General features: G+C 71.9%; 54 protein-coding genes, 5 tRNA genes and 1 other RNA gene (2 of these 60 running past the window's edge). 28 read left to right on the top strand and 32 right to left on the bottom strand.

All coding sequences use genetic code 11. The annotated features are described in order from the left end of the window. The 4 genes from ACFY8W_RS19845 to ACFY8W_RS19860 all read left to right on the top strand — a co-directional run. Positions 1-572 carry the 3' portion of a bifunctional DNA primase/polymerase gene (locus ACFY8W_RS19845; RefSeq protein WP_391106565.1) on the top strand. Its footprint begins 382 nt before the window's first position, so 572 of the gene's 954 nt are visible here — the last part of the coding sequence; its start codon lies off the left edge, out of view; it ends in the stop codon at positions 570-572. Positions 573-757: 185 nt separating this feature from the next. Next, positions 758-1,927 carry a DUF3631 domain-containing protein gene (locus tag ACFY8W_RS19850; protein WP_391106910.1) on the top strand — a complete coding sequence of 390 codons (1,170 nt, stop codon included), beginning with the start codon at positions 758-760 and terminating at the stop codon, positions 1,925-1,927. Positions 1,928-2,126: 199 nt separating this feature from the next. Beyond that, positions 2,127-2,345, top strand: coding sequence for an excisionase family DNA-binding protein (locus ACFY8W_RS19855; protein ID WP_391106568.1), 219 nt, complete (start codon positions 2,127-2,129; stop codon positions 2,343-2,345). 84 nt (positions 2,346-2,429) lie between these two features. Further along, positions 2,430-3,707 (top strand): tyrosine-type recombinase/integrase, encoded by a 1,278-nt coding sequence (locus ACFY8W_RS19860; protein WP_391106571.1) that lies wholly within the window; start codon positions 2,430-2,432, stop codon positions 3,705-3,707. 65 nt (positions 3,708-3,772) lie between these two features. Here ACFY8W_RS19860 and ACFY8W_RS19865 read toward each other — a convergent pair. The 4 genes from ACFY8W_RS19865 to ACFY8W_RS19880 all read right to left on the bottom strand — a co-directional run bounded on the left by ACFY8W_RS19865 (position 3,773) and on the right by ACFY8W_RS19880 (position 5,608). Beyond that, positions 3,773-3,857: transfer RNA gene (locus tag ACFY8W_RS19865), tRNA-Ser, on the bottom strand. Between the two features lie 91 nt (positions 3,858-3,948). Further along, positions 3,949-4,377 (bottom strand): tRNA adenosine(34) deaminase TadA, encoded by a 429-nt coding sequence (gene tadA / locus ACFY8W_RS19870; protein WP_391106913.1) that lies wholly within the window; start codon positions 4,375-4,377, stop codon positions 3,949-3,951. A 68-nt stretch (positions 4,378-4,445) separates the two neighbouring features. Continuing rightward, the gene (locus tag ACFY8W_RS19875) at positions 4,446-4,973 is read right to left on the bottom strand and encodes a hypothetical protein (protein WP_391106573.1); all 528 of its coding nucleotides are present in this window, start codon (positions 4,971-4,973) and stop codon (positions 4,446-4,448) included. Between the two features lie 431 nt (positions 4,974-5,404). Further along, positions 5,405-5,608, bottom strand: a complete 204-nt coding sequence (locus ACFY8W_RS19880) for a hypothetical protein (protein WP_391106576.1) — start codon at positions 5,606-5,608, stop codon at positions 5,405-5,407. Positions 5,609-5,695: 87 nt separating this feature from the next. Between ACFY8W_RS19880 and upp the strand changes: the two genes are divergently transcribed. Beyond that, positions 5,696-6,331, top strand: a complete 636-nt coding sequence (upp, locus tag ACFY8W_RS19885) for a uracil phosphoribosyltransferase (RefSeq protein ID WP_365344194.1) — start codon at positions 5,696-5,698, stop codon at positions 6,329-6,331. A gap of 31 nt (positions 6,332-6,362) precedes the next feature. Here the strand turns inward: upp and ACFY8W_RS19890 are convergent, their stop codons facing one another. Together ACFY8W_RS19890 and ACFY8W_RS19895 are read right to left on the bottom strand one after the other, a co-directional pair. Then, positions 6,363-6,995 (bottom strand): LytR C-terminal domain-containing protein, encoded by a 633-nt coding sequence (locus ACFY8W_RS19890; protein ID WP_391106579.1) that lies wholly within the window; start codon positions 6,993-6,995, stop codon positions 6,363-6,365. A 334-nt stretch (positions 6,996-7,329) separates the two neighbouring features. Continuing rightward, positions 7,330-7,626 carry a type II toxin-antitoxin system VapB family antitoxin gene (locus ACFY8W_RS19895; RefSeq protein WP_003999914.1) on the bottom strand — a complete coding sequence of 99 codons (297 nt, stop codon included), beginning with the start codon at positions 7,624-7,626 and terminating at the stop codon, positions 7,330-7,332. Positions 7,627-7,721: 95 nt separating this feature from the next. On the opposite strand from ACFY8W_RS19895, the gene ACFY8W_RS19900 reads away from it, so the two are divergent. Further along, positions 7,722-9,374, top strand: coding sequence for a helicase HerA-like domain-containing protein (locus ACFY8W_RS19900; RefSeq protein ID WP_391106581.1), 1,653 nt, complete (start codon positions 7,722-7,724; stop codon positions 9,372-9,374). A 139-nt stretch (positions 9,375-9,513) separates the two neighbouring features. Here the strand turns inward: ACFY8W_RS19900 and ACFY8W_RS19905 are convergent, their stop codons facing one another. The 5 genes from ACFY8W_RS19905 to ACFY8W_RS19925 form a co-directional block, all read right to left on the bottom strand. Next, positions 9,514-11,067 (bottom strand): M28 family peptidase, encoded by a 1,554-nt coding sequence (locus ACFY8W_RS19905; RefSeq protein ID WP_391106583.1) that lies wholly within the window; start codon positions 11,065-11,067, stop codon positions 9,514-9,516. A gap of 115 nt (positions 11,068-11,182) precedes the next feature. Further along, positions 11,183-11,839, bottom strand: coding sequence for an HhH-GPD-type base excision DNA repair protein (locus ACFY8W_RS19910; protein ID WP_391106916.1), 657 nt, complete (start codon positions 11,837-11,839; stop codon positions 11,183-11,185). A gap of 103 nt (positions 11,840-11,942) precedes the next feature. Then, positions 11,943-12,890, bottom strand: a complete 948-nt coding sequence (gene pip / locus ACFY8W_RS19915; protein ID WP_391106585.1) for a prolyl aminopeptidase — start codon at positions 12,888-12,890, stop codon at positions 11,943-11,945. A gap of 10 nt (positions 12,891-12,900) precedes the next feature. Beyond that, positions 12,901-13,521, bottom strand: coding sequence for an alpha/beta hydrolase (locus ACFY8W_RS19920; RefSeq protein ID WP_391106588.1), 621 nt, complete (start codon positions 13,519-13,521; stop codon positions 12,901-12,903). A 71-nt stretch (positions 13,522-13,592) separates the two neighbouring features. Continuing rightward, a complete protein-coding gene (locus ACFY8W_RS19925; RefSeq protein WP_391106591.1) occupies positions 13,593-14,303 on the bottom strand; it encodes a TetR family transcriptional regulator in 711 nt (236 codons plus the stop codon). A 146-nt stretch (positions 14,304-14,449) separates the two neighbouring features. Here ACFY8W_RS19925 and wrbA point away from each other — a divergent pair, with 146 nt between their 5' ends. The 3 genes from wrbA (at position 14,450) to ACFY8W_RS19940 (ending at position 17,324) form a co-directional block, all read left to right on the top strand. After that, positions 14,450-15,061 carry an NAD(P)H:quinone oxidoreductase gene (gene wrbA / locus ACFY8W_RS19930; RefSeq protein ID WP_391106594.1) on the top strand — a complete coding sequence of 204 codons (612 nt, stop codon included), beginning with the start codon at positions 14,450-14,452 and terminating at the stop codon, positions 15,059-15,061. Between the two features lie 137 nt (positions 15,062-15,198). Then, positions 15,199-16,569: a rhodanese-like domain-containing protein gene (locus ACFY8W_RS19935; protein WP_391106596.1), complete on the top strand. Its 1,371-nt coding sequence runs from the start codon at positions 15,199-15,201 to the stop codon at positions 16,567-16,569. Next, entirely contained in the window at positions 16,566-17,324 is a 759-nt protein-coding gene (locus tag ACFY8W_RS19940) for a TSUP family transporter (protein WP_391106599.1), read from the top strand. The genes ACFY8W_RS19935 and ACFY8W_RS19940 overlap by 4 nt, the downstream gene beginning before the upstream one ends. Before the next feature lie 22 nt (positions 17,325-17,346). Here ACFY8W_RS19940 and ACFY8W_RS19945 read toward each other — a convergent pair whose 3' ends face one another. Continuing rightward, positions 17,347-17,634, bottom strand: coding sequence for a metal-sensing transcriptional repressor (locus tag ACFY8W_RS19945; RefSeq protein ID WP_391106602.1), 288 nt, complete (start codon positions 17,632-17,634; stop codon positions 17,347-17,349). Positions 17,635-17,714: 80 nt separating this feature from the next. Here ACFY8W_RS19945 and ACFY8W_RS19950 point away from each other — a divergent pair, with 80 nt between their 5' ends. Then, on the top strand, positions 17,715-18,308 hold the full coding sequence (locus ACFY8W_RS19950; RefSeq protein ID WP_391106605.1) for a rhodanese-like domain-containing protein: 594 nt from the start codon (positions 17,715-17,717) through the stop codon (positions 18,306-18,308). Between the two features lie 61 nt (positions 18,309-18,369). On the opposite strand, the gene ACFY8W_RS19955 is transcribed toward ACFY8W_RS19950, so the two are convergent. The 8 genes from ACFY8W_RS19955 to ACFY8W_RS19990 all read right to left on the bottom strand — a co-directional run bounded on the left by ACFY8W_RS19955 (position 18,370) and on the right by ACFY8W_RS19990 (position 25,977). Continuing rightward, positions 18,370-19,590, bottom strand: coding sequence for a sigma-70 family RNA polymerase sigma factor (locus ACFY8W_RS19955; protein WP_391106608.1), 1,221 nt, complete (start codon positions 19,588-19,590; stop codon positions 18,370-18,372). Then, on the bottom strand, positions 19,587-20,033 hold the full coding sequence (locus ACFY8W_RS19960) for a YciI family protein (protein ID WP_391106610.1): 447 nt from the start codon (positions 20,031-20,033) through the stop codon (positions 19,587-19,589). Before ACFY8W_RS19960 ends, ACFY8W_RS19955 begins: the two co-directional genes overlap by 4 nt. Positions 20,034-20,137: 104 nt before the next feature. Beyond that, on the bottom strand, positions 20,138-21,130 hold the full coding sequence (locus tag ACFY8W_RS19965) for an ATP-grasp domain-containing protein (RefSeq protein ID WP_391106613.1): 993 nt from the start codon (positions 21,128-21,130) through the stop codon (positions 20,138-20,140). Beyond that, the gene (locus tag ACFY8W_RS19970) at positions 21,127-22,326 is read right to left on the bottom strand and encodes a DNA glycosylase AlkZ-like family protein (protein ID WP_391106616.1); all 1,200 of its coding nucleotides are present in this window, start codon (positions 22,324-22,326) and stop codon (positions 21,127-21,129) included. Before ACFY8W_RS19970 ends, ACFY8W_RS19965 begins: the two co-directional genes overlap by 4 nt. 79 nt (positions 22,327-22,405) lie before the next feature. After that, positions 22,406-23,467: an aldo/keto reductase gene (locus tag ACFY8W_RS19975; protein WP_391106619.1), complete on the bottom strand. Its 1,062-nt coding sequence runs from the start codon at positions 23,465-23,467 to the stop codon at positions 22,406-22,408. A 10-nt stretch (positions 23,468-23,477) separates the two neighbouring features. After that, on the bottom strand, positions 23,478-24,476 hold the full coding sequence (locus ACFY8W_RS19980) for an alpha/beta fold hydrolase (RefSeq protein WP_391106622.1): 999 nt from the start codon (positions 24,474-24,476) through the stop codon (positions 23,478-23,480). After that, entirely contained in the window at positions 24,473-25,453 is a 981-nt protein-coding gene (locus ACFY8W_RS19985; RefSeq protein WP_391106625.1) for a DUF5937 family protein, read from the bottom strand. The genes ACFY8W_RS19980 and ACFY8W_RS19985 overlap by 4 nt, the downstream gene beginning before the upstream one ends. 77 nt (positions 25,454-25,530) lie before the next feature. Beyond that, the gene (locus ACFY8W_RS19990; RefSeq protein WP_391106627.1) at positions 25,531-25,977 is read right to left on the bottom strand and encodes a hypothetical protein; all 447 of its coding nucleotides are present in this window, start codon (positions 25,975-25,977) and stop codon (positions 25,531-25,533) included. On the opposite strand from ACFY8W_RS19990, the gene ACFY8W_RS19995 reads away from it, so the two are divergent. The 3 genes from ACFY8W_RS19995 (at position 25,970) to ACFY8W_RS20005 (ending at position 29,744) form a co-directional block, all read left to right on the top strand. After that, complete coding sequence (locus ACFY8W_RS19995) at positions 25,970-27,283, top strand: MFS transporter (protein ID WP_391106630.1); 1,314 nt, start codon at positions 25,970-25,972, stop codon at positions 27,281-27,283. The genes ACFY8W_RS19990 and ACFY8W_RS19995 overlap by 8 nt on opposite strands. 222 nt (positions 27,284-27,505) lie before the next feature. Further along, on the top strand, positions 27,506-27,823 hold the full coding sequence (locus ACFY8W_RS20000; RefSeq protein ID WP_391106633.1) for a hypothetical protein: 318 nt from the start codon (positions 27,506-27,508) through the stop codon (positions 27,821-27,823). A 157-nt stretch (positions 27,824-27,980) separates the two neighbouring features. Further along, positions 27,981-29,744: a hypothetical protein gene (locus ACFY8W_RS20005; protein WP_391106636.1), complete on the top strand. Its 1,764-nt coding sequence runs from the start codon at positions 27,981-27,983 to the stop codon at positions 29,742-29,744. Between the two features lie 569 nt (positions 29,745-30,313). On the opposite strand, the gene ACFY8W_RS20010 is transcribed toward ACFY8W_RS20005, so the two are convergent. From ACFY8W_RS20010 to ACFY8W_RS20020, 3 genes are all read right to left on the bottom strand, one after another. Beyond that, entirely contained in the window at positions 30,314-30,736 is a 423-nt protein-coding gene (locus tag ACFY8W_RS20010; RefSeq protein WP_391106638.1) for a PIN domain-containing protein, read from the bottom strand. Further along, on the bottom strand, positions 30,733-30,948 hold the full coding sequence (locus ACFY8W_RS20015; protein ID WP_114058220.1) for a type II toxin-antitoxin system VapB family antitoxin: 216 nt from the start codon (positions 30,946-30,948) through the stop codon (positions 30,733-30,735). Before ACFY8W_RS20015 ends, ACFY8W_RS20010 begins: the two co-directional genes overlap by 4 nt. A gap of 65 nt (positions 30,949-31,013) precedes the next feature. Beyond that, the gene (locus ACFY8W_RS20020) at positions 31,014-31,187 is read right to left on the bottom strand and encodes a hypothetical protein (protein ID WP_391106642.1); all 174 of its coding nucleotides are present in this window, start codon (positions 31,185-31,187) and stop codon (positions 31,014-31,016) included. Between the two features lie 249 nt (positions 31,188-31,436). Between ACFY8W_RS20020 and ACFY8W_RS20025 the strand changes: the two genes are divergently transcribed. After that, a complete protein-coding gene (locus ACFY8W_RS20025; RefSeq protein WP_391106645.1) occupies positions 31,437-32,096 on the top strand; it encodes an HAD-IA family hydrolase in 660 nt (219 codons plus the stop codon). Here the strand turns inward: ACFY8W_RS20025 and ACFY8W_RS20030 are convergent. Then, positions 32,077-33,351 (bottom strand): transcriptional regulator, encoded by a 1,275-nt coding sequence (locus ACFY8W_RS20030; RefSeq protein ID WP_391106647.1) that lies wholly within the window; start codon positions 33,349-33,351, stop codon positions 32,077-32,079. The genes ACFY8W_RS20025 and ACFY8W_RS20030 overlap by 20 nt on opposite strands. Before the next feature lie 470 nt (positions 33,352-33,821). Between ACFY8W_RS20030 and ACFY8W_RS20035 the strand changes: the two genes are divergently transcribed. The 3 genes from ACFY8W_RS20035 to ACFY8W_RS20045 are packed head-to-tail and all read left to right on the top strand — an operon-like array spanning position 33,822 to position 36,907. Continuing rightward, positions 33,822-35,225 (top strand): hypothetical protein, encoded by a 1,404-nt coding sequence (locus ACFY8W_RS20035; protein WP_391106649.1) that lies wholly within the window; start codon positions 33,822-33,824, stop codon positions 35,223-35,225. Between the two features lie 42 nt (positions 35,226-35,267). Next, positions 35,268-35,984: a methyltransferase domain-containing protein gene (locus tag ACFY8W_RS20040; protein WP_391106650.1), complete on the top strand. Its 717-nt coding sequence runs from the start codon at positions 35,268-35,270 to the stop codon at positions 35,982-35,984. Beyond that, entirely contained in the window at positions 35,981-36,907 is a 927-nt protein-coding gene (locus ACFY8W_RS20045; RefSeq protein ID WP_391106652.1) for a glycosyltransferase, read from the top strand. The genes ACFY8W_RS20040 and ACFY8W_RS20045 overlap by 4 nt, the downstream gene beginning before the upstream one ends. A 77-nt stretch (positions 36,908-36,984) precedes the next feature. Here the strand turns inward: ACFY8W_RS20045 and ACFY8W_RS20050 are convergent, their stop codons facing one another. Together ACFY8W_RS20050 and ACFY8W_RS20055 are read right to left on the bottom strand one after the other, a co-directional pair. Continuing rightward, complete coding sequence (locus ACFY8W_RS20050) at positions 36,985-39,606, bottom strand: valine--tRNA ligase (RefSeq protein WP_391106655.1); 2,622 nt, start codon at positions 39,604-39,606, stop codon at positions 36,985-36,987. Positions 39,607-39,704: 98 nt separating this feature from the next. After that, positions 39,705-40,316, bottom strand: a complete 612-nt coding sequence (locus tag ACFY8W_RS20055; protein ID WP_391106658.1) for a hypothetical protein — start codon at positions 40,314-40,316, stop codon at positions 39,705-39,707. Between the two features lie 411 nt (positions 40,317-40,727). Here ACFY8W_RS20055 and ACFY8W_RS20060 point away from each other — a divergent pair, with 411 nt between their 5' ends. Continuing rightward, a complete protein-coding gene (locus tag ACFY8W_RS20060; protein ID WP_391106919.1) occupies positions 40,728-41,045 on the top strand; it encodes a DNA-binding protein in 318 nt (105 codons plus the stop codon). Positions 41,046-41,185: 140 nt separating this feature from the next. Here the strand turns inward: ACFY8W_RS20060 and ACFY8W_RS20065 are convergent. Then, a tRNA-Ser gene (locus ACFY8W_RS20065) sits at positions 41,186-41,273 on the bottom strand. A 129-nt stretch (positions 41,274-41,402) separates the two neighbouring features. On the opposite strand from ACFY8W_RS20065, the gene ffs reads away from it, so the two are divergent. From ffs to ACFY8W_RS20095, 6 genes are all read left to right on the top strand, one after another. After that, positions 41,403-41,501, top strand: an RNA gene (gene ffs / locus ACFY8W_RS20070) — signal recognition particle sRNA small type. Between the two features lie 36 nt (positions 41,502-41,537). Beyond that, the gene (locus ACFY8W_RS20075; RefSeq protein WP_391106661.1) at positions 41,538-43,661 is read left to right on the top strand and encodes a DNA polymerase III subunit gamma and tau; all 2,124 of its coding nucleotides are present in this window, start codon (positions 41,538-41,540) and stop codon (positions 43,659-43,661) included. A gap of 61 nt (positions 43,662-43,722) precedes the next feature. Beyond that, positions 43,723-44,973: a phosphoribosylamine--glycine ligase gene (gene purD / locus ACFY8W_RS20080; RefSeq protein WP_391106663.1), complete on the top strand. Its 1,251-nt coding sequence runs from the start codon at positions 43,723-43,725 to the stop codon at positions 44,971-44,973. Positions 44,974-45,221: 248 nt separating this feature from the next. Further along, positions 45,222-47,354, top strand: coding sequence for a hypothetical protein (locus ACFY8W_RS20085; protein WP_391106666.1), 2,133 nt, complete (start codon positions 45,222-45,224; stop codon positions 47,352-47,354). A 210-nt stretch (positions 47,355-47,564) separates the two neighbouring features. Next, positions 47,565-49,025 carry a N,N-dimethylformamidase beta subunit family domain-containing protein gene (locus ACFY8W_RS20090; RefSeq protein ID WP_391106669.1) on the top strand — a complete coding sequence of 487 codons (1,461 nt, stop codon included), beginning with the start codon at positions 47,565-47,567 and terminating at the stop codon, positions 49,023-49,025. A 114-nt stretch (positions 49,026-49,139) separates the two neighbouring features. Beyond that, positions 49,140-50,051: a phosphoribosylaminoimidazolesuccinocarboxamide synthase gene (locus ACFY8W_RS20095; RefSeq protein ID WP_391106671.1), complete on the top strand. Its 912-nt coding sequence runs from the start codon at positions 49,140-49,142 to the stop codon at positions 50,049-50,051. Between the two features lie 43 nt (positions 50,052-50,094). On the opposite strand, the gene ACFY8W_RS20100 is transcribed toward ACFY8W_RS20095, so the two are convergent. From ACFY8W_RS20100 to ACFY8W_RS20115, 4 genes are all read right to left on the bottom strand, one after another. Further along, positions 50,095-50,170: transfer RNA gene (locus ACFY8W_RS20100), tRNA-Gly, on the bottom strand. A 149-nt stretch (positions 50,171-50,319) separates the two neighbouring features. After that, a tRNA-Gly gene (locus tag ACFY8W_RS20105) sits at positions 50,320-50,392 on the bottom strand. Positions 50,393-50,472: 80 nt separating this feature from the next. Continuing rightward, positions 50,473-50,544, bottom strand: a tRNA-Gly gene (locus ACFY8W_RS20110). Between the two features lie 109 nt (positions 50,545-50,653). Beyond that, positions 50,654-51,010, bottom strand: coding sequence for a histone-like nucleoid-structuring protein Lsr2 (locus tag ACFY8W_RS20115; RefSeq protein WP_391106674.1), 357 nt, complete (start codon positions 51,008-51,010; stop codon positions 50,654-50,656). A gap of 327 nt (positions 51,011-51,337) precedes the next feature. Here ACFY8W_RS20115 and purS point away from each other — a divergent pair, with 327 nt between their 5' ends. From purS to purL, 3 genes are read left to right on the top strand one after another with little or no spacing between them, the layout of a single operon-like run. Continuing rightward, positions 51,338-51,583 (top strand): phosphoribosylformylglycinamidine synthase subunit PurS, encoded by a 246-nt coding sequence (gene purS / locus ACFY8W_RS20120; RefSeq protein ID WP_009996980.1) that lies wholly within the window; start codon positions 51,338-51,340, stop codon positions 51,581-51,583. Next, positions 51,580-52,260: a phosphoribosylformylglycinamidine synthase subunit PurQ gene (purQ, locus tag ACFY8W_RS20125; protein ID WP_391106676.1), complete on the top strand. Its 681-nt coding sequence runs from the start codon at positions 51,580-51,582 to the stop codon at positions 52,258-52,260. The genes purS and purQ overlap by 4 nt, the downstream gene beginning before the upstream one ends. Continuing rightward, a complete protein-coding gene (gene purL / locus ACFY8W_RS20130) occupies positions 52,260-54,509 on the top strand; it encodes a phosphoribosylformylglycinamidine synthase subunit PurL (protein ID WP_391106679.1) in 2,250 nt (749 codons plus the stop codon). The genes purQ and purL overlap by 1 nt, the downstream gene beginning before the upstream one ends. A gap of 58 nt (positions 54,510-54,567) precedes the next feature. Here purL and ACFY8W_RS20135 read toward each other — a convergent pair whose 3' ends face one another. Next, a complete protein-coding gene (locus ACFY8W_RS20135; RefSeq protein WP_391106682.1) occupies positions 54,568-54,978 on the bottom strand; it encodes a nuclear transport factor 2 family protein in 411 nt (136 codons plus the stop codon). A 66-nt stretch (positions 54,979-55,044) separates the two neighbouring features. Between ACFY8W_RS20135 and ACFY8W_RS20140 the strand changes: the two genes are divergently transcribed. Further along, on the top strand, positions 55,045-55,382 hold the start of the coding sequence (locus tag ACFY8W_RS20140) for a sterol carrier family protein (RefSeq protein ID WP_391106685.1). It continues 454 nt past the right edge of the window; 338 of the gene's 792 nt are visible here — the first part of the coding sequence; it begins with the start codon at positions 55,045-55,047; its stop codon lies beyond the right edge, outside the window.

Below are 55,382 nucleotides of genomic sequence, written 5' to 3' on the forward strand. Positions count from 1 at the left end.
AGCGCGCCGGGCACGCCGTCCCCACCACCTACCGGGTGCGGACCGCACGCGGCGGGATGCACCTGTACTTCACCCAACCCGCCGGGGCCCGGCTCGGCTCAACCGCCGGACGGGTCGGCAGCCACATCGACACCCGAGGGTGGGGTGGATACGTCGTCGCCCCCGGCAGCCAGACCCCAGACGGCGCCTACACCGTCCTCGACAGCATCGCCCCCATCCCCCTGCCCGGATGGCTCGCAGAAGCGCTCGCCGACCGTCCCAAGCCCGTACGAGCCGCCGCCCCGGCGCCCGCGCTCACCAGCGGCGCCCGCGTCGCCTCGGTGGCGCTGGAGCGGGAGACCGCCGCCGTGCAGAGCGCCACCGAGGGTGGCAGGAACGCCCAGTTGCTGACGTCCGTGAGGGCCGTGGGGCGGTTCGTCGCGTGGGGAGACATCCCCCGGCACGTGGCCGAGGAGGCTTTTCAGGTAGCGGGAGAGGCGGCGGGACTGCCGCCGGCCGAGTGCCGCGCCACGATCCGCAGCGCGCTCGACTGGTCCCTGCGCACCGTCCGACCGAGGCAGGCCGCCGCATGAGCCGCCCCGAATCCCCCCTCCTGAAAAGCCCTCCCGTGACCGCTGACCGGGCCGAGGACGCCGAGCAGCCGTCGCAGCGGCCGGTGGTGGGCGACCCGAAGGGCGTCGCCGAAGGCGTCCTGTCTAGCTCTGACCCGCAGAAGACCGATCACACCAAGCCCGCTCCTGCTCGGAGGGACCGTCCCATGCGCGAGACCATCGACGGCGCTGCCCTGCTCGCTGAAGTTGAGGCGTTTCACCGCCGGTTCAACGTCTTCCCCACCGAGGGCGCCTACGTCGCCGTGGCGCTGTGGGACGCTCACGCGCACCTGATCGACTCCTTCGACTCCACGCCCCGGATCGCGTTCCTCTCCCCGGAACCCGGGTCGGGCAAGTCCCGGGCGCTGGAGATCATGGAAACCCTGGTGCCCAACAGCATGGCCGCTGTGGACGCCTCCGCCTCCGCCCTGTTCCGCGCCGTGTCCGGGGTGGAGGGGGAACGGCCCACGATCATCTTCGACGAGATCGACACGGTGTTCGGACCGAAGGCAGGGGAGAACGAACAGCTCCGTGGGTTCCTGAACGCTGGACACCGCCGGGGGCGGCTCATGTACCGGTGCGTCGGGGACGGCTCCAACCAGACCGTGCAGGGCTTCCCCTCGTACTGCGCGGTGGCCGTCGCTGGTCTTGGCTCTCTGCCGGACACGATCCTGACCCGCTCGGTCATCATCCGAATGCGGCGCCGGGCCAGGAACGAGTTCGTCGAGCCCTATCGGATCGGTGACCACGAGAAGCAGGGGCACGCCATCAGGGACCGGCTCGCCAAGTGGGCCGATCAGGTCCGCGACCGGGTGGGCGGCGCCCGGCCTGTCATGCCCGACGGAGTCACCGACCGGCCGGCCGACGTGTGGGAGCCCCTGCTTGCCATCGCCGACGCAGCCGGGGGCGACTGGCCCGAGCGAGCCCGCGCCGCATGCGCGGAGCTGGTCAAGGCATCCCAGACCAACGACAAGGGATCGCTCGGCATCCGGCTGCTTACCGACCTGCGCGACCACGTCCTCATCGGCGTGGACAAGCTGCCCACCATCTCCATCCTCGACCGGCTCAACGCCCTGGAGGACGCCCCGTGGGCCGACCTCCACGGCAAGCCGCTCGACAACCGCCGCCTGTCCAAGATGCTCAGCGAGTACATGACCGGCGACAACGAGCCCATCGCCTCCCGCAACATCCGCACCGCCGGCGGCGTCCTCAAGGGCTACTTCGCCAAGGACCTCCACGACGCCTGGACGCGCTACTGCCCGCCCCCAGCCCCGCCCCAGGACAGCGCTACATCCGCTACGCCGCTACAGCCCAGCTCAGACCCCCTCTTCGCGTAGCGGCAACTCCCGGTGTAGCGGCTACACCGCCACACCAAGGCCGCCCCGCCGAGGGCCGCCTGAAGCGGGTGTAGCCGCTACACCCAACCTTCCCGCTACACAAAACACGCCGCTGACCTGCGATGTAGCGGCGTAGCGGATGTAGCGGACTTCCAGGAGGGGGCCGAAAGCCCCCAACCACTACGCCAAAGGAGCACGCATGGACGCGGCCCTTTCCGAAGTGACCGTTGACTCCACGCTCGTCCTGCTCACCGTCGAGGAGGCCGCCCGCCGACTCCGCGTCGGTCGCACCACCTGCTTTCGCCTCATCCGGACCGGAAAGCTTGAGTCCCTGATGGTCGGCGGACTCCGACGCGTTCCCGCTGACGCCCCCGCCGCCTACGTCGCCCGACTCCGTACGGAGCAGCACGCGGCCTGACCGCGCACCCTCACCGGAGCGCCACCCCTCCCAGGGGCGGCGCTCCGGGCCTTTTCCACCCACCTCACCTGAAGGAGTCCGCCAGTGGCGGAAGAGAAGAAGCGCACCCGTCAGCCCAACGGCCGCAGCTCGATCTATCAGGGCAACGACGGCAAGTGGCACGGACGCGTGACGGTCGGCATTCGTGACGACGGCAAGCCTGACCGTCGGCATGTCGAGCGCAAGACTCGCGCCGAAGTGACGGCTGCTGTGCGCGAGCTGGAGAAGCAGCGTGACAGTGGCTCGATGCGCAAGGCGGGCCGGGTCTGGACGGTAAAGACGTGGCTGACTCACTGGGTCGACACCATCGCCCCGCTCGCCGTCAACGAGAACACGATGGTGGGCTACGGCGTGGCGGTCAGGACGCACCTGATTCCCGCGCTGGGCGCTCACCGGCTCGACAAGCTCGGGCCCGAGCACATCGAGCGCTTCTACGGACGGATGCAGGCGGACGGCCGCCGCGCCGGCACGATCCACCAGATCCACCGCACGTTCCGCACGGCGCTCAATGAGGCGGTCCGGCGCGGCCATCTCGCGCGCAACCCGGTGCAGCTCGCCAAGGCGCCCCGAGTGAGCGAAGAGGAGATCGAGCCCTACACCGTCGAGGAGGTGAAGCGGCTTCTACGGGCCGCCGAGGACCGCCGCAACTCCGCTCGCTGGGCCGTCGCCCTCGCGCTCGGCCTCCGGCAGGGGGAGGCACTGGGGTTGAAGTGGACGGATGTGGACACCGAACGCGGAGTGCTGATGGTGCGTCGGAGCCGCCGTCGGCCGCGCTACGCCCACGGGTGCGGTGACACCTGCGGCCGGAAGGCGGGTTACTGCCCGCAGCGTCAGCGCACGAACCCCGAGACGGCCGACACGAAGTCGCGAGCCGGGCGCCGGGCGGTCGGTCTGCCCGCACAGCTCGTGGACCTGCTGAGGGCCCACCAGGTGAAGCAGGACGCCGAACGGGCTAAGGCGGGGGACAAGTGGGCCGACGAGGGGTGGCTGTTCGCCACGCCGGACGGGCGCGGCACCCCGCCCAGGACCGACTACGACGACTGGAAGGAACTGCTGACTGACGCGAAGGTCCGGGACGGGCGCCTGCATGATGCACGGCACACGGCGGCAACGGTCCTGCTGATCCTCGGAGTCTCCGAGCGCGCCGTGATGGGGCTGATGGGGTGGTCCACCACGGCCATGGCCGCGCGGTATCAGCACATGGTCGACACGGTGCGGACGGACGTGGCCCGGCAGGTCGACGGGCTCATCTGGCAGCCGGATGTGGCCGGGTCCGGTGAGGACGACGGCGGGGCCGCCGGGGCGCTCGTACCTGCCAACTGAGACGGAAACTGAGACGGAGACGAGAGAAGGGCCCGGTTCTGAGAACCGGGCCCTTCATCTACCAGCGGTAGCGGAGGGATTTGAACCCTCGGTGACTTGCGCCACACTCGCTTTCGAGGCGAGCTCCTTCGGCCGCTCGGACACGCTACCGAGAGAGAGCTTAGCCCAAAGGTGCCCGTGGACTGAAATCCGTATCCCTTCGCAGGTCGGAAGGCGGGTCGGCAGGCCCCGAAGCGGCAGGTCAGCGGTCCCGGAAGAAGCGGGTCAGCTGCGCCGAGCAGTCCGCCTCCAGGACCCCGTGGACGACCTCGGGCCGGTGGTTGAGCCTGCGGTCGCGGACCAGGTCCCAGAGCGAGCCGGTGGCGCCCGCCTTCTCGTCCCAGGCGCCGAACACCACCCGTTCGACCCGCGCCTGGACGAGGGCGCCCGCGCACATCACGCACGGCTCCAGGGTCACGACGAGCGTGCAGCCGGTCAGCCGCCAGTCGCCGGTCGCCGCCGCGGCCCGCCGCAGGGCGAGGACCTCGGCGTGGGCGGTCGGGTCGCCGACGGCCTCGCGTTCGTTGTGGCCGACGGCGAGGACCGTGCCGTCCGGGGAGAGCACGACCGCGCCGACCGGTACGTCACCGGCCGACGCGGCCAGGTCGGCCTCGGCGAGGGCGAGCCGCATCGGGTCCCGCCAGGGGTCCCGCACGGGATCCGCGCCCGCGACCGGGCCGGGTGTGGCGAGGGGCGGCACTAGCGAACGGTCTCCAGGATGTGCGAGGCGCCGATCGCGTCCGCGACCTCGCCGAGGGCGTCGTCGGTGATGGCGAGGAGCTGCTTCTCGGGCAGGCCGAGGTCGGCCAGGATCCGGGTCTCGCCGAGCGGGCCGGCCGGCGCGATGCCGGCGCCGGTCGCCGTGTCGTCGTCCTCGTCGTGCTCCGGTTCACCGTCCTCCGTGCCGTCCAGGTCGGTCAGTTCGTCGAGCTGGTCGTCCTGGTCGTCGTCGCCGAGGAGTTCGGAGGTGAGGATCTCCCCGTACGAGGAGCGAGCCGCGGCGGCCGCGTTCGAGACGAAGACCCGGGGGTCGTCCTCGCCGTCGACGCGGACGATGCCGAACCACGCGTCCTCCTGCTCGATGAAGACGATCACCGTTTCCCCGTCGTCACTGGCGGACTCGCGGGCCAGATCGGCCAGGTCCGCCAGCGTCTCCACGTTGTCGAGCTCTGTATCGCTCGCTTCCCACCCGTCTTCGGTGCGCGCGAGCAGTGCGGCGAAGTACACCTGACTCTCCCACTGATCAGAGGTGTGATGATCCGGCGGCGACGCTCCTGATGCCCCGCCCAATCGGCATCGTGACAGAAACCTCGGCCTCAGGAGAGGTCTTCGGCTCTTGCGTCGTGCATCAGTCTGAACGACGCCCGGATCGGGCGGGCGCGCGACCCCGGCGCACGGAGGGGGCGCATGACCGGCCCGGACGGCCGGGCGAACGGCCCGGGCCCTTCAGCCCCGCGGCCTCCACGCCCGGACCACGGAAGGACCCGCGGCCGGTCCCGTCGGCGTTCATCACCAGAGGGATACGCGACCGGTCCCGTCGGCGTTCATCACTGGAGGGATACGCGATCGGTCCCGTCGGCGTTCATCACTGGAGGGATACGCGATCGGTCCCGTCGACGCTCATCACTGGAGGGATCCGCGACCGGTCCCGTCGACGCTCACCAGCGGAAGGTCCGCATCCGCATCGCCTGGCGCATCCGGGCGGCCCGGGCGCGCCGCGGCTGCACGCGGTCGCGCAGCGCCTTGGCCTCGTTCAGCTCGCGCAGGAACTGCGCGCGGCGTCTGCGACGCTCCGCGTCGGTCTCCTGGCGGGGCTCCTCCTCGGGAGCGTCCGCGCCGGGCTTGCCGTGCAGGTCGGGCATGGGCCACACCACCCCGTGACTGGGTCCCTGTGTCCCCACCTTCCCTCGCTGGCGTGGGTTGACGCCAGTCCCGGCTACTGTTGGGGCATGCGTCTCCACGTCGTCGATCACCCGCTGGTCGCCCACAAGCTCACCACGCTGCGCGACAAGCGCACGGACTCCCCGACCTTCCGCCGGCTGGCCGACGAGCTGGTCACCCTGCTCGCCTACGAGGCGACCAGGGACGTGCGCACCGAGCAGGTCGACATCGAGACCCCCGTCACGCCGACGACCGGCGTGAAGCTGTCGTACCCGCGGCCGCTGGTGGTCCCGATCCTGCGCGCCGGTCTGGGCATGCTCGACGGCATGGTGCGGCTGCTCCCCACCGCCGAGGTCGGCTTCCTGGGCATGATCCGCAACGAGGAGACGCTGGAGGCGTCGACGTACGCGACGCGGATGCCGGAGGACCTGTCCGGCCGCCAGGTGTACGTCCTCGACCCGATGCTCGCGACCGGCGGCACGCTGGTGGCGGCGATCCAGGAGCTGATCAAGCGCGGCGCGGACGACGTGACCGCCGTCGTGCTGCTGGCCGCCCCGGAGGGCGTCGAGGTCATGGAGCGCGAGCTGGCGGGCACGCCGGTGACCGTCGTGACGGCCTCGGTCGACGAGCGGCTGAACGAGAGCGGCTACATCGTGCCGGGCCTCGGCGACGCGGGCGACCGCATGTACGGCGCGGCGGAGTAGTCCTCCCCGGCCGTACCGTTCGTACGCGGGTTCAGCAGCGGCCCGGCACCGGCGGCTTCGGCTTGTTGAGCGCCACGAGCGCCGCGTCCGCCGCCGCCTTCGGGTCGAGCGTCTTGAAAGCCGTACCGATGATCAGGTCGACGTCCGCCGTGGTGCGGGCGTCGACCTTCGTCGTCGCGCCCTTCAGCTGGGTTCCGACGACGGAGAAGGTGCCCTTGGAGGCGCCGGGCGAGCCGAGCAGCAGTCCGGTGCCGGGGACCTTCTTGTCGTAGGCGGCGGGCGCGTTGCCCACCTTGCCGATGACGAAGCCGCGCTTCTTCAGCTCGTCCGCGGTCGACTTGGCGAGCCCGCTGCGCGGGGTCGCGTTGTAGACGTTGACCGTGATCTGGGCGGGCTTGGGCAGCGTGGCCGCGGCGGGCTGCGCGGTCGCCTTGGGCGCGGGCTTGCAGTCGGGTTTGCCGGCGGCCGTGGTGGTCTTCTCCCCGCCGCCGGAGAAGACGTCGATCAGCTGCAGCGTTCCCCAGCCGGCCGCTCCCAGTACGAGCACGGCGGCCGCGGCCCCGAGGACGATCCTGCGCCGACGACGGGGGCGGCGCATGCGCGGGTAGACGTCCCCCGTGATGCGGTACTTTCCGCCCATTCCGGGGGGAGTGAGCATGCTCATGAACGCAGCGTAATGCCGCCCGTGGAGGATGCCTACTGGATGATCATGTGATCGCGTCCGGATGGGCGTGAAGAGGCCCCGAAAGGATCAGCCGGACGGGGTGGTCGGCCGGGCGGACGCGGTCGGCCGGGCGGACCGTCGGCGCGGCCGGGCCGACGGGGAGGTGGGCTCGCCGAATGGGGCCACGGCTGGGCAGGGCAGACGGGCGGGCCGTCGGCCAGGTGGGGTCGCCGAGCGGGGCCTCGGCCGGGCATGGGCGCCGGGTGGGCCGTCGGCCAGGTGGGTGGCCGGGCGGGTGGGTCGCCGGGCAGGGCCGTACGAGGGGCCTGCCCGCTCAGTCCAGTTCCAGGACGCGGGCGTGCAGCACCTGGCGCTGCTGGAGCGCGGCCCGGACCGCGCGGTGCAGTCCGTCCTCCAGATAGAGATCGCCCTGCCACTTCACGACGTGCGCGAAGAGGTCGCCGTAGAAGGTGGAGTCCTCGGCGAGCAGCGTCTCCAGGTCCAGCTGGCCCTTGGTGGTCACCAGCTGATCGAGGCGGACCGGGCGCGGTGCCACGTCCGCCCACTGCCGGGTGCTTTCCCGGCCGTGGTCGGGATACGGCCGGCCGTTTCCGATGCGCTTGAAGATCACACGGAAAGCCTACCGGGCAAGCGGCTCCCGGCGCAGCCACGCGGGGCCGGTGCGATGCTGGGGCGAACCGTGCGAAAACGTGACAGGGGTCTGCGATGAGTGCCACCGAGCAGCCGTGGGCGGAGATCGCCGCCGGGTACGCCTTCGACGGAGCGGCACTCGATCTGGGGGCTCTGCTCTGGGACGGGGAATGTCACCCGGACGCGCAGGTCCGCATCCCGCTGCCGATGCTCAACCGGCACGGTCTGGTCGCGGGCGCGACCGGCACCGGGAAGACCAAGACGCTCCAGCTGATCGCCGAACAGCTCTCGGCCCACGGCGTGCCGGTGTTCCTGGCCGACATCAAGGGCGACGTCTCCGGCATCTCCGCGCCGGGACAGGACGGCGAGAAGGTGCGGGAGCGGGCCGGACAGGTCGGCCAGGAGTGGTCGGCGACCGGCTTCCCGTGCGAGTTCTACGGGCTCGGCGGCGGCGGTACGGGCGCCGGCAGCGGCCCTGGTAGCGGCTCCGGCGCCGGCAGCGGCCCCGGCACGGGCAGCGGTCCCGGCACCGGTCCCGGCGCCGGGATCCCCGTCCGGGCCACGGTGACCGGCTTCGGTCCGCTGCTCCTGTCGAAGGTGCTGCAGCTGAACCGGACCCAGGAGCAGTCGCTCGGCCTGATCTTCCACTACGCCGACGCCAAGGGCCTCGAGCTCGTCGACCTGAAGGACCTGCGGGCGGTGGTCGCCTTCCTCGTGTCCGACCTCGGCAGGCCCGAACTGAAGGACATCGGAGGCCTGTCGACGGTGACGGCCGGGGTGATCCTGCGGGCGATCACGGCCTTCGAGCAGCAGGGCGGGGGCGGGTTCTTCGGGGAGCCGGAGTTCGAAACGAGCGAGTTCCTGCGCACCGCCGCCGACGGCCGCGGCGTGGTCTCCGTACTGGAGCTGCCGGCCGTGCAGGACAAGCCGCAGCTGTTCTCGACCTTCCTGATGTGGCTGCTCGCCGACCTGTACGGCGAGCTGCCGGAGGTCGGCGACCTCGACCAGCCGAAGCTGGTCTTCTTCTTCGACGAGGCGCACCTGCTGTTCAACGGGGCCTCGAAGGCCTTCCTGGAGGCGATCACGCAGACGGTGCGGCTGATCCGCTCCAAGGGCGTCGGGGTGTTCTTCGTGACGCAGACGCCTAAGGACGTGCCCGCCGACGTGCTCGCCCAGCTCGGCAACCGGGTCCAGCACGCGCTGCGGGCGTTCACGCCGGACGACGCGAAGGCGCTGAAGGCGACCGTACGGACCTTCCCGAACTCGGCGTACGACCTGGAGGAGGTGCTGACCGGGCTCGGCACGGGCGAGGCGGTGATCACGGTCCTCAGCGAGAAGGGCGCCCCGACCCCGGTGGCGGCGACCCGGCTGCGGGCGCCGCGGTCGCTGATGGGCCCGATCCCGGCGGAGGACCTGGCGGCGGCGGTGAAGGGTTCGCCGCTGTACGGGCGGTACGCGGAGGCGGTGGACCGCGAGTCGGCGTACGAGAAGCTGACCGCCGAGCAGCGGGCGGCGGAGGCGGCGGCGGAGCGGGCCGCGGCGGAGGCGGCGGCGGAGAAGGAGCGAGCGAAGGCTCCTCAGCGGCAGAGCCGGCAGAAGGAGGAGCCCTCGCTCACCGAACAGGTCGTGGGAAGCGGCCTGTTCACGTCGCTCGCCCGGTCGATCGGCACCCAGCTGGGCCGGGAGATCTCCCGGTCGATCTTCGGAACGGCGCGCCGGAGGCGGTGACCGCCGGAGGGGGACCTTCGGGAGGTGACCTTCGGGAGGTGACCTTCGGGAGGTGGCTGACGGCCGGTGACCTTCGGCCGGTGACCTTCGGCCGGTGACCTTCGGCCGGTGGCTGTCGGCCGGTGGCCGTCGGGCGGGATTACTCGGTGACCTCGTGGTGGTCCTCGTGCAGGCCGCCGCCGCTGCCCGCGTCGCCCGTGGTCGGGACGAACGGGACCGGCTTCTTCAGGGAGCTGAGGTCGTGGGCGTAGGTGCCGACGGCGTTGGCGATGACGTCGATGTTGACGTCGAACGCGGTCATGTCGACGTTGTTGATGTCGTCGCCCGGGGCGTGGTAGTTCACGTCGTAGGCGACGCCCGCCTCGCCGCCGAACTTGGCGGCCTGGGCGGCGGTCTTGATGCCCTCGGCGCCGGTGAAGGTGCCGCCGGAGGGGATGCCGACCTCGATGAACGGCCCGTAGTCGGAGCGGCCGGTGAAGTCGGTGCCCTCGTGCGGGGCGCCGCGCCGGTCGAGGAAGTCGTTGATGTCGCGCTCCAGCTGGGCGGAGCCCTCGGGGCCGGCCTCCGCGCCGACGCCGTCGGAGTCGTCGCCGTCGTAGACGAAGAGTCCGTAGTTCGGCGAGGCGATCATGTCGAAGTTGAGGTAGAGCTTGATCTCCTTCCGGTCGAGGGAGCTCATGGTGGCCACGTAGTGGTCGGAGCCGACGAGGCCCACCTCCTCGGCGGACCACCAGGCGAAGCGGATCTTGTTGCGGACCTTGTCCTGGGTCTTGGCGAGCTCCAGGGCGGTCTGGAGGAGTCCGGCGGAGCCGGAGCCGTTGTCGTTGATGCCGGGGCCGGCGGTGACGGAGTCGAGGTGGGAGCCGAGCATCACGGTGTTGGCGGCGTTGCCGCCCCTGGTCTCCGCGAGGACGTTGTTGGTGGAACGCCTCTCGATGAGCTGGCGGATCTCGAAGTCGAGGTTCACCGGGCCCTTGGCGAGATCGGCGGCGAGCTTCTCGCCCTCGGCCTTCGAGATGCCGCCGGTCGGGATCCGGCCGTTGGCCGGGTCGCTGAGGGTGCCGGAGAGGATGCCGTCGACGTTGTTGTAGACGATCGCGCCGACCGCGCCGGCGTCGGCCGCCTGCTGCTGCTTGACGGCGAAGGCACAGCCGCCGCGCTTGATGAGCGCGATCTTGCCGGTGAAGGCGCCGGAGGCGTAGTCGCCCGGCTCGCAGCCGGTGGTGCCGTCGGCGTCGACCGGGACGGCCGCGAGCCCGGCCTTGATGCCGCCGGTCGGCGTGGACTTCGAGTAGGTCATCGCCCGGATCGGCAGGTCGCGCGGGGCGGGGGAGAGGACGGCGGCCTTCTCGGCGAGCGTCTGCGTGTACCAGAAGTCGAACTTCTGGTACCTGACGTCGTAACCGGCCTTCTTGAGCCGGCTGTACACGTAGGCGGCCGAGGCGTCGTGGCCGAGGGTGCCGGCCGCGCGGTTGCCGCCGGCCGAGTCCGCTATCGCCTGGAACTTCTGCAGGTGCTCGAAGGCGTCCGCCGCGGTCGTCTCGCGGACCAGCTTCTTCGCGAGCCTGGCGGCGTCGCGGGCCTCCGCGGCTCCGGGTTCGGGCGTGGCGGTGGCGGGCGCGGCGAGCATCAGCGGGGTGGCGAGCGCGGCGACGGCCAGAACGGCGGCTGCTCTGCGCTGGGGTGCGTTCACAGAAGTCCTTCCCGGTACGTACGAGGTAGAGGGGAAGTTAGCGATCGCCGGGGGATGCTGTGAACACATCTCACACAATTCCTGTCAGGTGGAACAGGATTGACATCGGGAATTATCAATTCCCGGTATTTTTGGTGCTTTTGGCGGATCCGGAAACAGAACCGGAGCCGGAGCCGGATCCGGCTCCGGAGGCCTTGGCGGCCTTGGCCGCGGCCTTCATCTCCTGCTTGTGGGCGCGGACCTTCGCCAGGGACTCGGGGCCGGTGATGTCGGCCGCCGAGCGGTAGCAGTCCTTCTCGCCGTACGCGCCCGCCGCCTCCCGCCAGCCCTCGGGCCCGACGCCGTACTGCTTGCCGAGCAGGGCGAGGAAGATCTGCGCCTTCTGCTTGCCGAAGCCGGGCAGCGCCTCCAGGCGGTCGAGCAGCTCCTTGCCGCTCGCCGCGTCCCGCCAGACCGCCTCCGCGTCGCCCCCGTACTCGTCGACCAGGAAGCGGCACAGCTGCTGGATGCGCTTGGCCATGGAGCCCGGGTAGCGGTGCACGGCCGGTTTCTCGGAGAGCAGCGCGGCGAAGGCCTCCGGGTCCCGGGCGGCGATCTCGTGCGCGTCGAGGCCGTCGTGGCCCATGCGGGTGGCGATGGTGTACGGGCCGGAGAAGGCCCATTCCATCGGCACCTGCTGGTCGAGCAGCATGCCGACGAGCGCGGCGAGCGGGGAGCGGCCGAGGAGCTCGTCGGCTTCCGGCTGCTGGGCGAGGTGGATGGCGGGGCTCATCTTCCGATCGGCCATGTTCCGATCATCCCGCCGGGGCGGGACGGCCGCCCGGTGACTCACCCTTTCGCGGGGCCGGCCCCGCGCGGGACCGGCCCTTCGCGGCTCACGCCTTGGAGAAGCGTTCGAGTGCACCCATGACGAGACGGCGGGTCTCGTCGCCGCCCAGGTGTCCGGCGCCCTCCACCACGTGGAGTTCGGCGTCCGGCCAGGCCCTGACCAGCTCCCAGGCGGTGACGAGCGGCCCGCCCATGTCGAACCGGCCGTGCACGAGGAAGCCCGGAATGCCGGCCAGTCGGTCCGCGTCCCTGATCAGGGCGCCCTCCTCCAGGAAGGCGCCCTGCGAGAAGTAGTGCGCGCAGATCCGCACGAGGGCCAGCTGGGCGGTGTCGACCCGGTCGGAGTACGGGGTGCCCTGGCCCTCCCCGGACAGGACGGCGTCCTCCCAGGCACACCAGTCGGCGGCGGCCTTCTCCCGTACGGCGGCGTCGGGGTGGCCCATCCGGGCCGCATAGGCGCCGAGCAGGTCCGGGGCCCCGTCCACGCCGTCCCGGAAGCGCTCGTGGGCCTCGGGGAAGAAGCGCCCGACGCCCTCGTACAGCCAGGCCGTCTCGGAGCGTCGGGTGGTCGTCACGGCCGCGATGACGATCTCGGTGACCCGGGCCGGGTGCGCCTCCGCGTAGGCCAGGATCAGCGTGGAGCCCCAGGAGCCGCCGTACAGCAGCCAGCGGTCGATCCCCAGGTGCTCGCGGAGCCGTTCCATGTCGGCGACGAGGTGGGCGGTGGTGTTCACGGCCATGTCGGCGGCCGGGTCGCTCGCGTGCGGGGTGGAGCGTCCGCAGCCGCGCTGGTCGAACTGGACGATCCGGTAGTGCTCCGGGTCGAAGAGCCGACGGGACTGCGGCGAGGAGCCGGAGCCCGGGCCGCCGTGGACGACGAGCGCGGGCTTGCCGTCGGGGTTTCCGGCGACGGACCAGTGGACGTGGTTGCCGTCGCCGACGTCGAGCATGCCTTCGTCGTACGGAGCGATCTCGGGGAATCTCTCAAGGCGCATCCGGCCGACGCTACCGGTTGCCGGTCACCCGTGCCGCCGGGTTTTCGCACCACTCCAGGACCGAGGGCCAGGGCCCGTAGCCGCCGTGCTCGGGGTTGAGGTGCCCGCCCCCTGCGACGTGGTCCGGGTCGAGCCCGAGCGGCACGCCGTAGTGCACGTCGGCACCCTCGGGGCAGTACGGGTCCCCGTCCCCGTACACGAGCCGCGCCCGCACGCCGCCCGGGGCGAGGCCGCGGCCGAGGTCGAGGCCGTCGGCGAAGCCGGCGATCTCCGGGATCGACGCGGTGACCTGCGGCGAAGGCGGCGCCACGAGCAGCACCCGGTCGGCCTCGGGCGCCCGCCCGGCGGCGACCGCCCGCAGCCACAGCAGTACGGAGAGGCTGTGCGCGATCACGACGAACTCCCCGTCCTCCCCCTGCTTCCCGTGCTCCCCCCGCTTCCCGTGCTCCCCCCGCTTTCCGTGCTCCTCCAGAGCGGCGAGCCAGTCCTCCAGGACGGGCGCGTCCGCCTCGGGCAGCTGCGGATACCGCACCTCGTGCCCACGCTTCCGCAGCTCCCCGGCGAGCCAGTACTGCCAGTGGCCGGGCGGACGGTGGTTCTGGAAGCCGTGGAGTATCAGATAGGTGGTCATGACAGTGATCGTGGGGCCTGGCGCCGGGCCGGTCCAGGGTGGTTCCGAGGAGTGGACGGCTCGGGGCGGCGTCAGCTCGGCGCGGGGCCGTTCAGGCTGAGCAACTGCCGTATCCCGGCCTTCAGTTCCTCGGCCGAAAGTCGCTGCTCCTGAGAGAGGTGGTGCACGAGGCTGGGGGAGAACGGTGCCAGGAGGAGGTGGGCGAGGAGCGGGGCGTTCGCGGTGGGGCGGGTGTGGGAGACGAGGAGGGTGAGGTGGGTGTGCATCGCGAGGTACGCGCCGCTGGTGTAGCGCGCGCTGGGGGCCGCGCTCTGTGCGGCGAGGAGGATCTCGCGCTGCTCGACCACGCGGTCGACGAGTGCGTCCAGGAAGGCGTCGAGCCGTTGCGCGGCGGGCGCGCCGGGGCCGAGCGGCGGCGGGCCGCTCATGTACGCCTCCTGGAACTGCCGTTCCCGGTCGTCGAGCAGCGCCCACAGCAGCTGCGAGACGTCGCCGAAGCGCCGGTAGACCGTGCCGACGCCGATGCCGCTGGCGTGGGCTACCTGGTTCATGGTGACGGCCTCGGGGCCCTGCTCGGCGACGATCCGGGCGGCGGCGTCGAGGATCTTGCGCCGGTTGCGGGCGGCGTCGGCGCGCTCGGGGGCGGGGCCGCCGACGGTCGGCAGGAGGTTGAGCAGCGGCGCGGAGGCGGCGGACGCGGCGGACGCGAGCCGGGCCGCCCCGGGCGCGGACTTCGCCGCTGCCGGCCCGCTGCTTTCGGCCGGCCTTCTCGTCGTGCTCATCCGTCGCTCCCTGCCTTTCCTGCGCGTCCCCCTCGCGTGTCGGTCCCTGACCTGAGCATACTCGCCCCTCTTGCGAAGCGGATAGATGTCCGCTTAGCCTGGAGACGTTGAAGCGGAAACTAATCCGGTTTTCAGGAGGGCTCGTCATGTCCGTCAAGGTCGCCGTGATCTACTACTCGGCCACGGGGAACGTCCACCAGCTCGCCCAGGCCGTCGCCGAGGGTGCCGAGAAGGCCGGCGCCGAGGTGCGGCTCCGCCGGGTGCCCGAGCTCGCTCCCGACGCCGCCATCGACTCCAACCCCGCCTGGCGCGCCCATGTCGACGCCACCGCCGAGGCCGTCGAGGTCGCGACCCTGGACGACCTGGAGTGGGCGGACGCCTACGCGCTCGGCTCGCCGACCCGCTTCGGCAACGTCGCCGCCCAGCTCAAGCAGTTCATCGACACCTCCGGCGGCCTGTGGAACCAGGGCGTCATGGCCGACAAGCCCGCCACCGCCTTCACCAGCGCGTACAACACCCACGGCGGCAACGAGTCCACCCTGCTCGCGCTCTACAACACCTTCCACCACTGGGGCTCGGTCATCGTCTCGCCCGGCTTCACCGACCAGTCCGTCTACGCGGCCGGCGGCAACCCCTACGGCACCGCCCACCCCGGCGCCAACGGCGAGCCGGACGAGAAGGTCCTCGCCGCCGCCCGCTACCAGGGCGAGCGTCTGACGAAGATCGCCAAGCGCCTGAAGGGCCTCGCGGTCGACTGACGGCGCCAGTCCTCCGCCTGCCGAGGTACCCCCGGGGAAAGATACCCCCGGGGGTACTTCTGTTATGGTCGCTCGTATACCCCGGGGGGTAAACGATTCCTGGGAGTTCCCGGGAGTTTCCTGGAAGGAGTACGGGCGTGTTCTTCGTGGACACCGTCGAAGTGCCGGGCCTCGGCAACCGCAGCTACCTGGCGGGCGGCCCCGCGACCGCCGTCGTCGTCGACCCGCCGCGCGACATCGACCAGGTGGTCGCCGCCGCCGCGCGCCGCGGCGTGCGGATCTCCCACGTCGTCGAGACACACGTGCACAACGACTACGTGAGCGGCGGACCCGAGCTCGCCAGGATCACCGGCGCCGTCTACGCCGTGCCGGCCGCCGCGCCCGTCTCGTACGAGCGGCTGCCCGTGGCCGACGGCGACGCCCTCGCCGTCGACGAGGGCCTCGTCCTGCGGGCCGTCGCCACACCCGGCCACACCCCGCACCACACCGCGTACGTCCTGGAGGAGCGCGGCGAGCCCGTCGCCGTCTTCACCGGCGGCTCGCTGCTCATCGGCACCGTCGGCCGCCCCGACCTGGTCGAACCCCGCCTCACCGCCTCCCTGGCGCGCGCCCAGCACGCCTCCGCGCACCGGCTCGCCGCCGAACTGCCCGACGCCACCACCGTCCTGCCCACCCACGGCTTCGGCAGCATGTGCGCCGCCGGGGCCGGAGCGGACGGCGCGGGCGGCACGACCACGATCGGCGAGCAGGCGGCCGTCAACGAGGCCTTCGCCAAGGACGTCGACACCTTCGTCGCCGACCTGCTCGCCGGGCTCGACGACGTCCCCGCCTACTACGCCCACATGGGCCCGCTCAACTCCGGGGGCGCCGCGCCCGTCGACCTCACGCCGCCCGCCGTCGCCGACGCGGACGAGATCGCCGCGCGCCTCGCGGCCGGCGAATGGGTGGTCGACCTGCGCAGCCGGGTCGCCTTCGCGGAGGGGCACGTGGCCGGCTCGTACAACATCGAGGCGGGCGACGGCCCCGGCGGGCAGCTCGCCGTCCTCCTCGCCTGGCTGATCCCCTGGGGCAGGCCCGTCACCCTGCTCGCCGACACGCCCGAGCGACTGGCCAGGGCCCAGCGCGAACTGGTCCGGGTCGGCATCGACCGGCCGGCCGCGGCGGCCACCGGGACGCCGGAGGAGTGGGTACGGGAGGGCGAGCGGCCGGCGGGCCTCCGCCGCGCGGTCTTCGCCGACCTCGCCTCCGGACTGCCCCGTGACGCCGTGCTGGTGGATGTGCGGCGCGCCTCCGAACGGGCCTCGGCCGGCCACGTCGAGGGCTCCCGGCACATCCCGCTGCACGAACTGCGCTCCCGTATGCGGGAGATACCGTTCGGCGCGCAGGTCTGGGTGCACTGTGCGGGCGGTCTGCGCGCCTCCGTCGCCGCGTCCATGCTCGCCGCGGCCGGCCACGAGGTCGTCGCCGTCGACGACTCCTTCGCGAACGCGCCGGTCACCGGCCGATGACCCTCGCCCTCGCCCTCGCCGCCGGCGCCGGGGCGGTGGTCGGGCTCGCGCTCGGCGCGCTCGGTGGCGGCGGCAGCGTGCTCGCCGTGCCCGCGCTGATCTACCTGCTCGGGCTCACCCCGGCCGCCGCCGCGACGGCGAGCCTGCTGATCGTGCTCGGCACGTCGGCGACCGCGCTGTACGGGCATGCCCGCGACGGCCAGGTCCAGTGGCGCACCGGAGCGCTGTTCGCCGCGGCCGGTGTCCTGCCGGCCGCACTGGGCGGGCTGCTCTCGACCCGGCTGCCGGACCCGCTGCTCACGCTCGGGTTCGCGGTGGTGGCGGTGGTCGCGGCGGTACGGATGGTCCGCCGGGCCCCGGCCGACGCGACGCGCGTGCGGCGGTCGGCCCCGGCCGTCGCGGGCGCGGGGGCCGGGCTGGGTGCCGTGACCGGGGTGCTCGGCGTCGGAGGCGGGTTCCTGACCGTGCCGGCGCTCGTCCAGGTCGTCGGCCTGCGGATGCGCCCGGCGGTCGGGACCAGCCTGCTGGTCGTCGCCGTCAACGCGTTGGTCGCGCTGCTGGCCCGGGCCGGCGCCGCGGGAAGCGCCGTACCCGTCGACTGGGCGGCCGTCGCCCCGTTCGCGGGAGCCGCGGTCCTCGCCGCCTGGGACGGCCGCCGCCTGGCGACCCGCGTCCCGGCGGACACCCTGCGCCGGGTCTTCGGTCTCGTCCTGCTCGGAACCGCGGCCGTGATGCTGCTGGACCTGGCGCTCTGAGACCGGCGGGCGCTTCCCGGGATCAGGCCAGGGACAGGAAGAGCTTCTCCAGCCGCGCCCGCATCTGCTCCGTGTCCTCGCCGCTCCTGCGCCCGTTCTCCACGTCGGTGAGGCACTGCTGGAGACCGGTCGCGATGATCGCGAACCCGGCCCGGTCGAGGGCCCGGGAGGCGGCGGCCAGCTGGGTCACGACCTCCTCGCAGTCGCGACCCTCCTCGATCATCCGGATGACGCCGGAGATCTGCCCCTGGGCCCGGCGCAGCCGGTTGAGCACGGCCTTCAGCTCGGCGCCCGCGAGATCCAGTTCCACAACCACTCCTCACAGATACCCCAGGGGGTAATTTACTCCCCGTCGTGGGGTCCCGTCGAAGACCAAGGATGACACCTGCCATGACCGCACCCGCCTCCCTCGACGCCGCCCAGACCCTGGCCCGCCTGGGCGAACTGACCGTCGTCGACGTCCGGAGCCCCGCCGAGTACGCGGGCGGCCACCTGCCCGGCGCCCTCAACGTGCCCCTCGACCGCCTCGACCGGGCCGTGCCCGCCCTCAAGGAGGCCGCGGCCCGCGGCGAGCTCCTCGTCGTGTGCCAGTCGGGCAACCGCTCCCGCACCGCCTGCCTGCGGCTCGCCGCCCACGGCGTCCCGGCGCTCGACCTGGCCGGCGGCACCAGCGCCTGGGCGGCCGGCGGCCACGCCCTCGACCGCCCGGCCGGCGCCCCGGCCCGCCCGCCCTGGGCCATGGACCGCCAGGTCCGCCTCGCCGCCGGCTCCCTCGTCCTCCTCGGCCTGCTCCTCGCCCTCGCCCACCCCGCCTTCCAGCTCCTCTCCGCCGCCATCGCCGCCGGCCTCGTCCTCTCGGCCCTCACGAACACCTGCGGCATGGCCGCCGTCCTGGCCAGGCTCCCGTACAACCGCACCACCTCGTGCACGACGGCCGGGGAAGCCACCTTGGAGGCGACGCTGAACCGGCTGCGGCGGGGCTGAGGGCCGCCATGGACCGCCTCCACGGAACCCGCCGCCTTGGACCGCCGCTCATGGACCGACGTCACGGATCGAGCCGCGCCGCGCGGGTCTGGAGGTAGCGGCGTTCCGGGAGGCTCCGGGTCGTGCGGGCGGCGGTGCGGTAGGCGTCGGCGGCGGCCTTGCGCGCGCCGGTGCGTTCGAGGAGGTGGGCGCGGACGGCGGGCAGGCGGTGGGAGTCGGGGAAGCGGGGCTCCAGGGCCGCCAGGGCGGCCAGGCCCGCCTCCGGGCCCTCCGCCATCGCGAGGGCCACGACGCGGCCGAGCTCCGCCATCGGGCCCTGGGTCTTCGTCAGCAGCACGTCGTAGAGGGCGAGGATCTGCGGCCAGTCCGTGGTGTCCGGGCCCGCGGCCTCGTCGTGGAGGGCCGCGATCGCCGCCTGGAGCTGGTACGGGCCGGGCGGGCCCTCCGACAGGGCCTCCTCCACCAGCGCGGTGCCCTCGGCGATCGCCGCCCGGTCCCACAGCGTGCGGTCCTGCCGGTCCAGCGGGACCAGCTCGCCGTCAGGTCCCGTACGGGCCGCGCTGCGGGCCTCCGTCAGCAGCATGAGCGCGAGCAGGCCCGTCACCGCGCCCTCGCGCGGCAGCAGCCGGCGGGCCGCCCGGGTCAGCCGGATCGCCTCGCGTGCCAGCTCGGCGCGGTGGAGCGCGGGCCCGGAGCTGGCGGTGTAGCCCTCGTTGAAGATCAGGTAGAGGACCTGGAGGACGGAGGCGAGCCGCGCGTCACGGTCCTCCGGGCCCGGCTGGTGGAACGGGTGGTCGGAGCCCGCCGCCCGCAGCCTCGCCTTCGCCCGGCTGATCCGCTGCGCCACCGTCCTCTCCGGCACCAGGAACGCGCGGGCGATCTCCGCCGTCGTCAGGCCGCCCACCGCGCGCAGCGTCAGCGCGATCCGCCCGGCCGGCGGCAGCACCGGGTCGCAGCACAGGAAGAGCAGCGTCAGCGTGTCGTCCTCGACCGGTGCGGCTCGCACCTCGCGCGGTGCGAGCCGCACCGCCCGCTCCTCCCGGCGGGCCCGTGCCGCCTCCGCCCGCAGCGCGTCCGTCAGCCGCCGCGAGGCCACCCGGATCAGCCAGCCGCGCGGATTGGCCGGCACCCCGTCCCGCGGCCACTGGCCGGCGGCGGCGAGCAGCGCCTCCTGAACGGCGTCCTCGGCGTCGTCGAAGTGCCCGTACCGGCGCACGAGCGCGCCGAGGACCTGCGGCGCGTGCCGGCGCAGCAGGTCCTCGACGGCGTACGCGGAGCTCACACCCCGCCTCCCGCGAGCTCGCCCGCGCCCAGGTCAGCGCCGCCGGCCTCGTCGATCGGCCGGATCACCACCGGGTAGACCGGCGCCCCGGCAGGCTGCGGGCACTGCGCGACCCGCGCCGCGATCTCCGTGACCCGCTCCAGGCTGGCGCAGTCGAGAACCCAGTACCCGGCGAGCACCTCCTTCGTCTCCCCGTACGGCCCGTCGGTGACGACCGGCCGCCCCTCGGAGTCGGCGGTCACGAACCGGGTCCTCGCGGGCTCGACGAGCCCCTGGCCGTCGATGAACTCCCCGGTCTCCGCGAGGTCGTCGTTGATGTCGTTCATGTACGAGAACATCGCCCTGAGGTCCTGCTCGCTCCACGCCGGGCTGTGGTCCGAGGCCTTGCCGTTCATGGCGTCGTAGTCGGCCTGCGCGCCCTGCACCATCACCAGGTACTTCATGACGTCCTCCTTCTCCGGTCGTCTTCGGTGACCGCGGCCCCCCAGCGGGGCCTTCTACAGGGGACGTCGGAGCAGGGCCGCGTTTCTCGACACCTCGCCGGAGGTCACCGGTTCGGACGCGCCCGAAGGTACGAACGGTCCCGCTCGGCGACCCGCTCGCGCGGGCCCGCCGCCCGCAGGACGACGTCGAGTACGGCGCCCGGGTCCGCCGCGTAGCAGTGGGCGAACCACGCCATGTTCGCCTCCACCACCGCCCAGCCGTCCGGATGCGTCGGGCTGCCCTCCAGGAGGCCCACGTCCACCACGACCCCGCTCGGCAGCGTGTCGCCCACCGCCGCGAGCAGGTCCTCGCCGAAGCGCCGGGCGTCGGGCACGAGCGGACCTGGTTCGAGGCGCCCGTACACGGCGTACCGGCTGCCCGTCACCACCTGCCCGTCGAGCACGAAGAGCCGGTACTCGGCCGCGAACGTCACCGGGTCGGAGACCAGGACCGGGGTGTGCGGAGGCACGCTGCGCCTGATGTCCTCGAGGTCGGTCCCGTACACCGCCGCGGGGAACGACTTGTCCGAGGGCGGCTTCACGAACACCGGCCCGGACATCTCCCGGTACAGCGACGAGAAGGCCTCCAGGGTGATCCGGCGCCGGGTGAACTCCCGCGGCAGCGCCGCCGGCCAGCCGTCCGAAGGCTCCAGGAGCCCGAGCCCGAGCGGCTCCGCGACCCGGTCGGCGAGCCGCGGCCCGCCGTGCCAGTGGACCGCCTCGCCAGGGCGCACGACGGACTCCGGCGGGCCGTTCAACACCCGGGAGGTCATGCCGCGGCGGTCGGCGACGCCGGCGAGGAGGGCGGCGGTGGAGGTGTGCATCGCCGACAGCACGAACACGTCGGGCGGCCGCGTGCCCGGCAGGGCGTCGGGCGGCCGCGTGCCCGGGAGGGTGTCCGGCGGCCATGTGCCTGGAGGGGTGTCCGGTGGCCGTGTGCCCGATCCTATGCCGGATTCGTGGTCCGTGCTGGTCGCGCTGCTCGGGCTGGTCGCGCTGGTCGCGCTGCTCGCGCTGCTCGCGGTGGTCGTGCGGTGCGTGCTGTTCGTGTGGGTCATGCGGCGGAGAGCTCCTTCTCGAGCGGGGTGCGGAAGCGGGGCGTGATCCGTGTGTCCCCGACCCAGTCGGCCAGGCGGCCCGCCTCCTGCGCGATCACGAAGTCGTCCACGTCCCCGTCCCCGTCCGTGAGTCGCCGCCACACGATCTCACCGTCCGGGCGCTGCGCCCAGCCGCCCACGATCCGGCCGTTCCACCACACCGTCGGGCCGACGTTGCCGCTGCGGTCGAAGAGGGCGGGGCGGAGGGCCGGGTCCAGGTACCAGTGGCGGGACTGCCAGCCCATCGCCGTCGGGTCCAGGGCCGGCAGGAGCGCCGCCCACGGCTCGCCGGTCTCCTCCGGCCGTACGGGATCGAGGTCGTCCGGCAGTACGTGGCCCACGCCCTCCGCGAGCGCCACCGGCACCGCGCCGACCGCCGCCAGGGCGCGGCGCACGTCCGTCACCTTCCAGCCCGTCCACCACTTCAGGTCGGCCTCGGTCGCCGGACCGTACGCGGCCAGCCACTGGCGTACGAGCTCCGCCTGCGCGCCGTCCCGCGCGACCTCCGCGTGCGGCGGGACCGCCGCCCAGCGGAACCGGCTCGACGTCCAGCCGCCCTGCGGCCGGCCCCGGGCGATGCGGCCCTCCATGCCGAGGACGCGCAGCACCCGGCTGCCGACCGGCTGCGGCCCTTCCTGGTTGGTGCCCACCCCGTACACGTACGTCTCCCGCAACCGCGGTACGGCGGTGCCGAGTTCGGCTCCCGTCGCCTCGCCGCGTGCCGCCAGCTCGGCCAGCACCCGGCGCTCGGTCTCGGCGAGCCAGGCCTCGTCGTGGTCGCTGCCCGCCGCCAAGTGCCTGACGAGCATCGTGCGTTCGCGGGCGGAGGCCGCGTCCGTCGTGGAGGAGTGGACGACGGCGGCGAGCCCGGAGGGCACCACGAACAGGGTGTGCCGCATGCCGTGCATCCGGGTCAGCGTCCGCTCCTCGTACAGCGCCCGCTCGACCTCCGCGACGGGGTCCCGGCCGGCGGCGAGCCGCGCGCCCGCCGCCAGGAACACCGTGGCCGCGTCCGTCGCGTGCAGCGCCACAAGCGACCGGGCCACCTCCTCCGCCGTCGCCGCCCGCGCGCCCGCGGCGAGCCGGTGCCGCAGCGCGAGCCGCGCCCGGCGCTCCTCCGCGCCGATGGTTCGCCCCTGCGTCCGCGCCTCAGCCATGCGCCTCACCCATGCGTTCCCATGCGTTTCACCCATGCGTTTCACCTATGCGGTCAAGCATGGCTTCACGTGCCCAGGATCAGTCCGCCGCCGCGCGCTCGCCCGTCGGCCGGCGGCGCAGGGCCGGGTCGGTGAGGGCGGCGGGCCGCCAGACGCCGTCCGGCGGGTAGATGTTCGTGCCCGGCGGCACGATGTCGTCGATCCGGTCGAGGACCTCGTCCGTCAGCGTCAGCGAGGCGCCCTTCAGGAGCCCTTCCAGCTGCTCCATCGTGCGCGGCCCGAGGATCACCGACGTGACCGCCGGGTGGGCGGTGACGAACGCGATCGCCAGCTCGGGCAGCGTGCAGCCGATCTCCTCGGCGAGCGCCACGAGCTCCTCGACGGCGTCCAGCTTGGCCTGGTTCACCGGCAGCGACGGGTCGAAGCGGTGCGGGTGGAGCGCGGCCCGGCCGCTGGTCATGTCGACGTCCCGACCCTTGCGGTACTTGCCGGTGAGGAACCCGGACGCCAGCGGCGACCAGGTCAGCACGCCCATCCCGTACCGCTGCGCGACCGGCAGCACGGAGGTCTCGACGCCGCGCGCGAGCAGCGAGTACGGCGGCTGCTCGCTGCGGAAGCGGCGCAGGCCGCGCCGCTCGGCGACGGCGTGCGCCTCGACGATCTGCTCGGCGGGGAAGGTCGAGCAGCCGAAGGCCCGGATCTTGCCCTGGGAGACCAGGTCGCCGAGGACGTCGAGGGTCTCCTCGATGTCGGTGCGGTGGTCGGGCCGGTGGACCTGGTAGAGGTCGATCCACTCGGTGCCGAGCCGCTTGAGGCTGTTCTCGACCGCCCGGGTGATCCAACGGCGCGAGGTGCCGCCCCTGTTGGGCCCTTCGCCGCCGACCGGGAAGTACACCTTGGTCGCGAGCACGGTCTCGTCGCGGCGGCGCGGGTCGCGCAGCGCCTTCCCGACGATCTCCTCGGACTCGCCCGCCGAGTACATGTCGGCGGTGTCGACGAAGTTGATCCCCTGGTCGAGGGCGGCGTGGATGATCCGTACGGAGTCCTGGTGGTCGGGGTTGCCGACCGCTCCGAACATCATCGTGCCCAGGCAGTACGTACTGACTTCGATCCCGGTCCCGCCGAGTACCCGATAGCGCATGCGCCGCACCCTAGGTGTTGGAGTCCACTCCAGCGCAAGGGTGTTCGGCCAGGAATCCGGAGACGAGGAGGTGGAGGACCTCCGGCCGCTCCAGATGCAGGTCGTGCCCCGTGCCGGGTACGCAGACCCCGTGGAGCGCGGGGAGCCGGCGCGCCATCCCGTCGTACTCGTCGCCGGGGATGATGCCCCGCTGCCCGAGGACGGCGAGCACGGGGACGGACGGCCGTACGCCGATCGCGTCCCACTCCTGCCACCAGGAGCGGCCGGCGTTCTCGGCGAGCGAGGCGACCATCACCTCGGGGTCGAACCGGGGCCACAGGCCGCCGTCCCGCTCCTCCAGCCCGTCCGCCCAGCCTTCCCCCACGGCTCCGCCGCCCAGGTACGCGACGGCCGCCTCCCGCGTGGGGAACGGCACCGGCCACGCCCTCAGCCACCCGCCGATCTCCTCCAGCAGGCCCGGCTCGGCCCGGCCGGGGCCGGCCTCGACGAGTACGGCTCCGGCGACGCGGTCCGCGTGGGCGGCGGCGGTCAGCATGGCGGCGTGCCCGCCGTACGACTGGCCGACCAGCACGACGTCCGACAGGCCGAGTTCGTCCACGACGGCGAGGACGTCGGCGACGTACGCGGCGCGCGAGACGTCCCGCGGGTGCCGCTCGCTCGCGCCGTGCCCGCGCTGGTCGAGGGCGACGACCCGGTGCCCGTCGGCGCGCAGCCGCCGGGCGACACCGTCCCATTCGCCGGCGTGCCCGGCGAGCCCGTGCAGCAACAGGAGGGCCCGCCGGTTTCCTCCACTGCCACTGCCACTGCGACTGCCACCGTCAGTGCGACTGCCACCGTCAGTGCCAGTGCCAGTGCCAGTGCCAGTGCCAGTGCCAGTGCCAGTGCCACTGCCAGTGCCGCCGCCATCGCCACCGTCCCCGCCGCCCCAGTCGCGCAGGGAGAGCCGTACGCCGTCGTCGCGCACGAGGATGCGTTCGGTCCAGGCCGTCCCGGTCGTCGTCGGGGTCACAGGGTCTCCAGTTCCGGGCAGAGCAGCGCGTCGGCGACGGCGGTGCGGGCGTAGAGGACGGACCGGCCGCTGCGGTGGGCGGTGACCAGGCCGGCGTTCTTGAGGGCGATGAGGTGCTGGGACACGGCGGCCGCCGACAGGCCGAAGGCACCGGCCAGTTGGGTCGTCGAGGCGGGCGTGTCCAGCTCGGCGAGGAGCAGGGCGCGCGAGCGCCCGAGGACGCCGGCGACGGCCTCGGTGGCGGTCGTCGTGGTGCGCGGCTCCCACAGGTTGCCGATGCCCCGCGCGGGATAGGCGAGTTGGGGCGGATCGGGGGCGACCGAGCGGGTCAGGACCCGCGGCCACGCGAACGCGGACGGGATGAGCAGCAGCCCGGAACCCGCCTGGTCGCGGGTGAGCGCGCAGGCCCGTCGTACCAGCCGCAGGGTGCCGTCGTCCCACCGTACGGTCTCGTGGAGTTCGCCCAGCACGCGCGCGGAGCCGTGCTCGGCCACCTGGCGGGCGCGGTGGAAGACATCGGCCTCCAGGAGACCGCGGATGCGGGCCCAGTAGGGGGCGAGGGCGAGTTCCCAGTAGGTGAGGATCTCGTCGCAGACCCGGTCGAGGTCGACGTCGTCGCCGCGGGGACCGGCGGCGGTCCCGAGCATCCCCAGGTCGTGGAGGACGTTCTCGCGCGGGGTGCGGCGAATGGCTTCGAGCTCGTCTTCCAGGGTGGGGAAGGGGCCGGCGGGCGTGGGGTTGAGGAAGTCGGCGAGGTAGCCGTGGGCGGGGATCAGGGCGGCCAGCCGCCCCCGGTCGAGCCCGGCGTGCCGGAACCGGGGCCGCACCTGGGCCGCCCAGCCGCGGTGCATGGCCGGGGAGCCGTCGTCGCCGGCGCGGAGCAGCAGCCGGAAGCTGGTGACGACCTCCCACATGGGGGAGACGGCGAAGCGGGTCTGGGCGAGGTCGGCGGCGGAGAAACTGAGCCCGGAGTCCATCGCGTGCCCCCTCTGTTCGGCGAATGGATTCGGCTGGAGCCTAATCATTGGAGGGTGGGGACGGGAGGCCCGCAAGCTCACCGCATGCCCTCGAAGCCCACCGCCGAGTCCACCGCCAAGCCCACGGCCAAGCCCCCATCCGAGTCCACGGCCAAGTCCACGGCCAAGCTCCCATCCGAGTCCACGGGCAAGTCCACGGGCAAGTCCACGGCCGAGTCCACGGCCGAGTCCACGGCCGAGTCCATTGACCGCCCCGCTGCCGAGTCGGCGCAGTCGCCCGGGCCGACGGAGTCAGCCGAGTCGGCCAGGCCGTCCAAGCCGTCCAAGTCGTCCAGGTCGTCCAGGTCGTCCAAGTCGTCCGGGTCGGCCAAGCCGTCTGAGCCGTCTGAGCCGTCCGAGCTGTCTGAGCCGTCTGAGCCGTCTGAGCCGTCCGAGTCGAACAAGTCCCGGCACTCCGCCCTGCCTTCCTCCTTCAGGGACCTCCCGTCCGTCGTCTGGACGATCTTCGCGGGAACGGTGATCAACCGCCTCGGCTTCCTCGTCACCCCCTTCCTCGTCTTCTTCCTCGCCTCGCGCGGGGTGACCGGCACCGACACCACCTACGTCCTGGGTGCGCTCGGGGCCGGCAATCTCCTCGGTCCGGCGGTGGGCGGAGTCCTCGCCGACCGGCTCGGCCGCCGCCCCACCATGCTCGTCGGCCTGATCGGTTCGGCGGCGGCGCAGGGCGCGCTGTTCCTGGCTCCCGGCGTGTGGACGATGGCCGCGGCCGCGCTGCTGATCAGCGCCACCGGCATGACGGTTTCCCCGGCCGCGTACGCGCTGATGGCCGACGCCGTCGACGCGGAGCGCCGGCAGCGCGCGTACGCCCTGTTCGGCTGGGGAGTGAACATCGGCACGGCGGTCGCGGGCGTCCTCGGCGGATTCCTGGCCGCGCACGGCTACTGGCTGCTGTTCGCGGTCGACGCCGGTTCGATGCTGCTGTACGCGGTGGTGGTCGCCACGCGCCTGCAGGAACCGCCGCGCGGCGCGCGGCCCGCGGACGACGGCATCGGCTACGGCGTGGTCCTGCGCGACCGCCTCGCCGTCCTGCTCCTGCCGATCCTCGGTGTGCAGCTCTTCGTGTACTCCCTCACCGAGGTCGCGCTGCCGCTGGCGATCCGGGACAGCGGCCTTTCGCCCGCGGTGTACGGCACGATGGCGGCCCTCAACGCGGTCCTGGTCGTCGCCCTCCAGCCCTTCACCGCCGCATGGCTCGCCCGTCTGCCGCAACTCACGGTGCAGGTCGTGGGCAGTGCGCTGATCGCCCTCGGGGTGGCCCTGACGGGACTCGCGGACGGGATCGTGGGCTTCGCGGTCTCGGTCGCCGTCTGGTCGCTGGGCGAGGTGGTGGTCGCCGGCATCGGGGCCGCGCTCATCGCCAACCTGGCCCCGTCCCATGCCCGCGGCCGCTACCAGGGCGCCTTCAGCTGGACCTGGGGCGTCGCCCGCTTCGCGTCCCTCACCCTGGGCGTCACCGTCTACACCGGCCTCGGCGCCGCCACCCTCTGGTGGTCCGCCCTCGCGGCAGGCCTCGCCGCGTCGGCGGCACTACTGGCCCTCCGCACCCGCGTGACCGAGCGCACGGCGCCGGCGACCACGCGCGACGACCGCGACAGCGACGACTGCGTCAGCGCTGACTCACTCTTCAACGACCGCGTCAGCGCTGACTCACTCTTCAACGACCGCGTCAGCGATGACTCCCTCAGCAACGATCGCGTCAGCGATGGCCCCCTCTTCAACGACCGTGCCGACGAAGGCCGTTCGCCGGCAGCTCGTTCGTCCGCTGCCTGAGCGGGTCACGGCAGCCCAGCCCGTCGGCCTCTCGCGTCCTCGGCCCGTCGGCCCCCGGCCTCTCGCCGCCTCGGCCCGCCGGGCCCTCGCCGCCCCTCGCCGCCTCGGCCCTCGCCTCCCCGACCCGCTGCCCCCTCGGCCCGCCGATCTCCGTGGGGGCGGTCCGCCGCGTGTCGCGCGAATTCCGCCGCTGTGCCCGTGCCTTGCTCCTACGCTCCTTCCGTGACCGAGAACGAGATCAAACTCAAGGCCATCGCCGCACTGACGGCGCTGCGCGGCGGAGTCGACGAGGGCCTCGTCTCGGACCTCCTGGGCGAGGTGATCCCAGGACAGTTCGCGGTACCGGCCGGGGCGACCGCCGAAGAGGCCGGTCTCGCGGTCCTCGCCCAGCTCTCCGAACCCCTGAGCGCCCTCGTCAACGGCTTCATCCTGGCCTTCGAGGCCGTGGCCGACGCCCATGACGCCGCGGGCGCGGAACCGGCCACCGAACCGATTCTCCAGGAGCTCGCCCTGCGTCTGGCCAGCGACAACTTCGGCTGACCGGCGGTACCTCACCGGTACCGCCCGCACTGATCGGGTGAAGGCGAGGTGTCGTTCACACGTACGCGCCCGGGCGCGCCCGCATGGTGAGCGCGTCGACCGGAGCCGTCGGCGCCCTGCCGACGGCCGGTCGAGCCCCGTGAGAGGAGCGCGCATCGTGCGAAGAACCGGGTCCGTCGCCAGGGCCCTCACCCTGCTCGTCGCCGCGGCGGCCCTCGCCGCGTCCGCCCTTGCCCTGCCGGTCCCGTCCCCCGCGCACGCCGACACCGTGGGGGCCCGGGAGGACAGCGTGCGGGACATCCGTACGGGACCGCCCGGCACCCCCTTCACCTGGGGCAGCAACAACAAGGGCCAGCTCGGCGACGGCAACACCTCCGGGGCCGGTGCCGTTCCCGGCCGGGTCTGCGGGAACACCACCTGCACCACGGCGCTCGGCAGGATCGTGCAGGTCGCGGCCGCCGGCGGGCACAGCCTCGGCGTCCTCGACGACGGCAGCGTCGTGGCCTGGGGCGGCAACAGCAGCGGCCAGCTCGGCGACGGCACCACCACCGACCGCACCACGCCGGTCCGGGTCTGCGCCGCGGGGGAGCCCGCGCCGTGCGCGTCGTTCCTGAAGGGCGTCGTGTCCGTCGCCGTCGGCGTCGTCCACAGCATGGCGTTGCTGACCGACGGCACCGTCCTCTCCTGGGGCAACAACGGCTACGGCCAGCTCGGCGACGGCACCGTGGTGAACCACCGGACGAGTCCCGTCCGGGTCTGCGCCGTCTACGAGGCCGTGCCGTGCACCACGTACCTGAGCGGGGTCACCGCCCTGGCCGCGGGCTACCAGCACTCGCTGGCGGTGCGCGCCGACGGCAGCGTCGCCTCCTGGGGCCTCAACCACAGCGGTCAGCTCGGCGACGCGAGCGCCCAGGACCACCGCAGGGTGCCCGTCCTGGTCTCCGGACTGACGGAGGCGGTGTCCGTGGCGGGCGGCGTGGCGCACAGCCTCGCGGTGCGCGCGGACGGCACCGTGCGGGCGTGGGGCGAGGGCGACGCGCTGGGCGACGGCGTGGGTGCGCGGTCCAGCGTCCCCGTGAAGGTGTGCGCGGTCGGCCAGCCCGTGCCGTGCACCTCGTTCCTGACGGGAGTGAGGAACGTGGCCGCCGGGGGCCACCACAGCCTCGCCGCCCGGACCGACGGCACGGCCGTCGCCTGGGGCGACAACAACTGGGGCGCGATCGGCGACGGGACCGGCCTCGACCGGAAGGTCCCGGTGCAGGTGTGCGCGCCCGGCGGCTGCGCCACCAAGCTGACCGGCGTCACCCAGGTCGCCGCGGGCATCACCGGCGCGCACAGCCTCGCGCTGCGGGACGACGGCACGGTACGGGCCTGGGGCGTCAACCAGTCCGGACAGCTCGGCGACGGCACCCGGACCGGCAGCAACATCCCGGTCCGCGTGTGCGCCCAGGGCCAGACCGCGCCGTGCACCCGCCTGCTCGAAGGCGTCACGTCCCTGGCGGGCGGCGACACCCACACCGTGGCACTGTCGGTGCAGTCGGCCGACCTCGTGGCCTCGATCGCGGCGAGCCCGGAGCCGGTGGCGAACGGCGCCACCCTCACGTACACGATCCGCGTGCACAACCACGGCCCGACCACGGCGGAGAACGTCGTCCTCACCGACCATCTGCCGGGGACGGTCCGTTACGTGAGCGCCGCGACCACGTCCGGTCACTGCGACACCCCGCCGACCGGTTCGACGGACACGGTGACCTGCCACTTCGGCAGCCTGGGCAGGGGTGGCTCCGCGGCGGTCTCGCTCGTGGTGAAGGTCCGCACGACGGCCGGGGCCGGTCTCACCAACAGCGTCTCGGCGACGAGCGACACACCGGACCCGAGGCTGACGAACAACACGGCGGCCATCAGCACCCCGGTGAACTGACCCGCCTGGTGAGCTGACCCTCACGGCGAGCTGACCCGCATGTGAGCCGACCCTCACGGTGAGCGGCACCGCATGGTGAGCCGACCCGGCCGGTGAGCCGACCCGGCGGGGGCGCTCATCCCTCCCCGGGGTGATCACCGGTGTGAGCACCGGCGACCGCCGGTGCGCCTGCGTGAACGGGCACGGCGCGGCTGCCGAGGATGCGCGCATGCGCCTCTCCTCGTCTGTCCCGCGCCGTGTCCTCGTACCGTTCGTCGCCCTGCTGACCACCGCGGCCGCGGCTTCGGCCGACGCGGCCGAAGCCTGAGAAGCACGGGAAGATCCGGGAAGGCCGAAGACCCGGGAAAAGCCGAAGGGCCGGGCCGCTTTTGCGGTCCGGCCCTTCGGGCTGGCGGAGGATACGAGATTCGAACTCGTGAGGGGTTGCCCCCCACACGCTTTCCAACTGTTCGTACGCCCGTCCAGCGGGGGTCGAGTTGTTCTGACCTGCGGCGGAGCGTTCGGGGTAGCTCGGTCCGGGCGGGGCCGGACGGGGGTGAATGCAACCAGAACCGCAACCAGTGATCGACTTACTTACGACCCTCCGGGCCGTACCACTGGAGGGGCTGGCCGGTGACCGCGGCGATGCATTCGAAATCGTGGTCACAGTGCAAGAGGGTGAGCCCCTGCAGCTCGGCCGTTGCTGCGACAACGAGATCGACCGCACCCGCGCTGCGGTGCTTGCCTTGCTTGGTGAGGGCTTCCTGGACCTGCCAGGCCCGGTCGTAAGCGCGGTCGTCGACCGGGACCCAGCCGAAGAGCAGCCGCATGTCCTCGATGCCGCGTGCCCGGTCGGCTGCCGACCGGGCACTGTAGAAGAACTCCAGCTCGGTGATGGGGCACGTGGCGATCAGGCCGGCGGCCGCAGCCTGGTCCCAGCCGTACTGCTCCGCGTCGCCACGCATGAAGCGGGCGAGGGCGCTGGTGTCAATCAGGTAGAGAGCGGCGTTCACCGTCGGTAGTTCCGCTTGTCCTCGAAGAGCGTCAGATCGAACGAGCCTTCGTCGGCCGCGGCGCGCAGGCGGGTCAGGGCCAGCGCCCGCCGCCTGTTCTCCAGTACCTCGCGCAAGGCTGTGTTGACCGTCTCCTTCTTGGTACTGGTGCCCAGGGCTTTGGCTACATCTGCCACCAGCTCGTCATCGAGGTCAATCACTGTCCGGCTCATGCGCACCTCCCGTATATCAACTATGGAAACAAGTATATCGCTCATGGTTCATCGGTGTCATGGATTCACGTCGGCATGACGCCGTGGATGCGGGAGAGGGTGAAGACGCGTTCGTCTCCTCGCAGGTGGCACCAGGCTTCGAGGTAGGGCGGGTCGAGTTCGAGGCGGCTGAGGGTGCGCACCGTGATGCGAGTGAGCAAGGCCAGCTGGCGATCGTTGAGCGGCGACCATCGGCACATGGTGACCGTCGTACCGGTCCCACCGAGCCGCACACAAGCGGAACGGTGAGGTTCCCGCGTTCGCCTGCCGGAGCGGACACGACATCGACGGCGAGCGGATCGAGCGGGCCTCTGCCCAGTTCGGGTGGGCGCTGCTCGTGAACGGATCGAGGGCGCTCACGGCGCCTGTGCTCAGGGGCGGGGTTGATATTCAGCCGCAGTCCGACAGGGCTGTCCACTCCAGGCGCTGCGCCGTCTAACCTGCGGAGCATGATTCGTGCGGTGGTGTTCGACGTGGGTGAGTGTCTTGTCGACGAGACCCGGGAGTACGGGACCTGGGCGGACTGGCTGGAGGTGCCGCGGCATACCTTCGCGGCGATGTTCGGGGCGGTCATCGCGCAGGGACGCGACTACCGCGAGACCTTCCAGGAGTTCCGGCCGGGGTTCGACCTGACCGAAGAGCGCGAGAAGCGCGCGGCTGCCGGGCAGCCGGAATGGTTCGGCGAGGACGACCTCTACTCCGACGTGCGGCCCACGCTGGCCGCACTGCGGGAGGCCGGCCTGTGGGTGGGCATCGCTGGAAACCAGACCGTCCGTGCGGGCGGCCTGCTCCGCGGGCTGGACCTTCCGTCCGACCTGATCGCCACCAGTGACGACTGGGGCGCGTCGAAGCCGGACGTGAAGTTCTTCGAGCACGTCATCGATGCGACGCCTGCCGAGCCGGGCGAGATCCTCTACGTCGGCGACCGGCTCGACAACGACATCCGCCCGGCCGTGCAGGCCGGGCTCCTGACCGCTCTGATTCGGCGTGGGCCCTGGGGCACGATTCAGCAGCGTGACCCGGATGCGGACTCGATCACCACGATGCGCATCGACTCGCTCGCGGAGCTGCCCGAGAAGATCGCCAAGTTCAACGCTGGAGAGCGCTGACAGTCGTTCCCCAGTCGTAGAGACGATCGTCGAGGTCTCGGACGCACTGCTCGCTCTGCCACGGGGCGAGCGTGCGTCGGACCTCGCGGACGCGCTCCATGCCCGTGGCGTACCAGGTGATGGCGAGCTGGTCGAGGGCCTGCACGGCGTATTGGCACGCCGCCTCTGGGTGGCCGTCCGCGGCTTCGACCGCGGCGAGATCGCCGAGGACGACCGTGCGCTGCTTGTCCGACTCGGGTGGCAGGTCGTCGAGAACCTCCTGAAGGGTCTGGCGGGCCTGTGGCAGGTGGCCGGCCTTCAGCTGCGTGTTCCCTTTGAACGCGGACAGGCGCACGGGGCTGAACCAGTCCAGCCACTCGGGGGTGGGGTGATCGGAGCCCGAGGAAAGGACGTCCTCGGCGTGTCTGATCAGGCGGAGAGCGGCGCGAGGGTCGCCGCAGCGGGTCTCACATTCCGCCTCGACCGCATCCAGCCACGCCCAGAGCTCCGCGGAGGCGTCTCCGCGTCGAGCGTAGGTGCGGGCAGCCATCATGCGCTCGATCGCCCCTTCCCGGTCATCCGTCCAGCCGGGGATGAAGGCCATGTGCGCGAGGATGGCCGATCCCAGGAGAGGGTCATCGGCTTCGCCCGCCGCTTGCAGGCCACGCAAGAGGGTTTCCGAGGCTTGCTCGGGCTGGCGTAGGTCGAAGAACTCGATGCGCCCGGCCAGTAGATAGGACTCGGCGAGGGCGCTGGCGACGGTCTGGCGAGCGGGGTTCGCAGTCTCCGGCAGGAGAGCGCATCCCAGACGGGTGTGCTCCAACACGGCAGGGTGCAGTGCGGCAGGGGCGACCGACCAGTAGAGGTGCCGGTGAGAGCGAGTGACGGCTTCGAAGTCCCTGCCCACTGTGACTGGCTGCGTTGCGGGTCCAGCCTGAGCGGGGACGCTGGCGAGCCACGCTTCCATCAGAGGGGTACGTGGGGTGTTGCGCACCGTCGAGCCCACGTGGCGGCGATCAGCTTCCCAAGGTGGGGTGAATCCCAGGTCCTCCATGCTCTGGCCCAGGAGGTGGGTCAGGACCCGGTGGACGTCTGGTTGCGGCCAGGGTGGTGTGGCGGACTCCCAGCGTCGGATCTGACGCACGCCGACAGCGAGCCCCCTGATGCCCAGCTTGGGCGCCGTCTTGGTGATGGCATCGGCCAGAGCCTGTTGTGAGTTGTATCCGGCCGCCAAGCGGGCGGACTTGAGTCGGGTGTTGCCTGCGGGACGGGGCATGGTTCTCCTCCGGGACGAAGTCTCACTCAGAGAGTGACATGCGATGTCCCCACCACGGCGCAAAATCATCCACGGGGGAGTAACTAGGCCCTGTCAAAGTCCTCTTGATGTCCCATCAGAGTCCTCGAATAGGACTTGAAGGTCCAGGAATATGGCGCCCACGGACCGAGGACATCGGTCGCGTCACGCCGCGGCGCTTACCGCCTTGCTGCTGAGGGGGCGGGCCACCTCCGCTCGTCGACAGCAGGGGGGCGAGTACGTCCGGAACACCGGGACGGCTTGACCAACAGTCCTGTGGTGGGCAAGCGGCGACCTCCGTCGCGGCGATCAACGTCCGGTCTGCCTCGGAACAGGTCCGAGCAGTGACAGCACGAGTGGGAGGAATGCGCATGAGAACCGACTCTCGAACGTCTCGGGCGACATCGGCCGTGGCGCCCGGACAGCCGAACCTCCGCAGTTTCGAGGAGCACATGGGTCGTTCAACCGTTCCCGACGCACACTCCGCCACGCGCCGGCACAACCTCGTCGTGGTCGGCTTCGACGAGATCGTCGCCAACAAGTACTTGCCCTGCATCAAGGGCGCCATCGAGGCTGGCCACGTCGACTCGTACTCCGTCATCGACCTGGAGTCGGAGCGGCCGACGATCGAGGAGCGCATCCACGGGATCGACTTGAAGCCCCGGGAGGTCATCTACCTCCCGGAGTCGGGCCGTGGCGTGACCGCGCGGCAGAAGCAGCCGGAGCTGATCGGAGCCGCATTACGGCGCCTCCGCCTGCCCGAGCTGCCAACGAAGGTGTACATAGCGACCGAGGTGCGGGCGCACGAGGCGTACCTGCGCTACTGCGTCGAGAACGGGATCGATTCCTTGGTGGAGAAGCCGGTCCTGGCGCCCATGGCGGATGGCCGGTTCGCGCCGTCCCGCATCACCGAGGTCATGCGGGCGCTGATCGCTCAGGCCGGCCGTACGGGTGCCAAGCATTCCGTGATGACGCTGAGTCGCTACCACCGCATCTACAACGGGGAGGTGCTGCGCTCGCTCGAAGAGCGGGTACGGGACTGGCAGGCCCCCGTCACCTCGTTCCACCTGCGCGCCGCCGGCGGTGTGTGGAACCTCCAACACGAGTACGAGACGCGGGACGATCACCCCTACCGGTACGGCTACGGGATGATGATGCACGGCGCTTACCACTACGTGGACCTCGCCGTGCAGTGCCTGTCCCTCAACAAGCTAGTGTTCCCCGATCGCCGCTTCCGGCTCGAAGTCAGCTCCTTCGGAGCCTTCCCCGCCGATCAGCACCTCCGGATCCCGACGCCGGCCGCCGGCCGGTTCGAGGATGGACACCCCCGCTGGCCGCACTCCGCGATCCTGGAGAACGCCTTCGGCGAGACGGACATCACCGCCACGTTCCGCCTGGTCGACGTCGAGTCGGAGCGGACCCTGACCGTCGGGACGCTGTCCTTCGAGCAGACGACGCCGTCCGTCCGCAGCTGGCATGACCTCCCGGACGACGTCTACAACAAGAACGGCCGCACCTCCAGCGTCGACCTCGAAGCGCAGCTCTCGACCCTCTACTCCGCGCACGTCCACTGCTACGACGTGCCCCGCGGGCAGAACGCGGACCGGATCGACGCCTTCGCCCGGCTGACCACGAGGGCGAACGCCTCCCTGCTGCCGGAAGAGCAGTACACGTCGGTCAGGACGTTCGACGGGCTGTTCCACAGCGACAGCAACCGGCAGCTCATGGAGAACTGGCTTCGGGGAACCGAGAACCGGAGCTCGCTCGCCGCGCACCTGCTGCCGATGCAGGTCACCGAAGCGCTGGCGACCTCCCTGCTCACGCCCGGCCGGCCGGTCGAGATCGCCGACTTCTAGATGCCTCCCCTCGCTTACCCCTCCAGCCCCAGGTGGTGCCCCTTGCCTGTACAGCACTCGAAGGCGTCCCTCCACGCCTTCTACGCGGACGCGTTACGGAACGGTCGAAGCACCGGAGAGCAGCTGCATGCGCCCGTCTCGGCGCGGTTCCGCGCCCTGCTGACGTCCCTCCCCGCCGACATCCCGCGTCGCGCTCTCGACCTCGGATACGGCGCCGGGGCCTACACCATCGCCCTGGCGAAGGCCGGCTTCACCGTCGTCGCGGTGGACCAGGCCCCGGCCGAACCGCTGCTCCGGCGACTCTCGCCGCACGAGGACCTGGCGGAGCGCGTCACGGTGGTGGAGTCCCTCATCGAGCAGTACGTGGTCGAGGAGGACTTCGGCCTGCTCGTCGCCAAGGACGTACTCCACTACCTGTCCCAGCGCGACGTCGAAGCCGTGCTCACCCAGGCCGTACAGAGCTCCCGATCGGTCAACGTGCACTACCTGGAGGTCTTCACCGGGATCTCCCGGACGGACGCCCATGGCGGTCAGATCCACATCGAGGGCGAGGCCCGGTACACGCCGGACACCCTCATCCGCGCGCTGGAGCGGATCTATGAGGGCTGGAACATGACCGTGACCTGGGACGACCACACCGAGCAGAACACGCGCTCGCGCCGCACCTACTTCGAGGCGACTCGTGCGACCGTCACCGCGGTGCGGAGGTGCCGAGTTTCGGCCGGCACCGTGACCATGAAGGGACGGGAAGCCTCGTGACAACCACGGGCCATGGAGGCATCAGCTTCGTCATCCCTTGCCACAACGCCGGCGACTACCTCATCGAGGCGGTGGAGTCGGTTGTCGAGCAGCCGCTTCGGCGACCGTACGAGGTGGTGATCGTGGACGACGGGTCGGACGACGACACGACCCGGAAGGCCATTGACACCTGCGCCGAGCTGCCCGGCGTACGCGTCGTCCGACTCGAGCAGCGCCAGGGGCACCACGCGGCCAGGAACGCCGGACTGGCAGCCGCGCGGCTGGAGTACGTGATGCAGGTGGATGCCGACGACCGGCTGGCCACCGAGCCGTTCCTCCTGGCGACAGGGTCCTACCCGGACAGGGCGGTGGACATCCTCGAATCCGACCCCGACACCGCGTTCGTGCACACGATGTCGTGGATGTTCGGCGCCTTCGAGGGCTTCACCATCTCCTCGTACCCCTGCCGCGAGGACCTCGTGGTGCGCAAGCACCACGTCCCGACGTCGATCGTCTGCCGCAGGGCTGACGCACTGGAATGCGGCCTGTACGACTCGAGGGTGCTCAAGTGGGGAGACTGGGCCTTCGCCGTCAATCTGCTGGCCAGTCGGTTCAGGCGAGGGGCGGGCAACACCATCCGCTGTGTCGCCGGCCCGTTCTATGAGTACCGGGTGCACTCGCGAGTCGACCGAGTGTCCGATGCGGAGGTCTCGGAGCTCGACATGACTCGCCTTGTCGTGGAGAAGAACCTCGACTTCTTCCGGGATCGGCTGGAGCGAAACGACAGCGCTGCCGAGATCGCCCTCGACGTGCTGGAGCAGAAGCCGACACGCCTCGACGACCTTCTGTACATGGCGCAGTTCGATCTCCACCAGGCCCAGATCGTCGCGCAGCAGCGCGAGTTCTCTCTGTCGAGCCCGTACGAGGCACTGGGGATTCCGTAGGGCCAGTGCCGGAGGCCGAAGGGCCCGAAGGGGGCCCAGACCAGACGGTCTGGGCCCCCACGGGCGTGTTCCGGTGCCTACTGCGGCGGCAGCTTGTCCAGCTGGGCCTGGATGCGGGCGATGTCCTCGTCCGCCTTGGCGAGGCGGCCCTTGATCTTGTCCACGACGTTGTCGGGGGCCTTCGCCAGGAACGCCTCGTTGCCGAGCTTGCCCTCGGCCTGAGCCTTCTCCTTCTCGGCGGCGGCCAGGTCCTTGGCGAGGCGCTTGCGCTCGGCGGCCACGTCGATGGTGCCCGAGAGGTCGAGCGCGACGGTGGCGCCGGCGACCGGCAGGGAGGCGGTGGCGGCGAACCCGTCGCCCTCCGGCTGGAGGCGCAGCACCTGCCGGATGGCACCCTCGTGCGGGGCGAGCGCGGTGCCGTCCAGTTCCAGGCGGGCCGGGACCTTCTGGCCGGGCTGGAGGCCCTGGTCCGAGCGGAAGCGGCGGACCTCGGTGACGACCCGCTGGACCAGCTCGATCTCCTTCTCCGCGGCCTCGTCGCGGAAGCCGGAGTCGGTCGGCCACTCGGCGATGACGACCGACTCGCGGCCCGTCAGCGTGGTCCACAGGGTGTCCGTGACGAACGGGACGATCGGGTGCAGCAGCCGCAGGGTGACGTCGAGGACCTCGCCCAGGACGCGGGCCGAGACCTTGGCCTGCTCGCCGGCCTCGAAGAACGTCGTCTTCGACAGCTCGACGTACCAGTCGAAGACCTCGTCCCACGCGAAGTGGTACAGGGCGTCGGCGAGCTTCGCGAACTGGTAGTCGTCGTAGTAGGCGTCCGCCTCGGCGACGACCTTGTTCAGGCGGGACAGGATCCAGCGGTCCGTCGCAGACATCGCGGAGGCGTCCGGCAGCGGGCCCTCGACCGTCGCGCCGTTCATCATCGCGAAGCGGGTGGCGTTCCAGATCTTGTTGGCGAAGTTACGGGACGCCTGGACCCAGTCCTCGCCGATCGGGACGTCGACGCCCGGGTTGGCGCCCTTGGCCAGGGTGAAGCGCAGGGCGTCGGAGCCGTACTTGTCCATCCAGTCCAGCGGGTTGACCGTGTTCCCGAACGACTTCGACATCTTCTTGCCGAACTCGTCGCGGACCATGCCGTGGAACGCGATCGTGTGGAACGGCGGCTGGCCGTCCATCGCGTACAGGCCGAACATCATCATCCGGGCGACCCAGAAGAACATGAGGTCGTAGCCGGTGACCAGGACGGAGTTCGGGTAGAACTTCTCCAGGTCGGGAGTCTGCTCCGGCCAGCCGAGCGTGGAGAACGGCCACAGGCCGGACGAGAACCACGTGTCGAGGACGTCGGTGTCCTGCGTCCAGCCCTCGCCGGTGGGCGCCTCGTCGTCGGGGCCGACGCAGACCAGCTCGCCGTTCGGGCCGTGCCAGACGGGGATGCGGTGGCCCCACCACAGCTGACGCGAGATGCACCAGTCGTTCAGGTTGTCGACCCAGTCGAAGTAGCGCTGCGACATGTCGGCCGGGTGGATGTTGACCCGACCGTCGCGGACCGCGTCGCCGGCAGCCTTGGCCAGCGTTTCAACCTTGACCCACCACTGCATCGAGAGGCGGGGCTCCAGCGTCGTCTTGCAGCGCGAGCAGTGGCCCACGGAGTGGACGTACGGGCGCTTCTCGGCGACGATCCGGCCCTCGGCGCGCAGGGCGGCGACGATGGCGGAGCGGGCCTCGAAGCGGTCCAGGCCCTGGAAGGGGCCATGGGTGGTGATGACGCCGCGCTCGTCGAGGACCTCGATGGATTCGAGGTTGTGGCGCTGGCCGATGGCGAAGTCGTTCGGGTCGTGGGCCGGGGTCACCTTGACGGCGCCGGTGCCGAACTCCGGGTCGACGTGCGTGTCGGCGACGACGGGGATCGTGCGGTCGGTCAGCGGCAGCTTGATCTGCTTGCCGATGAGGTGGGCGTAGCGCTCGTCGTCGGGGTGGACGGCGACGGCGGTGTCGCCGAGCATCGTCTCGGCGCGGGTCGTGGCGACGACGATGGTGTCGTCACCCTCGCCGTACTTCATGGAGACGAGCTCGCCGTCGTCGTCCTGGTAGTCGACCTCGATGTCGGAGATGGCCGTCAGACAGCGCGGGCACCAGTTGATGATGCGCTCGGCGCGGTAGATCAGGCCGTCGTCGAACATCTTCTTGAAGACGGTCTGGACGGCCCGGGACAGGCCCTCGTCCATGGTGAAGCGGTCCCGGCTCCAGGCCAGGCCCTCGCCGAGGCGGCGCATCTGACCGGCGATCTGGCCGCCGGACTCGGCCTTCCACTCCCAGACGCGCTCGACGAAGGCTTCGCGGCCCAGGTCGTGGCGGGACTTGCCCTCCTTGGCGAGCTCGCGCTCGACGACGTTCTGGGTGGCGATGCCGGCGTGGTCCATGCCCGGCTGCCACAGCGTCTCGAAGCCCTGCATGCGCTTGCGGCGGGTGAGGGCGTCGATCAGCGTGTGCTCGAAGGCGTGGCCCAGGTGGAGCGAGCCGGTGACGTTCGGCGGCGGGATGACGATGGTGTACGCCGGCTTCTCGCTCTTCGCGTCCGCCTCGAAGTACCCGCGTTCTACCCAGCGCTCGTACAGCGGTCCTTCTACCTCGGCCGGCGCGTACTGGGTCGGCAGTTCGGTGGTGGGCGCTGTCTGCTGCTGAGTGTTGTCGGTCACGACGGCCATTCTAAGGGCGTGCCCCGGCTACTCTCGCCTGGCTTTTACTAGCGTCACCGGGGCCCGATTACCCCCTATTACCGCCTCCGGCAGGTGATTCACTGTCGAACGGGGAACGCATTGTCGAGCGGTGGCACCAGGAGCTTGCCCGACTTCATGGCCTGCTGGACATCGCGGATGGTCACATAGCGTCCCTGCTGGATGACGGGAGTGATCATCTCGACGCTGCCCACCTCGGACAGGAAGAAGATCGTCCACGGGTACGTGGTCCGATCCGCGCTTTCCCTCGTGCGCGTGATCTCCACGGTCTCCGGAGTCGTGGCCCGGGTTCCGGGAAGCTCCTGCTTGACGGTCTCGACGGCCGTGACTTCGAATACGCGACCGCCGCCGCCAGGGGTGTACATGACCAGAAGCCGTGGCCGGGCCAGGCTCAGGTGGTTGCTGGTCGCGGGGCACATGTAGATGCCGTGGTCCCGTAGCTCGGCGAAGGCCAGCTCGTTGCCCGGAACGACGACCGCGTGGTCGTGCAGTGCGCGGAACCAGTCCATGGCCACCGGCTTCTCCCAGATGGGCTTGCCGTGGTGCTGGTGGGTCGGTTCGGCCAGGAGGCCACGGCTGGCCATCTTCGCGACGCTCTTCGGCTCCCGCTTGGCGAGACCACCGAAATCGGCCCGGTTCAAGATCTCCGGCAGCTCGGGGCGTACTGGCATGTGGCTGTTCCTGTTCAGGTGTGATGTCGTGCGAGCTTCGCGGGGGCGATTCGGCCCGTACGTTAGTCGGTTGCCGTGTGAGTGTGCTCGGTCCCAGGAACCCCGCTAATCGCATGTTCGATCTGTCGGATGCACCACTGGGCTATCGCTAGCCGGAAGGATTCTGTCCGCCGGCTACCGACTCTCGCGGTCTGACTTTTGCGGGGCCGTCCGATGGACGACGGGTCACGGCCGGTGGTGGGAGCACTCCCGACCACCGGCCGTCGGTTTCTTGTGGCTGGGGCCGTGCCTCTGCTGCGCTCAGTCCTGGTGTCGGCGGAGGCTGTCGGCGCCCGCAGCAACGACGCCACCGGCCGGGCCGACGGGAGTTGGCGCTCCCGCGACGCCGCGATGCCGGCGGGAGGAGTACCCCTGCCGCAGCCCGCGCTGCCCATGTCCCAGATAGCCCAGCTCTTGGACGTCTCCGAAGACGCCCTGCGCACCTTGATGGTCGAGCGGCGATCCGCCGGCGACACGACCCTGGTCGCCCTCGCCGTTGCCGAGGCAGCTCGCCGGATCGGCATCGGCCGCACCAAGCTGTACGAGTACGTCCCCTCCGGCGAGATCGCCTCGGTCAAGATCGGAACGGCGGCCCGATGCGGATCACCACCGTGGAACGTGCCGCCGCTTCCGCCGCGCTGGGATGCCCGCCGTGGGAGCTCGGGCTGTGCGCCGGCTGCGGCCAGCTGATGCGGCGCTACGGGCGGAACGCCGCCCTGTACTCGTGTGCCGGTCCGTCCTCAACAGGCGCCAGCCGGGAACTGCAACCACGCAACGACGAAGGTCCCGGCCGCAGTGCGGTCGGGACCTTCGTTTCGGCTGTTCAGCCGTGGCGGAGGATACGAGATTCGAACTCGTGAGGGGTTGCCCCCAACACGCTTTCCAAGCGTGCGCCCTAGGCCTCTAGGCGAATCCTCCGTGGAGAACATTACATGACCGGAGAGGGTGCTCGCGCACGTGATCCGGGGCGGAGGGTGGGCCGGGGGTGAGGGAAGGGCGCAGGTGGGTGAGGGGGACCGAGTGGGGGTTCGGATCGGGTACTCTGGGCGGAGCCCCTCACGTGGCGCTATCTGACTGAACTCCCCCAGGGCCGGAAGGCAGCAAGGGTAGGTCGGCTCTGGCGGGTGCGTGGGGGGCGCTTGCGTTCCCGGGTTGTCAGTGGGCGCCTATAACCTCGTATACGTGTCGTCTCTCGCGCTGTACCGCCGCTACCGCCCCGAGTCCTTCGCCGAGGTCATCGGGCAGGAGCATGTCACCGACCCGCTGCAGCAGGCGCTGCGGAACAACCGGGTCAATCACGCGTACCTGTTCAGCGGGCCCCGCGGCTGCGGCAAGACGACCAGTGCGCGGATCCTCGCGCGGTGCCTGAACTGTGAGAAGGGTCCCACGCCCACGCCCTGCGGCGAGTGCCAGTCCTGCCGGGACCTCGCGCGGAACGGGCCGGGGTCGATCGACGTCATCGAGATCGACGCGGCGTCCCACGGTGGTGTGGACGACGCGCGCGACCTGCGCGAGAAGGCGTTCTTCGGGCCCGCCTCCAGCCGCTACAAGATCTACATCATCGACGAGGCGCACATGGTCACCTCGGCGGGCTTCAACGCCCTGCTGAAGGTGGTCGAGGAGCCGCCGGAGCACCTGAAGTTCATCTTCGCGACGACCGAGCCCGAGAAGGTCATCGGCACCATCCGGTCGCGCACGCACCACTACCCCTTCCGGCTCGTGCCGCCCGGGACCCTGCGGGAGTACCTGGGCGAGGTCTGCGGCCGCGAGGGCATCCCCGTCGAGGACGGGGTGCTGCCGCTGGTCGTGCGGGCCGGTGCCGGGTCGGTGCGTGACTCGATGTCCGTGATGGACCAGCTGCTCGCAGGCGCCGCCGACGACGGTGTGACGTACGCCATGGCGACCTCCCTGCTCGGCTATACGGACGGGTCCCTGCTCGATTCGGTCGTGGACGCCTTCGCCGCCGGCGACGGCGCCGCCGCCTTCGAGGTCGTGGACCGGGTGATCGAGGGCGGCAACGACCCGCGCCGCTTCGTCGCCGACCTCCTGGAGCGGCTGCGCGACCTCGTGATCCTGGCGGCCGTCCCCGACGCCGCCGAGAAGGGCCTGGTCGACGCGCCGGTCGACGTCATCGAGCGCATGCAGGCGCAGGCCTCCGTGTTCGGGGCCGCCGAGCTCAGCCGGGCCGCGGACCTGGTCAACACCGGTCTCACCGAGATGCGCGGCGCGACCTCGCCGCGGCTCCAGTTGGAGCTGATCTGCGCGCGCGTGCTGCTGCCCGCCGCCTTCGACGACGAGCGGTCGATGCAGGCGCGCCTCGACCGGCTGGAGCGCGGGGCCGCCGCGGCCCCGCCCGCCGCCGTCTTCACGACCACGTCGCCCGCGCCGCAGATGGGGTACGTGCCCGGTGCCGAGGCGCACGTCCCGCCGCCCGCTCCGGCGCAGCCCCAGCCCCCGTTCCCGCCCCAGCCCGTCCAGCAGGCTCCGGCCCCGCAGGCCCCGGCCCCCGCGCCCGTACAGCCATCGGCTCCCGCCGCCGACGCCCCGCGGCCCGGTGCCTGGCCCGGTGCCGCCCGGCCCGGCAGTGGCGCGCCCGGTGCCTGGCCCGGCGCTTCGGCGCCCGCGCCGCAGCAGGCCCAGGCCCCCGCGGTCCCGCAGGCCGCGGCTCCGGCCGCCCCGCAGGCCCCGGCTGCCGCCGCCTCGGGCGGCATGGCCGCGGGCGCCGCCCAGGTGCGCAACATGTGGCCGCAGATCCTCGAGGCGGTCAAGGGAAGGCGCCGCTTCACCTGGATCCTGCTCTCGCAGAACGCGCAGGTCGCCGGCTTCGACGGCACCACCCTCCAGCTCGGCTTCCTCAACGCCGGCGCCCGCGACAACTTCGCGAGCAGCGGCAGCGAGGACGTCCTGAAGGCGGCCCTGGCCGAGCAGTTCAACGTGCACTGGCGGATCGAGGCGATCATCGACCCGTCGGGCGGCGCCAGCCCGCCGCCCGCCGCCGGTGGCTTCGGCGGCCGTCCGCCCGCGCCCGCCCCTGCCCCGGCGTTCGCCCCGGCCCCGGCGCCGCAGGCCTCCGCGCCCGCGCCCGTACAGCCGCAGGCTCCGGCCCCCGCGCCCGTACAGCCGCGGCCGCCCGTGCAGCAGGCCCCCGCCCCGGCGCACACGCCGCAGGCGCCGCCTCCGGTCGCGCCCGAGGACGACGTGCCGGAGGAGGACGACCCGGACCTCGTGGACTCCGCGCTGTCCGGGCACGAGCTGATCGTGCGCGAGCTCGGCGCGACCGTCCTGGAGGAATACACGAACGAGTAGGGGCGTCTCGCTCAGCGGCCCGCACAAAGACCACGGGCGCCCGCGGGCTACCCTGGCTGGCGTGAAGGTCCTCGTCATCGGCGGCGGCGCCCGCGAACACGCCCTGTGCCGCTCCCTCTCCCTCGATCCCGACGTCACCGCTCTGCACTGTGCGCCCGGCAACGCCGGAATCGCCGAGGTCGCCGAGCTCCACCCCGTCGACCAGCTCGACGGCGCCGCGGTCGCCGCGCTCGCGACCGAGCTCGGCGCCGAGCTCGTCGTCGTCGGCCCGGAGGCCCCGCTCGTCGCGGGTGTCGCCGACGCCGTCCGCGCGGCCGGCATCCCGGTCTTCGGCCCCTCCCGGGAGGCCGCCCAGCTGGAGGGCTCCAAGGCCTTCGCCAAGGACGTCATGGCCGCGGCCGGCGTGCCCACCGCCCGCAGCTACGTCTGCACCACGCCGGAGGAGATCGACGAGGCGCTCGACGCCTTCGGCGCTCCGTACGTCGTCAAGGACGACGGTCTCGCGGCCGGCAAGGGCGTCGTGGTGACCGACGACCTGGAGCAGGCCCGGGCGCACGCCCTCGCCTGCGACCGCGTCGTCATCGAGGAGTACCTGGACGGCCCCGAGGTCTCCCTCTTCGCCATCACCGACGGCGTCACCGTCCTCCCGCTGCAGCCCGCGCAGGACTTCAAGCGCGCGCTCGACGGCGACGAGGGCCCGAACACCGGTGGCATGGGCGCCTACTCGCCGCTGCCGTGGGCCGACCCCAAGCTGGTCGACGAGGTCATGGAGACCGTCCTCCTGCCGACGGTCGACGAGCTGCGCCGCCGCGGCACCCCGTTCTCCGGCCTGCTGTACGCGGGTCTCGCGCTCACCAGCCGGGGCGTCCGGGTCATCGAGTTCAACGCGCGCTTCGGCGACCCGGAGACCCAGGTCGTGCTGGCCCGCCTCAGGACCCCGCTGGCCGGCGTCTTCCTGAACGCCGCCAACGGCACCCTCGCCGACCAGGCCCCGCTCACCTGGCGCGACGACGCCGCCGTCACCGTGGTGGTCGCCTCGCACAACTACCCGGGCACCCCGCGCACCGGTGACCCGATCGAGGGTCTGGCCGAGGTCGCGGAGCAGGACGCGCCGCACGCGTACGTGCTCCACGCCGGTACGAAGCGGGACGGCGACGCCGTCCTGAGCGCGGGCGGCCGGGTCCTCTCGGTCACCGCCACCGGAACGGACCTGGCCGAGGCGCGCGAGCGTGCCTACGCGGCGGTCGGCCGCATCCGTCTTGACGGCTCGCAGCACCGTACGGACATCGCGCTGAAGGCCTCCGGGGCCTGAGCGCGGCGCCAGGAGGCGCGGCCGCGCAGTGAACCGCACGGCCGCGCCACCGTCATCACCTTTGCCCAAAGCCATTCCATCGGGTGACGGCTCGCCCATCCGGATGACGCCCGCCGAAGCCCCAACTAGGGTGCGGCGAAAGCGTTCCGGCACTTGGCCCACCGACATTGCGATGTCAGTGACGGGTGCCACAGTGGGGGAGTGACCAACACCGCCACGGGCAGTCCCGACCAGGGCAGGAGGGGGTGATGTACGGCGTGACCGGTACGGGTTCAGCGGCCGGCGACGAGCTCGGCGCGCGCGCCGCGCGCGCCCGGGCCCTCGCGGTGCTCCGCGTGCGCGGCAGGGCACTCGGCCTCGCGGTGCTTCCCGCCGCCGTCGCCGTCGTCCTGTACGCGGGCGGGGTCACCGGCCATATGACCGGCCCCGGCTGGGACGCCGCCCGCTGGGTGGTGACCGTCCTCGCCGTGGTCGTGCTGCTCGTCGCGGCGGCCGTCGCGACGGTCGTCGCCCGCTCGGAGCCGGCCGTGACGCCGACGGTCGAGCTCGCCGAGAGCGCGGCCCCCGATCTCTACCGTCTGGTGCGCGACCTCGCCGACCGGCTCGGCGTCCCCGCGCCCTCCGCGATAGCGCTGACGCCCGACTGCGACAGCTGGCTCGAGGACCGCTCCCACCCCACGCACCGCCGGCACGCCGCCGACGAGGCGCCCGTCCTCGTGATCGGCTCGCCCTTCCTCTGGTGGATGCGGGTCGGCGAGCTGCGCGCGGTCCTCGCCCCGGTCGTCGCCGGCACGGGACCGGCGGCCAACCCCGACATAGCGGCCGCCCGCCGCTTCGTCCGCGGTCTCGACGCGGCCGTCGCCGTGCCCCGGCGTCCCGGCCTCGACCCGGTCCGCAGGCTCGGCGCGCTGGGCGTCGGACGGCTGGCCGGGATCATGCTGAAGGGCTGCCGCGGCCACGCCGCCGAAATGGAGCGCGGCGTCGCCGCGGCCGGCTCCGAGCGCGCCCAGGCCGTGGACTACGGGGTGCGGATCGTCGCCCAGGAGCAGGTCGGGCTGGCCTACGCGGGCTGGGACCGGCTGCTCACCCGGGTCGCGCTGCCCGCCTGGCGGATGGGCCGCTGGCCCGCGCGTCTCGACGCGGGCGTGGTCTCGGCGCTGACCGAACTGTCCCGCCGCGACCGGCTCGCCGACGGCTTCGCCTCGCGGCTCGGCGAGCGGCCCGCGTGCGACCTCCTGGAGGAGCCGGGCGCGGTCGACGAGGCGGCCTCGCTGCTCGCCGCCCGTCTCTTCCACGGCGCCCCGGCCGGGCCGAGCCCGGACTGGGCCCCGGTGGAGTGGAGCGAGTACGCGGAGGAGGTCGTCGACCGCAAGTGGCGCGCCGACGCGGCCCGCCTCCACCAGGTCCTGGACCGGCTGGGTCTCAGCACCCCGCCGGGGCCCACGCCGTCCGGCGCCGCCGCCGACGCCCCGACCCTCGCCCGGATCATGGCCCACCTCACGACCGAGCCCACGACCGAGCCCACGACCGAGCCCACGAACACGGGCACGGACACGGGCACGAGCGCAGGCACGAGCGCAGGCACGAGCGTCAGCACGGCCACGCCCGAGACGACCCGCCTGTCGGGAGGAGCCCCCGGAGAAGCCCCCGGGCAAGCCCGCGCGGAATCTGCGGAATCTCCGGTGGCAGCCACCGCGGACGGAGCCACCGCGGACGGAGCCACCGCGGACGGAGCCACAGCCGAGGCGCCCGCCCCGGCGGAAGCCCCCGCCAAGCACTCCGCCGAGTACCCCGGCGAGAACCCCGCTGAGACCCTCGCGGCCCGCCCCGACCACCCGGAGCACCCCGGCCACCCGGAGCACCTCGACCACTCGGAGCACCCCGGCCACTCGGAGCACCCCGGCCACCCGGAGCACCCCGGCCACCCGGAGCACCTCGACCACTCGGAGCACCCCGGCCACCCGGAGCACCCCGACCTCGCCTCCGACCCCGACCCCGCCCCCGTCACCGAAGCCGCCGACGCCCTGGCCGCCGCGCTCACCGCGCAGACGGCCCGGGAGGAGGGGCTGCGACCGGCCGCGCCGGCCGCCGAGGGGCCCGACGGGCCGCTGCCGCTGTTCCCGCTCCAGCCGCCCCGCACCGGTCGCGACCTGCTCGCCGACCACGTGGCCGCGATGGTCTGCTGCGCCGCGGTGGACTCGGCGGACGCGGCGCCGGGCCTCGACTGGCTGGACGGCCCGGCCCTGTTCGTACGGGGCGAGCGGAGCACGGATCTCACGCCCGCCGTGCTGTGCCTCGTCGAGGACGGCGACCCGCGGCCGCTGCGCGCCTGGCTGACGAGGACCGGGGTCCGCCCCGAGAAGCCCGTCCGCCTCCTGTGACGGCGGCGCGCGCCGCCTCCGCCACCCTTCCCCACCCGGAGGGCCGTCTTCCACTCTCGCCAATTCACGACGAACGGTGACGGAGTGGGTGCGTTATGTGATGTGCTGGAGACCGGCACTGACAGAGGCACCATCAGCAGGCAGCAACCAGAGGCACTGACCAGCCGACCAGGCGAACAGGCGACCGGGGGAGTCGAGGGAGGGCGCGACATGGGGGCGGAGCAGATCAGGCGGTGGGAGTCGGGCGCGCTCGCCCACGCCGTCTCGGATCCCTTCGGCCAGGGCCCGCTGCCCTGGCTCCGCGGCTCCGAGAACTATTTCGACGACACCGGTCAGATGGTGCCGTGGTACGCGGACGAGACCCTGGCGCGCGGCGGTGGCGGCGGCCCCCGCACCGCCGACGACGTGCGCGGCCAGATCAAGGGCTTCGCGTCCGGCACTGCGGTGGCGCCCGGCGAGGCGATCGATTTCCACATCACGGTGGACCCGCCTCAGCAGTTCTCGGTCGACATCTACCGCATCGGGCACTACGGCGGGGACGGCGCCGCCAAGATCACCACCAGTCCGCGGCTCTCCGGGATCGTCCAGCCGGCGCCGCTGACCGCCGACCGGACCGTCTCCTGTCACCACTGGTGGCAGTCCTGGCGCCTGCAGGTCCCTTCCTACTGGTCGATCGGCGCGTACGTCGCCGTGCTCACCACGGCCGACGGCTACCGCTCCCACATCCCGTTCACGGTCCGCGACGGCCACCCGGCGGACCTGCTGCTCGTACTGCCGGACGTGACGTGGCAGGCGTACAACCTCTATCCGGAGGACGGTCGCACGGGCGCCAGCCTCTACCACGCCTGGGACGAGGAGGGCCGGCTGCTCGGCGAGGAGGAGGCCGCCGTGACCGTCTCCTTCGACCGCCCGTACGCGGGCGCGGGCCTGCCGCTGCACGTCGGGCACGCCTACGACTTCATCCGCTGGGCCGAGCGCTACGGCTACGACCTGGCGTACGCGGAGACCCGTGACCTGCACGCCGGCCGGGTGGACCCCAGCCGCTACCGGGGCCTGGTCTTCCCCGGCCACGACGAGTACTGGTCGGTCCCCATGCGCCGGACCGTCGAGCTCGCCCGCGCCCAGGGGACCTCACTCGTCTTCCTGTCCGCCAACACCATGTACTGGCAGGTGGACCTGGCGCCCTCGCCGTCCGGCTCCCCGGACCGGCTCCTCACCTGCCGCAAGCGCCGCGGCCCGGGCCGCCCGGCGCTCTGGCGCGAGGTCGACCGGCCCGAGCAGCAGCTGCTCGGCATCCAGTACGCGGGCCGGGTGCCCGAACCGCACCCGCTGGTCGTACGGAACGCGGACCACTGGCTCTGGGAGGCCACCGGCGCGGGCGAGGGCGACGAGATCCCGGGCCTGGTCGCGGGTGAGGCCGACCGCTACTTCCCGCGGACGGCGCTGCCCGAGCACCAGGGCCGCATCCTGCTCGCCCACTCGCCCTACCGGGACAGCGAGGGCGTGCGGCGGCACCAGGAGACGAGCCTCTACCGGGCCCCGTCCGGCGCCTGGGTGTTCGCCTCGGGCACCTTCGCCTGGTCGCCGGCGCTCGACCGGCCCGGCCATGTGGACGCCCGGGTGCAGCGCGCCACCGCGAACCTGCTCGACCGCATCTGCAAGAGGGACTGAGCCGAGGGGCCCGGCAGACGGACTGCGCGGGGCGTCACAGGGCCCGGCGACCGGATCCGTGTCCCGGTGAGGGAGAATCGGACACGCTCCTGGATCAACCTACGCGGAGGAACCGTGTCCGGATTCGTAGAAAAGCCCGAACCCGTCCAGGTCCCGGGCCTCACCCATCTCCACACGGGCAAGGTCCGCGACCTGTACCGCAACGAGGCGGGCGACCTCGTCATGGTGGCGAGCGACCGCATGTCCGCGTACGACTGGGTGCTGCCCACGGAGATCCCCGACAAGGGCCGGGTGCTCACCCAGCTCTCGCTCTGGTGGTTCGACCGGCTCGCCGACCTGGCCCCGAACCACGTCCTGTCGACCGAGCTCCCGGCCGGCGCGCCCGCCGACTGGGCCGGCCGCACGCTGATCTGCAAGTCCCTGAACATGGTCCCGGTCGAGTGCGTGGCCCGCGGCTATCTCACCGGCTCCGGCCTGGTCGAGTACGAGGAGTCCCGCACCGTCTGCGGCCTCGCGCTGCCCGAGGGCCTCACCGACGGCTCCGAGCTGCCCGCGCCGATCTTCACCCCGGCGACGAAGGCCGCCGTCGGCGACCACGACGAGAACGTCCCGTACGAGGAGGTGGCCCGCCAGGTCGGCGCGGAGACGGCCGCCCTGCTGCGCCAGACGACCCTCGCCGTCTACGGCCGGGCCCGGGACATCGCCCGTGAGCGCGGGATCATCCTGGCCGACACCAAGTTCGAGTTCGGCTTCGAGTCCTCCCCGGAGGGCGAGCGCCTGGTCCTCGCCGACGAGGTCCTCACCCCGGACTCCTCCCGCTTCTGGCCGGCCGACCAGTGGCAGCCGGGCCGCGCCCAGCCCTCGTACGACAAGCAGTTCGTGCGGGACTGGCTGACCTCGCCGGCCTCCGGCTGGGACCGCAAGAGCGAGCAGCCGCCGCCGGCGCTGCCGCAGGAGGTCGTGGAGAGGACGCGCGCCAAGTACGTCGAGGCGTACGAGCTCCTCACCGGCAACCGCTGGTCCTGAGGAACGAGAAAGCCCCCGGTCGGATCGACCGGGGGCTTCTTCATGGAGCGGACGACGAGATTCGAACTCGCGACCCTCACCTTGGCAAGGTGATGCTCTACCAACTGAGCCACGTCCGCATGCGCCGTAGCGCGCTGCTAACTATACACAGGATTCCGGGGGCGAATGACGCGGTTTCCCGGCCCGCGGCCTGTGGCCGTCACCACACCCCGTGAGCGGGGACACGACGAAGGCCCCGGTTCCTGAGAACCGGGGCCTTCGCTCCCTGAGCGGACGACGAGATTCGAACTCGCGACCCTCACCTTGGCAAGGTGATGCTCTACCAACTGAGCCACGTCCGCATGCCTCCGACCGGCTTTCACCGGGCGGTGCGAGCACCACTGTACCTGATCCACCGGAGTGGCCGGTAACCGTGATGCAGAGCGGGTGACAGGAATTGCACACTGCGCCTTCCCCCTGGAAGGGGGCTGTTCTGCTACTGAACTACACCCGCACGCTGCGTGGGATCCGGCTTTGCGGCCTCGCCCCTCGGCGTGATCCAGACTCTAGCGGATCATGGGGGGTGCAGCGCAAATCCGGTTCCGCTTCGCCGGGCCGGCGGCTCAGCTCGCGGCGAGGAAGGCCTCGTAGATGCGCTTGGGGATCCGGCCGCGGGCGGGGACCTCCAGCTTGTTGGACTGGGCCCAGGCGCGGACCGCTGCGGGGTCCGGGGCGAGCGCGGTGTGGGTGAAGGAGTCCGGCGCGGGCCTGGCGGCCGTCTTCTGACCCGTCTTGTGACCTGCGGCACTTACTTTCCGGCCCGCGGCCAGGTAGGGGGCGAGGACCTTGCGCAGTTTCTTTGCATTGGCGGGATTCAGGTCGATCTCGTACATCTTCCCGTCCAGGCCGAACGCGACCGTTTCCGCCGCTTCTCCGCCGTCGATGTCGTCGAAGAGAGTGACCACCACACGCTGAGCCACGGATATCGGTCCTTTCCTGCGGATCGCCGTGTCGTCTGAGGAATGGGCACCGCCCTGACGTGCAGCGATGCCGATACGACGGCCATCCGGGGGCAAAATTGCGTTCCTCTGTATTCCTTTGTACAGCGACGGGTGTCGCATTGTGAAGCCCAGGCAATTGTTTCCGCGTGTCACGGCCGTCGGGCAGTGGCGGGCAGTATTCCGCTTGAATTAACCGGCGTGGTGTTTCGGTGCTCTTTGTAGGATCCTTCAGACTTCTACTCGCGTAGATTTTGGAGGCAGGTACGCTGAGGGAACCGCCCACGCAACACACCACCGGGAGTGCCAGTGGCACGCGTCGTAGTCGACGTCATGCTCAAGCCGGAGATCCTCGACCCGCAGGGACAGGCGGTGCAGCGTGCACTGCCCCGCCTCGGGTTCGACGGGATCGCCGACGTCCGCCAGGGGAAGCGCTTCGAGCTGGAGGTGGAGGGGCCGGTCGACGAGGCCGCCCTCGCCCGCATCCATGAGATGGCCGAAACCTTCCTTGCCAACACCGTGATCGAAGACTTCATCGTGAAGGTGGAGTCGTGACCGCACGCATCGGCGTCGTCACGTTCCCCGGAACGCTCGACGACCGGGACGCGCTGCGCGCCGCCCGCCTCGCGGGCGCCGAACCCGTCTCGCTGTGGCACCGCGACAAGGACCTCAAGCAGGTCGACGCGGTGGTCCTCGCGGGCGGCTTCTCCTACGGCGACTACCTGCGGGCCGGAGCCATCTCCCGCTTCTCGCCGGTGATGGAGACGATCATCGAGCAGGCGAAGGCGGGCATGCCCGTCCTCGGCATCTGCAACGGCTTCCAGATCCTCACGGAAGCCCATCTGCTGCCGGGCGCCATGCTGCGCAACAACCACCTGCACTTCATCTGCCGCGACCAGAAGCTGCGGGTGGAGAACGCGGAGACCGCCTGGACCTCGGACTACACCCAGGGCCAGGAGATCGAGGTCCCGCTCAAGAACATGGACGGCCGGTACGTCGCCGACGAGCGCACGCTCGACGAGCTGGAGGCCGAGGGGCGGGTGGCCTTCCGCTACCTGGACATGAACCCCAACGGCTCGCTGCGCGACATCGCGGGCATCACCAACGCCGCGGGCAACGTCGTCGGCCTCATGCCGCACCCCGAGCACGCCGTCGAGCCGCTGGTCGGCACCGGCAAGACCGACGGACTCGGTTTCTTCACCTCGATCCTCAAGAAGCTGGTCAACGCCTGATGAGCCTCGACACCGTCAAGCACGCGAGCGAGACGCCGGACAGCGAGCAGCCCTGGAAGGAGCTCGGCCTCAAGCAGGACGAGTACGCGCGCATCCGCGAGATCCTCGGCCGCCGTCCCACCGGCGCCGAGCTCGCCATGTACTCCGTCATGTGGTCCGAGCACTGCTCGTACAAGAGCAGCAAGGTCCACCTGAAGCAGTTCGGCGAGAAGGCCCCCGAGAACGACGCCATGCTCGTCGGCATCGGCGAGAACGCGGGCGTCGTCGACGTCGGCCAGGGCTACGCGGTCACCTTCAAGGTCGAGTCGCACAACCACCCGAGCTACATCGAGCCCTACCAGGGCGCGGCCACCGGCGTCGGCGGCATCGTCCGCGACATCCTCGCCATGGGTGCCCGCCCGGTCGCCGTGGTCGACCCGCTGCGCTTCGGCGCCGCCGACCACCCCGACACCAAGCGCGTGCTGCCCGGTGTCGTCGCCGGCATCGGCGGCTACGGCAACTGCCTGGGCCTGCCCAACATCGGCGGCGAGGTCGTCTTCGACTCCTGCTACCAGGGCAACCCGCTGGTCAACGCCGGCTGCATCGGCGTCATGAAGCACGAGGACATCCACCTCGCCAAGGCCTCCGGCCCCGGCAACAAGGTCATCCTCTACGGCGCCCGCACCGGCGGCGACGGCATCGGCGGCGTCTCGGTCCTCGCGTCCGAGACCTTCGACGACACCAAGCCGACCAAGCGCCCGGCGGTCCAGGTCGGCGACCCGTTCCAGGAGAAGCTCCTCATCGAGTGCACCCTGGAGATCTTCAAGGAGAAGCTGGTCGCCGGCATCCAGGACCTCGGCGGCGCCGGCCTGTCCTGCGCCACCTCCGAGCTGGCCTCCGCCGGTTCCGGCGGCATGCGGGTCGAGCTCGACACCGTGCCGCTGCGCGACGCGACGCTCTCGCCCGAGGAGATCCTCATGAGCGAGTCGCAGGAGCGCATGTGCGCGATCGTCGAGCCGCAGCACGTCGACCGCTTCATGGAGATCTGCGAGAAGTGGGACGTCACCGCCACCGTCATCGGTGAGGTCACGGACGGCGACCACCTGGAGATCTACTGGCACGGCGAGCTCATCGTGGACGTGCCTCCGGGCACCGTCGCCCACGAGGGCCCGACCTACCACCGGCCGTACGAGCGCCCGGAGTGGCAGGACGCCCTCCAGGCCGACGACGCCGGCAAGCTGGCCCGCCCGCAGGACGGCGCCGAGCTGAAGGACCAGGTCCTGAAGCTGGTCGGCTCCCCGAACCAGGCCTCCAAGGCGTGGATCACCGACCAGTACGACCGCTTCGTGCAGGGCAACACCGTGCTCGCCCAGCCCGAGGACGCCGGCATGGTCCGGATCGACGAGGAGTCGAACCTGGGCGTCGCCATGGCGACCGACGGCAACGGCCGGTACGCCAAGCTCGACCCGTACACCGGTGCGCAGCTCGCGCTGGCGGAGGCGTACCGCAACGTCGCCGCCTCCGGCGCCAAGCCGCTGGCGATCTCGGACTGCCTGAACTTCGGTTCGCCCGAGGACCCGGCCGTGATGTGGCAGTTCGCCGAGGCCACCCGTGGTCTCGCGGACGGCTGCCTGCAGCTGGGCACCCCGGTCACCGGCGGCAACGTGTCGCTGTACAACCAGACCGGTGACGTGGCCATCCACCCGACGCCCGTCGTGGCCGTCCTGGGTGTGATCGACGACGTCAACCGCCGCACCCCGATCGCCTTCGCGGAAGAGGGCCAGCTCCTCTACCTGCTGGGCGACACCAAGGAGGAGTTCGGCGGCTCGGCGTGGTCCGAGGTGATCCACCAGCACCTCGGCGGCATGCCGCCGGCCGTGGACCTCGACCGGGAGAAGCTGCTCGGCGAGATCCTGATCTCGGCCTCCCGCGACGGCATGATCGACGCGGCCCACGACCTGTCCGACGGCGGACTGGTCCAGGCGGTCGTCGAGTCCTGCCTGCGCGGCGGCAACGGCGCGCGCCTGGTCGTCCCGGAGGGCCTGGACGCGTTCACCTTCCTCTTCAGCGAGTCGGCCGGCCGCGCGGTCGTGGCCGTCCCGCGCAGCGAGGAGCTCCGCTTCACCGACATGTGCGGTGCGCGGGGTCTGCCGGCGACCCGGATCGGTGTCGTCGACGGCGACGCGGTCGAGGTGCAGGGCGAGTTCAGCGCCTCCCTGGAGGAGCTGCGCGCCGTGCACGAGGCGACGATCCCCGGCCTGCTGGCCTGATCCCGGATGCCGGTGCGTGAGCCCCCGCCCCTTCCCGGGCGGGGGCTCCGCGCTGTGGTCAGTCGTCCAGGGTGAGGAAGGCGTCCATCTCCTCGATGTCCTCGACGCATTCGTCGATGTCGGTGGCCTTCCCTCCGACGAGGGTGAAGAAGAGGCCGCCTCTCATCTCGATTCCCCGGTCGCCGTGTTCGCCGTACCACTTGTGGGTCGAGATCACGTGTCCGCGCCCGTCGGGAAAGACGCCTTCGAGTTCGATGCGCATGGAGCCGCCGGTGTACTCGAAGATGTCCCCGTAGTGGGCGAGGACGTTGTCCCGGCCTTTGAAGTGCCCGCCGAACCGGGTGCTGCCGGGCGAGTGGTGGGTGCAGTCGCTGGTCAGCAAGGCACCGAGAGTCTCCATGTCACCCTTGGCGAACGCTTCGTAGCCCTGGCGCACCAGGGCGGCGTCGGGGTGCTCGTGATGGGTCATGGTCCCGTCACTGCCTTTCGTGAGGGCAGATCCCCCTTACTTCAGTCTCGGGGCTAGCCTCGGCGCATGCCACCTGCCAAGAAGCGCACCCGCAGCTACGACTCCGCGAAGATCCGGGCCGCCGTACTCGCCCAGTTCGGGCACGTCGCCGACGCCGTGACCGGGCTGGCGCCCGGTCAGCTGGAGCGGCCGACGGGACTGGGGGCGTGGACGGTGGCCGACCTCGCCGCGCACGTCGCGTGGATCGCGGACTCGTTGGCCGGGTCCCTCGACCGCCCGCCGGCCGCCAAGGGCGAGCTCCTTCCGCACCAGTGGCCCTTCACCACCGTCGAGCTCTCGGGGAAGATCGCCGACGCGGCCCGCGAGACGCTCACCGGAGCGCCGCTGCCCGAGCTGTACGAGCG

Origin of the sequence: Streptomyces sp. NPDC012637 (assembly GCF_042954805.1) — a bacterium.
Lineage (GTDB): Bacteria > Actinomycetota > Actinomycetes > Streptomycetales > Streptomycetaceae > Streptomyces.

Coding starts and splice junctions, on each gene's coding strand:
- ACFY8W_RS20025 (WP_391106645.1), top strand. CDS start 31,437: ATGATTCGTGCGGTGGTGTTCGACGTGGGTGAGTGTCTTGTCGACGAG.
- tadA (WP_391106913.1), bottom strand. CDS start 4,377: ATGCGGCTCGCCCTCGCCGAGGCCGACCTGGCCGCGTCGGCCGGTGAC.
- ACFY8W_RS19855 (WP_391106568.1), top strand. CDS start 2,127: ATGGACGCGGCCCTTTCCGAAGTGACCGTTGACTCCACGCTCGTCCTG.
- pip (WP_391106585.1), bottom strand. CDS start 12,890: ATGCGCCTTGAGAGATTCCCCGAGATCGCTCCGTACGACGAAGGCATG.
- purL (WP_391106679.1), top strand. CDS start 52,260: ATGAGCCTCGACACCGTCAAGCACGCGAGCGAGACGCCGGACAGCGAG.
- ACFY8W_RS20085 (WP_391106666.1), top strand. CDS start 45,222: ATGTACGGCGTGACCGGTACGGGTTCAGCGGCCGGCGACGAGCTCGGC.
- upp (WP_365344194.1), top strand. CDS start 5,696: ATGCGTCTCCACGTCGTCGATCACCCGCTGGTCGCCCACAAGCTCACC.
- ACFY8W_RS20035 (WP_391106649.1), top strand. CDS start 33,822: ATGGGTCGTTCAACCGTTCCCGACGCACACTCCGCCACGCGCCGGCAC.
- wrbA (WP_391106594.1), top strand. CDS start 14,450: ATGTCCGTCAAGGTCGCCGTGATCTACTACTCGGCCACGGGGAACGTC.
- ACFY8W_RS20090 (WP_391106669.1), top strand. CDS start 47,565: ATGGGGGCGGAGCAGATCAGGCGGTGGGAGTCGGGCGCGCTCGCCCAC.
- ACFY8W_RS19850 (WP_391106910.1), top strand. CDS start 758: ATGCGCGAGACCATCGACGGCGCTGCCCTGCTCGCTGAAGTTGAGGCG.
- ACFY8W_RS19910 (WP_391106916.1), bottom strand. CDS start 11,839: ATGAGCCCCGCCATCCACCTCGCCCAGCAGCCGGAAGCCGACGAGCTC.
- ACFY8W_RS19975 (WP_391106619.1), bottom strand. CDS start 23,467: ATGCGCTATCGGGTACTCGGCGGGACCGGGATCGAAGTCAGTACGTAC.
- ACFY8W_RS20135 (WP_391106682.1), bottom strand. CDS start 54,978: ATGACCCATCACGAGCACCCCGACGCCGCCCTGGTGCGCCAGGGCTAC.
- ACFY8W_RS19960 (WP_391106610.1), bottom strand. CDS start 20,033: ATGAAGTACCTGGTGATGGTGCAGGGCGCGCAGGCCGACTACGACGCC.
- ACFY8W_RS20030 (WP_391106647.1), bottom strand. CDS start 33,351: ATGCCCCGTCCCGCAGGCAACACCCGACTCAAGTCCGCCCGCTTGGCG.
- ACFY8W_RS19965 (WP_391106613.1), bottom strand. CDS start 21,130: ATGACCCACACGAACAGCACGCACCGCACGACCACCGCGAGCAGCGCG.
- ACFY8W_RS20055 (WP_391106658.1), bottom strand. CDS start 40,316: ATGCCAGTACGCCCCGAGCTGCCGGAGATCTTGAACCGGGCCGATTTC.
- ACFY8W_RS19890 (WP_391106579.1), bottom strand. CDS start 6,995: ATGAGCATGCTCACTCCCCCCGGAATGGGCGGAAAGTACCGCATCACG.
- ACFY8W_RS19900 (WP_391106581.1), top strand. CDS start 7,722: ATGAGTGCCACCGAGCAGCCGTGGGCGGAGATCGCCGCCGGGTACGCC.
- ACFY8W_RS20020 (WP_391106642.1), bottom strand. CDS start 31,187: ATGTGCCGATGGTCGCCGCTCAACGATCGCCAGCTGGCCTTGCTCACT.
- ACFY8W_RS19950 (WP_391106605.1), top strand. CDS start 17,715: ATGACCGCACCCGCCTCCCTCGACGCCGCCCAGACCCTGGCCCGCCTG.
- ACFY8W_RS20015 (WP_114058220.1), bottom strand. CDS start 30,948: ATGAGCCGGACAGTGATTGACCTCGATGACGAGCTGGTGGCAGATGTA.
- ACFY8W_RS19880 (WP_391106576.1), bottom strand. CDS start 5,608: ATGCCCGACCTGCACGGCAAGCCCGGCGCGGACGCTCCCGAGGAGGAG.
- ACFY8W_RS19925 (WP_391106591.1), bottom strand. CDS start 14,303: ATGAGCACGACGAGAAGGCCGGCCGAAAGCAGCGGGCCGGCAGCGGCG.
- ACFY8W_RS19920 (WP_391106588.1), bottom strand. CDS start 13,521: ATGACCACCTATCTGATACTCCACGGCTTCCAGAACCACCGTCCGCCC.
- ACFY8W_RS19940 (WP_391106599.1), top strand. CDS start 16,566: ATGACCCTCGCCCTCGCCCTCGCCGCCGGCGCCGGGGCGGTGGTCGGG.
- ACFY8W_RS19985 (WP_391106625.1), bottom strand. CDS start 25,453: ATGGACTCCGGGCTCAGTTTCTCCGCCGCCGACCTCGCCCAGACCCGC.
- ACFY8W_RS19970 (WP_391106616.1), bottom strand. CDS start 22,326: ATGGCTGAGGCGCGGACGCAGGGGCGAACCATCGGCGCGGAGGAGCGC.